Source organism: Haloferula sp. (assembly GCF_049672945.1).
Taxonomy (GTDB): domain Bacteria; phylum Verrucomicrobiota; class Verrucomicrobiia; order Verrucomicrobiales; family Akkermansiaceae; genus Haloferula.
Window position 1 is genome coordinate 1 of the sequence record NZ_JBATWY010000076.1, and the last position, 55,515, is coordinate 55,515.

The 55,515-nt window shown below is 59.0% G+C and carries 50 protein-coding genes; 27 read left to right on the forward strand and 23 right to left on the reverse strand.

All coding sequences use genetic code 11. The features are described from left to right. The 15 genes from WBG04_RS06255 to WBG04_RS06325 form a co-directional block, all read left to right on the forward strand. Positions 1-365 (forward strand): hypothetical protein (locus WBG04_RS06255; protein ID WP_424313523.1); only part of this gene is annotated, 365 nt, incomplete at its 5' end. 109 nt (positions 366-474) lie between these two features. Next, positions 475-3,123: an FG-GAP-like repeat-containing protein gene (locus WBG04_RS06260; RefSeq protein WP_424313524.1), complete on the forward strand. Its 2,649-nt coding sequence runs from the start codon at positions 475-477 to the stop codon at positions 3,121-3,123. Continuing rightward, positions 3,120-4,109 carry a fatty acid desaturase family protein gene (locus WBG04_RS06265; protein ID WP_424313525.1) on the forward strand — a complete coding sequence of 330 codons (990 nt, stop codon included), beginning with the start codon at positions 3,120-3,122 and terminating at the stop codon, positions 4,107-4,109. Before WBG04_RS06260 ends, WBG04_RS06265 begins: the two co-directional genes overlap by 4 nt. Next, a complete protein-coding gene (locus WBG04_RS06270; protein ID WP_424313526.1) occupies positions 4,106-5,101 on the forward strand; it encodes a Rieske 2Fe-2S domain-containing protein in 996 nt (331 codons plus the stop codon). The genes WBG04_RS06265 and WBG04_RS06270 overlap by 4 nt, the downstream gene beginning before the upstream one ends. Further along, positions 5,098-5,667: a hypothetical protein gene (locus tag WBG04_RS06275; protein WP_424313527.1), complete on the forward strand. Its 570-nt coding sequence runs from the start codon at positions 5,098-5,100 to the stop codon at positions 5,665-5,667. Before WBG04_RS06270 ends, WBG04_RS06275 begins: the two co-directional genes overlap by 4 nt. After that, complete coding sequence (locus tag WBG04_RS06280) at positions 5,664-6,395, forward strand: hypothetical protein (RefSeq protein WP_424313528.1); 732 nt, start codon at positions 5,664-5,666, stop codon at positions 6,393-6,395. The genes WBG04_RS06275 and WBG04_RS06280 overlap by 4 nt, the downstream gene beginning before the upstream one ends. Next, positions 6,371-7,729, forward strand: coding sequence for a GH3 family domain-containing protein (locus WBG04_RS06285; protein ID WP_424313529.1), 1,359 nt, complete (start codon positions 6,371-6,373; stop codon positions 7,727-7,729). The genes WBG04_RS06280 and WBG04_RS06285 overlap by 25 nt, the downstream gene beginning before the upstream one ends. Continuing rightward, positions 7,717-8,763 (forward strand): hypothetical protein, encoded by a 1,047-nt coding sequence (locus WBG04_RS06290; RefSeq protein ID WP_424313530.1) that lies wholly within the window; start codon positions 7,717-7,719, stop codon positions 8,761-8,763. The genes WBG04_RS06285 and WBG04_RS06290 overlap by 13 nt, the downstream gene beginning before the upstream one ends. An 80-nt stretch (positions 8,764-8,843) precedes the next feature. Then, complete coding sequence (locus WBG04_RS06295) at positions 8,844-10,112, forward strand: MFS transporter (RefSeq protein ID WP_424313531.1); 1,269 nt, start codon at positions 8,844-8,846, stop codon at positions 10,110-10,112. A 9-nt stretch (positions 10,113-10,121) separates the two neighbouring features. Continuing rightward, entirely contained in the window at positions 10,122-10,802 is a 681-nt protein-coding gene (locus WBG04_RS06300) for a hypothetical protein (RefSeq protein ID WP_424313532.1), read from the forward strand. A 100-nt stretch (positions 10,803-10,902) separates the two neighbouring features. After that, positions 10,903-11,424 carry a hypothetical protein gene (locus WBG04_RS06305; RefSeq protein WP_424313533.1) on the forward strand — a complete coding sequence of 174 codons (522 nt, stop codon included), beginning with the start codon at positions 10,903-10,905 and terminating at the stop codon, positions 11,422-11,424. Between the two features lie 73 nt (positions 11,425-11,497). Beyond that, entirely contained in the window at positions 11,498-11,647 is a 150-nt protein-coding gene (locus WBG04_RS06310) for a hypothetical protein (RefSeq protein ID WP_424313534.1), read from the forward strand. Positions 11,648-11,667: 20 nt separating this feature from the next. After that, complete coding sequence (ccoN, locus tag WBG04_RS06315) at positions 11,668-14,196, forward strand: cytochrome-c oxidase, cbb3-type subunit I (protein ID WP_424313535.1); 2,529 nt, start codon at positions 11,668-11,670, stop codon at positions 14,194-14,196. A gap of 36 nt (positions 14,197-14,232) precedes the next feature. Next, complete coding sequence (locus WBG04_RS06320; protein WP_424313536.1) at positions 14,233-14,397, forward strand: hypothetical protein; 165 nt, start codon at positions 14,233-14,235, stop codon at positions 14,395-14,397. A 4-nt stretch (positions 14,398-14,401) separates the two neighbouring features. After that, the gene (locus WBG04_RS06325; protein ID WP_424313537.1) at positions 14,402-15,049 is read left to right on the forward strand and encodes a cbb3-type cytochrome c oxidase N-terminal domain-containing protein; all 648 of its coding nucleotides are present in this window, start codon (positions 14,402-14,404) and stop codon (positions 15,047-15,049) included. A 732-nt stretch (positions 15,050-15,781) separates the two neighbouring features. Here WBG04_RS06325 and WBG04_RS06330 read toward each other — a convergent pair. Continuing rightward, the gene (locus WBG04_RS06330; RefSeq protein WP_419530355.1) at positions 15,782-15,886 is read right to left on the reverse strand and encodes an AURKAIP1/COX24 domain-containing protein; all 105 of its coding nucleotides are present in this window, start codon (positions 15,884-15,886) and stop codon (positions 15,782-15,784) included. A gap of 40 nt (positions 15,887-15,926) precedes the next feature. Next, positions 15,927-16,814: an ATP phosphoribosyltransferase gene (gene hisG / locus WBG04_RS06335; protein WP_424313538.1), complete on the reverse strand. Its 888-nt coding sequence runs from the start codon at positions 16,812-16,814 to the stop codon at positions 15,927-15,929. Positions 16,815-16,986: 172 nt separating this feature from the next. Between hisG and WBG04_RS06340 the strand changes: the two genes are divergently transcribed. Next, the gene (locus WBG04_RS06340) at positions 16,987-17,481 is read left to right on the forward strand and encodes a rhodanese-like domain-containing protein (RefSeq protein ID WP_424313539.1); all 495 of its coding nucleotides are present in this window, start codon (positions 16,987-16,989) and stop codon (positions 17,479-17,481) included. Here WBG04_RS06340 and WBG04_RS06345 read toward each other — a convergent pair. Then, on the reverse strand, positions 17,478-19,268 hold the full coding sequence (locus WBG04_RS06345) for a DUF389 domain-containing protein (RefSeq protein WP_424313540.1): 1,791 nt from the start codon (positions 19,266-19,268) through the stop codon (positions 17,478-17,480). The genes WBG04_RS06340 and WBG04_RS06345 overlap by 4 nt on opposite strands. 518 nt (positions 19,269-19,786) lie before the next feature. Between WBG04_RS06345 and WBG04_RS06350 the strand changes: the two genes are divergently transcribed. Next, positions 19,787-21,511, forward strand: coding sequence for a 30S ribosomal protein S1 (locus WBG04_RS06350; RefSeq protein WP_424313541.1), 1,725 nt, complete (start codon positions 19,787-19,789; stop codon positions 21,509-21,511). Positions 21,512-21,719: 208 nt separating this feature from the next. Here WBG04_RS06350 and tnpA read toward each other — a convergent pair whose 3' ends face one another. Beyond that, positions 21,720-22,175, reverse strand: a complete 456-nt coding sequence (gene tnpA / locus WBG04_RS06355; RefSeq protein ID WP_424313542.1) for an IS200/IS605 family transposase — start codon at positions 22,173-22,175, stop codon at positions 21,720-21,722. Positions 22,176-22,225: 50 nt separating this feature from the next. Here tnpA and WBG04_RS06360 point away from each other — a divergent pair, with 50 nt between their 5' ends. Then, the gene (locus tag WBG04_RS06360; protein ID WP_424313543.1) at positions 22,226-22,387 is read left to right on the forward strand and encodes a hypothetical protein; all 162 of its coding nucleotides are present in this window, start codon (positions 22,226-22,228) and stop codon (positions 22,385-22,387) included. A 221-nt stretch (positions 22,388-22,608) separates the two neighbouring features. Here WBG04_RS06360 and WBG04_RS06365 read toward each other — a convergent pair whose 3' ends face one another. Further along, positions 22,609-23,010 (reverse strand): hypothetical protein, encoded by a 402-nt coding sequence (locus WBG04_RS06365; protein WP_424313544.1) that lies wholly within the window; start codon positions 23,008-23,010, stop codon positions 22,609-22,611. A gap of 148 nt (positions 23,011-23,158) precedes the next feature. Beyond that, on the reverse strand, positions 23,159-23,431 hold the full coding sequence (locus WBG04_RS06370) for a type B 50S ribosomal protein L31 (protein ID WP_424313545.1): 273 nt from the start codon (positions 23,429-23,431) through the stop codon (positions 23,159-23,161). Positions 23,432-23,752: 321 nt separating this feature from the next. Between WBG04_RS06370 and WBG04_RS06375 the strand changes: the two genes are divergently transcribed. Further along, positions 23,753-24,031 carry a hypothetical protein gene (locus WBG04_RS06375; RefSeq protein ID WP_424313546.1) on the forward strand — a complete coding sequence of 93 codons (279 nt, stop codon included), beginning with the start codon at positions 23,753-23,755 and terminating at the stop codon, positions 24,029-24,031. Between the two features lie 39 nt (positions 24,032-24,070). Here the strand turns inward: WBG04_RS06375 and WBG04_RS06380 are convergent, their stop codons facing one another. Next, positions 24,071-24,247: a hypothetical protein gene (locus WBG04_RS06380; RefSeq protein WP_424313547.1), complete on the reverse strand. Its 177-nt coding sequence runs from the start codon at positions 24,245-24,247 to the stop codon at positions 24,071-24,073. A 47-nt stretch (positions 24,248-24,294) separates the two neighbouring features. Next, a complete protein-coding gene (locus tag WBG04_RS06385; protein WP_424313548.1) occupies positions 24,295-25,449 on the reverse strand; it encodes a hypothetical protein in 1,155 nt (384 codons plus the stop codon). Positions 25,450-25,595: 146 nt separating this feature from the next. Here WBG04_RS06385 and rseP point away from each other — a divergent pair, with 146 nt between their 5' ends. Then, positions 25,596-27,059 (forward strand): RIP metalloprotease RseP, encoded by a 1,464-nt coding sequence (gene rseP / locus WBG04_RS06390; protein WP_424313549.1) that lies wholly within the window; start codon positions 25,596-25,598, stop codon positions 27,057-27,059. Position 27,060: 1 nt separating this feature from the next. Here rseP and WBG04_RS06395 read toward each other — a convergent pair whose 3' ends face one another. From WBG04_RS06395 to WBG04_RS06405, 3 genes are all read right to left on the reverse strand, one after another. Further along, positions 27,061-27,519 (reverse strand): tRNA (cytidine(34)-2'-O)-methyltransferase, encoded by a 459-nt coding sequence (locus tag WBG04_RS06395; RefSeq protein WP_424313550.1) that lies wholly within the window; start codon positions 27,517-27,519, stop codon positions 27,061-27,063. A gap of 133 nt (positions 27,520-27,652) precedes the next feature. Then, the gene (gene thiL / locus WBG04_RS06400) at positions 27,653-28,531 is read right to left on the reverse strand and encodes a thiamine-phosphate kinase (RefSeq protein ID WP_424313551.1); all 879 of its coding nucleotides are present in this window, start codon (positions 28,529-28,531) and stop codon (positions 27,653-27,655) included. Then, entirely contained in the window at positions 28,528-29,427 is a 900-nt protein-coding gene (locus WBG04_RS06405) for a lysostaphin resistance A-like protein (protein ID WP_424313552.1), read from the reverse strand. Before WBG04_RS06405 ends, thiL begins: the two co-directional genes overlap by 4 nt. Before the next feature lie 163 nt (positions 29,428-29,590). Between WBG04_RS06405 and WBG04_RS06410 the strand changes: the two genes are divergently transcribed. Continuing rightward, positions 29,591-30,964, forward strand: coding sequence for a lysostaphin resistance A-like protein (locus tag WBG04_RS06410; protein WP_424313553.1), 1,374 nt, complete (start codon positions 29,591-29,593; stop codon positions 30,962-30,964). Between the two features lie 57 nt (positions 30,965-31,021). Then, positions 31,022-33,145: a protein kinase domain-containing protein gene (locus tag WBG04_RS06415; RefSeq protein ID WP_424313554.1), complete on the forward strand. Its 2,124-nt coding sequence runs from the start codon at positions 31,022-31,024 to the stop codon at positions 33,143-33,145. Between the two features lie 4 nt (positions 33,146-33,149). On the opposite strand, the gene WBG04_RS06420 is transcribed toward WBG04_RS06415, so the two are convergent. Beyond that, positions 33,150-33,527, reverse strand: coding sequence for a globin (locus tag WBG04_RS06420; RefSeq protein ID WP_424313555.1), 378 nt, complete (start codon positions 33,525-33,527; stop codon positions 33,150-33,152). A 63-nt stretch (positions 33,528-33,590) separates the two neighbouring features. Here WBG04_RS06420 and uvrA point away from each other — a divergent pair, with 63 nt between their 5' ends. Then, on the forward strand, positions 33,591-39,461 hold the full coding sequence (gene uvrA, locus WBG04_RS06425) for an excinuclease ABC subunit UvrA (RefSeq protein ID WP_424313556.1): 5,871 nt from the start codon (positions 33,591-33,593) through the stop codon (positions 39,459-39,461). Between the two features lie 542 nt (positions 39,462-40,003). After that, entirely contained in the window at positions 40,004-41,308 is a 1,305-nt protein-coding gene (locus WBG04_RS06430) for a hypothetical protein (protein WP_424313557.1), read from the forward strand. A 104-nt stretch (positions 41,309-41,412) separates the two neighbouring features. Here WBG04_RS06430 and lepA read toward each other — a convergent pair whose 3' ends face one another. Next, positions 41,413-43,212: a translation elongation factor 4 gene (gene lepA, locus WBG04_RS06435; protein WP_424313558.1), complete on the reverse strand. Its 1,800-nt coding sequence runs from the start codon at positions 43,210-43,212 to the stop codon at positions 41,413-41,415. A gap of 86 nt (positions 43,213-43,298) precedes the next feature. Between lepA and WBG04_RS06440 the strand changes: the two genes are divergently transcribed. The 3 genes from WBG04_RS06440 (at position 43,299) to WBG04_RS06450 (ending at position 47,518) form a co-directional block, all read left to right on the forward strand. Next, complete coding sequence (locus WBG04_RS06440) at positions 43,299-44,702, forward strand: hypothetical protein (protein ID WP_424313559.1); 1,404 nt, start codon at positions 43,299-43,301, stop codon at positions 44,700-44,702. A 12-nt stretch (positions 44,703-44,714) separates the two neighbouring features. Then, positions 44,715-46,775 (forward strand): ATP-dependent DNA helicase RecG, encoded by a 2,061-nt coding sequence (gene recG / locus WBG04_RS06445; RefSeq protein ID WP_424313560.1) that lies wholly within the window; start codon positions 44,715-44,717, stop codon positions 46,773-46,775. A 227-nt stretch (positions 46,776-47,002) separates the two neighbouring features. Continuing rightward, a complete protein-coding gene (locus tag WBG04_RS06450) occupies positions 47,003-47,518 on the forward strand; it encodes a hypothetical protein (RefSeq protein WP_424313561.1) in 516 nt (171 codons plus the stop codon). Positions 47,519-47,526: 8 nt separating this feature from the next. On the opposite strand, the gene WBG04_RS06455 is transcribed toward WBG04_RS06450, so the two are convergent. The 10 genes from WBG04_RS06455 to WBG04_RS06500 all read right to left on the reverse strand — a co-directional run bounded on the left by WBG04_RS06455 (position 47,527) and on the right by WBG04_RS06500 (position 55,015). Next, on the reverse strand, positions 47,527-47,928 hold the full coding sequence (locus WBG04_RS06455) for a type II toxin-antitoxin system VapC family toxin (RefSeq protein ID WP_424313562.1): 402 nt from the start codon (positions 47,926-47,928) through the stop codon (positions 47,527-47,529). Beyond that, complete coding sequence (locus WBG04_RS06460) at positions 47,925-48,287, reverse strand: antitoxin (protein ID WP_424313563.1); 363 nt, start codon at positions 48,285-48,287, stop codon at positions 47,925-47,927. The genes WBG04_RS06455 and WBG04_RS06460 overlap by 4 nt, the downstream gene beginning before the upstream one ends. Then, entirely contained in the window at positions 48,190-48,798 is a 609-nt protein-coding gene (locus WBG04_RS06465) for a thermonuclease family protein (protein WP_424313564.1), read from the reverse strand. Before WBG04_RS06465 ends, WBG04_RS06460 begins: the two co-directional genes overlap by 98 nt. Positions 48,799-48,837: 39 nt before the next feature. Further along, a complete protein-coding gene (locus tag WBG04_RS06470; protein ID WP_424313565.1) occupies positions 48,838-49,479 on the reverse strand; it encodes a murein hydrolase activator EnvC family protein in 642 nt (213 codons plus the stop codon). Between the two features lie 161 nt (positions 49,480-49,640). Further along, the gene (locus WBG04_RS06475) at positions 49,641-49,919 is read right to left on the reverse strand and encodes a hypothetical protein (protein WP_424313566.1); all 279 of its coding nucleotides are present in this window, start codon (positions 49,917-49,919) and stop codon (positions 49,641-49,643) included. A gap of 306 nt (positions 49,920-50,225) precedes the next feature. Continuing rightward, a complete protein-coding gene (locus tag WBG04_RS06480; RefSeq protein WP_424313567.1) occupies positions 50,226-50,405 on the reverse strand; it encodes a hypothetical protein in 180 nt (59 codons plus the stop codon). 418 nt (positions 50,406-50,823) lie between these two features. After that, entirely contained in the window at positions 50,824-52,191 is a 1,368-nt protein-coding gene (locus WBG04_RS06485) for a glycoside hydrolase family 2 TIM barrel-domain containing protein (RefSeq protein ID WP_424313568.1), read from the reverse strand. A gap of 699 nt (positions 52,192-52,890) precedes the next feature. Then, the gene (locus WBG04_RS06490; protein ID WP_424313569.1) at positions 52,891-53,709 is read right to left on the reverse strand and encodes a hypothetical protein; all 819 of its coding nucleotides are present in this window, start codon (positions 53,707-53,709) and stop codon (positions 52,891-52,893) included. Positions 53,710-54,269: 560 nt separating this feature from the next. Then, positions 54,270-54,434, reverse strand: a complete 165-nt coding sequence (locus WBG04_RS06495) for a hypothetical protein (RefSeq protein ID WP_424313570.1) — start codon at positions 54,432-54,434, stop codon at positions 54,270-54,272. Positions 54,435-54,475: 41 nt separating this feature from the next. Further along, entirely contained in the window at positions 54,476-55,015 is a 540-nt protein-coding gene (locus tag WBG04_RS06500; protein ID WP_424313571.1) for a hypothetical protein, read from the reverse strand. Positions 55,016-55,515: the final 500 nt, after the last annotated feature.

Here is a 55,515-nt window from a genome sequence, read left to right on the forward strand (position 1 = left end):
CCGCCTCGCGGCGACGCAGTTACTTCCAGTTCTCAGCCCGGATGCGCCCGAGGCTGGCCGGAGTCTCCCACTCCGAAGGGTGTTGGCGCTTCGCGGCGCACGAGGAGCGACGCCCCCGTCGCTCAAAGGAGAGGTGCTGTCTCGAATTCAGAGCTTGCATCACCACCGCAGGCCTCACCAACGCGATCGTATCGCCTCAAGAGAAAAGGGTTCCGATCACAGAATCGGCAACCGGTTCCGACCAAACAAGAAACCGGAAGACCCTCCTCCCCCAGTTCCTCGGCGCGGTGAACGATAAGCTACTCAAAGGAGTTCTCTCTTTCGACATCACCTCCGGCGACCTCTGGCCAGGCCTTGCATCCTGAAAAACCATCAAGCGTCCGCCAGCCAATTCCCATCATCGCCAGGGATGATGATCCTACGCGGAGAATCGATTTCATTTTGAACCCAAAGCCTGTCAGTCTGCTCGCCGTGATGCCTGACGCCGTCCCGACCAAACGCGATCCAAGACCCCTGTTCGCCGGGCTGTTAGGATCCTACCTCTTGCTCGGCTGGCTGGCCTGGGGAATCGATAGGCAGCCGCTTCAGGCAATCACGACGGTCGGCGTGGCGGTGCTCGCCGACCTGCTTTTCAATCGCTGGCTGCGCCCGGATCACGGCGGTTTTCCATGGTCGGGCCTGATCACGGGCTTCGGTCTCTGCCTGTTGCTCAACTTCGGCGCAAACCCTTGGCTTCCCGTCCTTCCCGCGGTGGTGGGCATCGCATCGAAAACCCTCTTCTCGATCAAGGGCCGCCACTTTTTCAATCCCGGCCTGTTCGGCCTGATCGTCGGCATGTGGCTGAGCGGCGGCATGCTTTCGCCCTCTCCCGCCTACCAGTGGGGCGGTGGCGCGGCAGCGCTGTTCGTGATCGCAGCGCTCGGACTGGTCTTCAGCTTCCCCCATCTGAAGGCCAAGCCGCTGGTAGCCTGGTTCATCGGGCTCTACCTGATCCAGACCTGCCTGCGCGCCTGGGTGCTGCGACATCACTTACCGGCCGAAGCAGTATTGCTCGGTTCGCTGACCTCGCCGGCCTTCTTCCTCTTCGCCTTCTACATGCTCACCGATCCGGCGACCACCCCGCGCAAGCCGCTCGGCCAGTTCCTGTTCGCGCTCGCGGTGGTGGTGATCGACCTGGTCCTGCACTTCCGCCAGAGCTACTCGACGCTGTTCCCGGCGCTGTTCGCCGTTCAGGGCGGGATCTATCTTTACCATTTCGTGCGTGGTTTCGAATTCCGGACCCAACTCCCCCGCCTCACTGCAACTGCAGCTGTAGCACTGCTGACCGTGCCGATACTTCGGACCGGCGATCCCGCCAACGCGGCAACGGAGCTCCGCTTCGAGGAAAAGGACATGGGACTCGAAGCAGAAATGAGCGGTTTGTTAGATGATGTTGATTCACGCGTCGCACACATTGCGAAGTGGATCCTCTCCGTCGGCGATGCGGTCGCGGTGGCGGATGTCGACAACGATGGCTGGCAGGACATCTTTCTCACTTACCCGATGAAGTCCGGTGAAAAGCGAGCCGCGCTGATGCTCAACCGCGGCGGCGAAGGCTTCGAGCGGCTGGCGATTCCCGATCTCGAACGTTTTTCCGATCCAGCTCGTTATGGGCTCCCCTCGAGCGCGACCTTTGCCGACGTGGACAACGACGGCGATGCCGATCTTTTCGTCGGCGTGGGCTACGGCGAGTCACGGCTTCTCATCAATCAGCTGAGCGAAAGCGGCAAGCTGGAGTTCCGCGATGAGACCGAGCTCCGCGGCATCAGCGGCCATACCGTCTGCCTGTCGGCAGCCTTCTTCGATCCCGACCGAGATGGCGACCTCGATCTCTTCGTCTGCAACGCCATGAACCCCTACCTCGCCGACTACGACCAGCCGACCCCACTCAACCCCTTCGTGCTTCCTTCGGCCGAGTTCGCAGGCGACCGCCGGATGTTTCATTTCATGCACGCGAGCTGGCACAACGCCACGAATGGCGGGCTCAACCGCTTTTACCGCAACCTTGGTGACGGTCGCTTCGAGGAACTCGATCCTGCCGCCACGGGACTGGACGAAACGCACTGGTCGCTGGCGGTGAACACGGCCGACTTCGATGGCGACGGCTGGCAAGACCTCTACGTGGCCTCCGATTTCGGCCCGGACGACATCTACCGCAACCTCGGAGGTTGTCGTTTTGAAAGGATCAGCGGCACGCTCGCCGGATCACTGGGGCGCGATACTTACAAGGGCATGAACGCCACCGTCGCGGACTTCGATGGCGACGGTCGACCGGACGTGCAAGTCTCAAACGTCCACGCGCCGCTCCAGGCAGAGGGCAGCCTGCTGTGGATCAACCGCAGCACTCCCGGACACCTGACGATGAAAAACGAAGCCGTCAAACGCGGTGCGCTCAACGCCCATCGCTTCGGCTGGGGTGCGGCAGCCGGTGACATCGATCTCGACGGCTGGCCGGACCTCGTCCAGTGCAACGGCATGGTCGACGACCACATCGACCGCCGATTCGAGGAGCCGAAAGACTACTGGTATGCGAATGCCAACCTCGCACGGACCGGACCCGAGGTCCACGCCTACGCCGACCGCTGGGGCGACCTGCGCGGCTATTCGATCTGGGGAAGCCAGCGCATGCGGCTGCTGCTGAACCGCGGTGGAGACTTCGCCGATGCCGCCACCACCGCCGGCCTCGATCGTCCGGGAAACACCCGCGGTGCGGTGCTCGTCGACTTCGACCGCGATGGCGACCTCGACCTGCTGGTGACCCGCCAGTTCGATTCAGCGATCTACTATGAAAACCGTGGTAAACCTTCATCCGGCTGGTTGGCGGTGCACTTGGTCGGTGACGGCCACAAGGTCGCACGCGATGCGATCGGCACCCGCGTCAGCGTGGACGGCCGCGTCCAGTGGGTGACGAATATTTCCGGCTTCGCCGCCCAGCAGGGCCATGAACTCCACTTCGCCGCCGGCACGGATCCGGTCGAAATCGAAGTGCTGTGGCCGGATGGCAGCCATTGGAAAGGCAGCTCGACCACCCGCCGGAAAGTCACGATCAAACGCGAAACGGAGGGCGAGGTGGTGCGCCGATGAGAACGATCAGCGGACAAACGCTCGACCTGAAAAGCTCGCAGAACCCGCGGGCAGTGCGTGACGAACTGTCGGCAGGCATCGAAGATCAAGTGCAGGCACTCCACCATCTCAGCGGCTGGCACCGCAGCCGTGAGCTGCTTTTCTTCATCGCTCTATATGGGCTTGGAGCACTGACGATGGTGCTGGGAAACGGCCACTGGGTGATCTCGGCGGCAGCGGTCGCGATCATGGGGCTGGCGATGAACTCGAGCGGCCTTTTCATCCACGAGGGCCTGCATGGATTGCTTTGGAACGGACGCCGGACGAATCGCCTGCTTTCGTTTCTCGTCGGCATTCCCAGCCTGATGTCGGCATCGGCCTACCGCGTGACCCACACCTACCACCACTTCGAGCTCGGCAAGGCGCGCGACTTGGGAACCTACAGGCAGCATGCCCGAAGCCGTTTGCTCGTCTGGCTCGCCTACTTCGCGCAACTGATCGCCGGGTCGCTGATCTACGTTTTGATGGTGCCGGTCTTCGCCTGGCGTTTCTCCTCGAAGCGCGCCCGCCTGAGCATCATCGTCGAGTACGCAGCAATCCTTGGCATTCTGGCAATCGTGGGTGTGATTGTTGAAACGCAGGTGATCGTGAAGTTCTGGCTGCTGCCGCTGCTGGTGATGAACTTTCTAACAAACCTGCGGGGTCTGGCCTCCCACGCACTCGGCGATGTCGAGAACATCTACCTCGCCAGTCGCACCGTGATGTCGCCGCGCTGGGTTTCGTGGCTGCTGCTGCACGAGAACTTTCACCTCGAGCACCATCTGTTTCCCAAAGTACCGAGCTACCACCTCTCCGAACTGCATCGCCTGATCTGGCCGCGCCTTCCCAATGCCCTGAAGTCGGAATCATACGGCAGCTTCCTCAAGCAGTTCGCCAAAGCCGCCCTGCGACTCGATCTCCAACCACTCGGCGTCGTGACGCCGGCGAGCGAAAAGAAACCCGGATGAAGGAACACTGGTACATCGCCTGCCGTTCGCGGCAACTCGGGAAGGAGCCGCTGGCACGGACGGTCCACGGCACGGCGCTGGTGCTATTCCGCGATCAGGACGGCAGGGCTGCCTGCCTGCGCGACCGCTGTGCCCACCGCAACATGGCGCTTTCCCGCGGCAAGGTCACCGGCAAGGGTCTGCGCTGCGCCTACCACGGCTGGACCTGGGCTGGCGACGGCCATTGCGCCGACATCCCGGCATCGTGCGATGGTTGTGAGTCGCACGCAAAGCTGCGGGTCGCGGCATTTCCGACCGTGGAAAAGCAGGGTTTCGTTTGGATCTGGACCGGCGCGGCGGAACCCGGGGGAGCACCGCTCGATTTTCCGCGCTTCGACGAAGCCGGCTGGCATCACTGGGTGATGGAGCGGCGTTTCGAAGGCCATGCCTTCCACTGCGTCGAAAACTTCCTCGATGTCCCCCACACCGCGCACGTTCATCGCGGACTGTTCCGTGGCGAGGAAACCAAGGAGGTCGAAATCGAGATTCGGGGCGGTGAGGACTGGATCGAGGCGGAGTTCATCAACGAAGCGAGAATGGACTCGCTGATCGGTCGGATGCTCGTGCCCGATGGTGAGTCGATCCATCATGTCGACCGTTTCCAACTGCCCTATGTAACCCGGGTCGATTACCGCATGAGTGAGCGTCGGCAATACATCGTGATGAGCCAATGCACGCCGGTGACGGAAACAGAGACCCGGGTCTACACTTACATGGCCTATCGTTTCGAACCGCTCGGCGCGCTCGTGCGGCTGGCATTTGAACCGATCTCGCACCTGATCCTGAACCAGGATGTGAAGATCATTCGCGAACAGACCAAGGACATCGCACGCGATGGCGGAGCGCGCTTTGTCTATCATGAAACCGATGCGATCGCGCGTGGCATCCGGGCGCTGCTCGATGGCAAGTCACTCGCACACCAAGCGGTGGAAAGGAGGAAGCTGCGCGTATGAAGGAGGCTGGCGAACTGGTCGGACGCGGCGGCTCGTTGCTGTTGGCAGGTGTCGGCGTGGCTCTGGCAGGGGGTGTCTGGTGGCGACAAAACCGGGGCGGCGCACCGGGTGGCGGCATCTCGGCGGCCAAGGCGGCTTGGCTCGCCTATGCCATCGTACTCTGGATTCTGCTGCCACTCCTTCTTCTCCAGGCTGGTCTGCCGTTCGTCCTGCTCGCGGCCTCGATGGTTCTGCGCGCGGCGATTGAGATCCCGCTCTGTGCCACTGGCCGATGGCGGGTCGCCTATGGTGTCGGCCACGACGTTTTCCATCTGCTCTTGCTGGGTTTCGTTTCGTGGCAGATGCCGGTCCCGGGCCTCGCGCCGTGGGTTGCTCTGACGGCAGTGTCACTGCTCTGCGAATTGTGCTTCGTCCGCTGGTTCGTCAAGGCGACCGGCGGACCAAAGGAGGGTGTTTTCTACGTGCCGCCCGGCCGCGAATCCCGCTGGATCCACCGCTGGACCGCCGCCCTGCTGGTACCGCAACTTACGTTCCTTCTCCTCATCCTTCTCCACAACTTCCGATGATTCCACTGAGTTCACGAACGGTCGCTATCGACGATCTAACCGATGATGAAAAGTCGCGCATGTTCGAGCTTTTCGGAGCGGCCTACGACTGCGTGTCCGAGCCCCGCTTTCGGGATGACCTTGCGTGGAAAGACGAGGTGATCCTGTTGGTCGATGCCTGCGATGTGATTCAGGGGTTCACCACCTTGGCCTTCAATCCGAAAGGATTCCGCCACGAACTCGGTGACCTGCTTTTCTCCGGCGACACGATCATCGACCCCGCTCACTGGGGAAGCAGCGAACTTGTGCGGGCCTTCTGCGAACGCGCCGGACGCTGGCGTGCGCATCATGAGAGACGGCTGTTCTGGATGCTGATTTCGAAAGGACACCGCACCTTCCTGTTCCTGCCGCTCTACGCAAAACGCTTCCATCCGAATCCGAGCTCCAACGAAAACGAGTTTCGCGAGGTCGCAACGACCGCGGCGCGGCATCTGTTCGCAGAGGCCTGGTGCGCAGCGGATGGCGTGATCCGCTTTCCCGAAGCAATCGGCCAGCTCAAGCCGGAACTCGCCGACGGCAGCCATCGGCGCGAAGGCAAACGGATGGTGCGCTTCTTCCTCGAACGCAATCCGGGTTTCGCGCATGGCGACGAACTCGTCTGCCTGACCGAACTCTCACCATCCAACCTCAAACGCGCCGCACTCGGCGGCTACCTCCAGGGATCATGCACGAAGGCCGGACACTCCTGAATCGACTGGCAAAGTACCCGCTGCCGGAACACCTCGATCCGGTGGCGCGCTACGTCCGCCCGAATGAAAACACCGCCTTCGGGCGCGAGCACACCTTCGCATCCGTGCGCAGCTATGGGGATTTCGTCCAAGCCGTTCCCTTGCACGACTACGATGACCTCAAGCCGTGGATCGAGCGCTCGCATGCGGGCGAATCCGAGGTGCTGACCGCGGAGTCACCCATTGGCTTCGAGCTGACTTCCGGCAGTTCCAGTGGCGCGAAAGCCATTCCGGTGACGCCGGGATTTCAGCGCGAAATGGCGATGGCGCTCGGCAGCTGGATGGCATCATGGCGGGCACGCTGGCCGGAGGTTTTCGAAGGCCCCGCCTACTGGTCGGTCTCACCACGACTCGGCGAGGGACGACGAACGCCGGGCGGACTTCCACTCGGCTTCGAGAGTGACGGCGCCTATTTTCCCGGTGACATCGCCGAAGCTCTCGGGAGCTGGCTGGTCACACCCGACATCGAAAACGGTGAACTTTTCTCCGCCACCGCGAAAGCGCTGCTCGACTGCCCCGAACTGCGTTCGGTGTCCGTCTGGAGTCCGACTTTCTTGCTCCGTATCGACGAAGCTCTGCCGGGAAATGCCACCTGGGCCGAACGCTGGCCCGAGTTGCGGGTGGTAAGTTGCTGGGCCGACGCACAGGCGGCGATGTGGACCGGACGTCTACGCGAATGTCTCGGCGAGAGTGTCGTATTGGAACCCAAAGGCCTGCTGGCTACCGAAGGCGTCTCCACTATTCCAAAGGGTCGCGGCGCGCGGCTGGCGAAAGGTGTGCACCTGCACGAATTCCTTGATCTCGAAGATGGGAACTGCCACCGCGAACCTGCGCCCGGACGCCCCTTCGAAGTGATTCTAACAACCGCAGCGGGGCTCTATCGCTACCGAACAGGAGATCTCGTCGAGATCGATGGTGATGGCATCGTTCGCTTTCTTGGTCGTCGCGGTGGCGTGTCGGATCTCGTCGGAGAAAAACTCTCACCCAGCGAAGTAACAGCGGCCTTCCGTAACACAAACAAGTCGGGTTTCGTGCGCGTGCAGCACGACCGTTGCCGCTACGAGGTCTGGTCGACGGATGCCCATGGAAAGGTGATCGATCAGCTTAAGAAGAACCCGCATCTGCGCGCTGCAGTGAGCAACGGGCAGCTTCAGGTGGAAGCCGGTGGCCTCCTTCCAGACAATTGGGAATCAGAAGCATCCGCCTTGCTGGCGCGAAAGCGGGGCAGCCGCGAGGGCGATGTGAAATTGCCGGTGATCGAGCACGGAGAATTGAGCGGACTATGGCAAAGCTGATCTATCGCCGAGCGGAGCCGGAAGACTCCGAAGCCTTGTGCGACCTGCTGCGGCGAACGCCGATGGGTTCGCGGATCCGGGTCACGCAGGAACGGGTTGGTGACTTTTTCACCAGCGCCGCAGTGCAGTCCGAGGAACCGGAAGTCCGGGCTGCATTCGAACGAGCTACTGGAAACGCCGTAGGTCTATTCTCTGCAGGTGCCAGCCGGGTCTTTCTCAACGGTTCATTGCAGCGCGTCCGCTACCTCTCCGATCTCCGGATCGACGAAGCCTACCGCAAGGGCACCTTGCTCGCGCGGGGTTACCGCTTGCTTCGCGACGAGGTTTTTTCAGACGGCGAATGGGCACGAACATTGATTCTCGAGGACAATGGCGAAGCGGCGCAAATCCTCACGGATGGTCGTGCCGGGCTACCCGAGTATCACCCTTGCGGCACCTACTTGAGCTGGTTTCTCGCGCGGCAACGGGTCTCCGGCTCAGCCACGGGCATATCCACCCGATGGGCCGAAGCGGGTGACCAGGCGCTGATGCGCAGCTTTTTCCAAGAGGTCGGCCCGGATGCGGAGTTCACCCGCTGGGACGATTTTCATCCTGTTGAAGGCGTCCGCCGACTTCTCGCTTTTCGCGACGGCGGACTGGTCGGCCTGCTGGGCGTCCGCGACACCTCATCCTTTCGGAGGACGCGTATCACGAGCTACAACCACACCATCAGAGTGGCGCGACCTTTTTACAATAGCTGGGCAAAGCTGCACGGGCTGCCCCGACTTCCACCCGCCGGTGGCTTTCTATCACCCAAAGCCCTCGGTCCGGTACTCTGCCACGAACGCGATCCCGCCATTCTCCGAACAATGCTTGCCGAAGTCCTGTCGGAAAGCGGACTCCATGCGATCGGTCTCGATGCCGCTGATCCGCTGGTTGCAGCGCTGGAGGGCTTGAAAGCCTGGAAGACGCGGGCCGGCCACTATCTCGTCGGATTCAGCGGAGAACCGCCCGAGCTGAAACGTCCGTTCTCTTTCGACTTCGCCCATCTGTGATCGGCAGGTTTCGACAGCCGCGCATCCTTCCCGCTTTTCCTGCTCCCCCATCCGCGACAAGCTGCTAGTCTCCGACCCAGATGGCCGAAACCTCCCGCCTCTTCACCAAAGGCTTCCTTTCCCTGACGATCGCCCAGTTCTTCGGCGCGGTGAATGACAACCTGCTCAAGGGGGTGCTCTCCTTTGCCGTCGCCTCCGGCGGGCTCTGGTCCGGACAACTCGGCGCGGGCGGCCAAGGCTACGTCGGCCTCTGCTTGACGATCCCCTTCATCCTTTTGTCCGGGTTCGCTGGCCAACTTGCCGACCGCACCAGCAAACGCCGCATCACCGTTCTGGTAAAAATCGCGGAAGTTTTCATCGCGCTCATTGGCTTTGCGGGTTTCCTCATGGGAAACCTTTGGCTGACCCTCGCGGCACTCCTCATCCTCGCCATCCAGAGCTCCTTTTTCGGCCCAGCCAAATACGGCATGATTCCCGAACTCGTCGGCAAGGAGCAACTCAGCCAGGCGAACGGCTCGATCAACATGTTCACCAACCTCGCCGTCATTGCGGGCACTCTGGCAGCCGGTCCCGTCTACAGCTTCTATGCCCCCGAGCCCGGTTCAAGCCTTTCCCCAATGCTCTGGCTACCCGGTGTCGCGATGCTTCTAACAGCCATCCTCGGGCTCATCGTCGCACTTCCCATCCCGAAGCTTGAGGCCATGGATCCTGAACTTAAAATCAACTGGAATCCCTTCAGCGTTTATTACCACGCCGTCCGCGACATGGCAGGCAGCCACCTTCTCCTCGTCGCCTCAGCATGGGCCTTTTTCTACATGATCGGCATGCTCGCGATCCTGATCCTCCCCGACTATCGCGACCTTCTCCAAGTCACGCCGACGAAAGCCAGCATTCTCCTTGGAATCCTCGGCATCTCCATCGGGATCGGCAGTGTCAGTGCCGGACTCATCTCAGGAAAGCACATCGAGCCCCGACTCATTCCGGTCGGTGCCGTCGGCATGACCCTCTTCTTCGCCCTGCTCGGTCTCACACCTCTCAACTTCACCCTCGTCGCCATCCTCCTTGCCGGAGCCGGTATCTTCGCCGGCTTCTACATCGTCCCGCTCCAAGCGCTGCTCCAGCACCTCTCGCCCGACGACGAACGTGGCCGCTTTCTCGGCACCGCCAACGCTCTCTCTTTCATCGCCAGCTCGCTCGGCTCTCTTATCTTCCTCGCCGCCCGCTCCCATTTTCAACTCGCGTCAAACCACGTCTTCCTCATCTGCGCTGCCCTCGCCCTCGTCGGGTCCGGCTTCCTAATCTGGCGACTCCGACCACTAATCACCGATCCCGCGCTTCGGGGTAATTAGCACCCACCCATGCGCCGGTTTCTCATCACCCTCAATGGCATCATTGCCGCGTTCTTTCTCACAGCCTTTGGCTACACCCTCATTGGCGAGGCTCATCTAACAGCTGTCGCACGGGACTTCGCAGCCAAAAAGACCGCCGACTACGCTGAACCCATCGTCGCACTCGCAGAACAAGGATCGAAAAGCTTTGAAATAAGGCTCCTCCTCTCGAAAGCGAAGGAGGAGGCCATCGACAAGGAGTTCGCCGAGTATCACCGAGACCCGGCCGAATACATCTCCACGATCATCGAAAGAAAACCATCTGTGGATCTCGCGCTCCCGGAGAATGCCCTCATCTCGAAACTTCATGGATGGAAGATTCAGATTCACCAGTACTACCAGAAGGTGCTGGGCCGCATCCTTTCTGACCTCCGCATATTTTCTGGGACCAATCTCGTCGCCGGCCTGATCTCCCTCGTGCTTGCCCTCAAATCCAGCGGCCTCCCATCTTCCACGCTCCTCAAATTATCCAGCCTGCTCTGTATGGCCTTTGCCTGCTCGATTTACGGCTACTTCAACACCTTCTCCTTCTACCAATACCTCTTTAATTGGCACATGGGCTGGCGCTATCCAGCGGTTGTCAGCCTCCTTTACCTCTACTTGGTGGCGAAGCTCTACAAGCACAGGAACGACCCCAGCGGAGCACCCTGACTGAGCCGCATCACGCGAAGATCCGCGCAACCTAGGGCAGTCAACGCGGAGCACTACCCCTCAAATTCGGAAACGATGTGCCATCATTCCAACTCGATCCATGCCCATCACGACCCTAACTGAGTTCCATCACTGGTTACTCGCAGAGGAGGCCAAGGGAGCCCCTTTCGTCCTTCTTCAAACTCAAGATAGTAGCTTGATCGGCTGCGCCGCTGCGGTGGCTCGCCTACTCAACGAATTCGATGAGGAGTCCGGTGGAAACTGGATCGCCCTCACTCCACAAATCATCCACGCCATCGCCGCCGATCCCGCTCAGCGACGGCTTTTGGGAATCACCGAATCCTGTGGCAAATGTCCACCCACCAGCCGCTGCGGACTGCGGAAAGTGGTGGCCGCCATCGCCAAGCGAGGCCATGTCGTCTTCGACGATGCCCTTGCCTTCGAGGCCATCGACGAGGACCCCAACGGCTTCCGGGGATCGATCGGTATCCCGAAGTCTTCTGCCGACAGCTACCACATCATTCTCAACCCATCGCGCTTCCACTCGCGCTGCCTGGCACCCCTGATCGCTGATAGCTTCCTCGAATGGTCTGCCAGCCGCCGCCATCTCTCGGCCGCCTGAGAGAATCCGCGCATCCTCCGGCAATCCACGCGGCGACCGGCCCAGCCCGCTCCGCTTTCTTTCCCCGAACTCCATGAACGTCATCGCCCTAACCATCCTTGTGAGCCTCTGCCTCGCCGGGATTTTCATCTGCTGCTTCATCGGCGAGTTCCGGCGTTCGAAAAACTCCTCACCGGAGCGCGACTCGCTCCTGCCGCTCGACGACTCCTCCAGCGAACCCTGATCCCCTTTTTTTCCCAAACCATGACCACCTCGGCCTCCGCGCAAACCACCACCATCACCTACGACGACAAAACGGTTCGTCAGTTCATGATCGCCTCCATCGTCTGGGGGATTGTCGGCATGCTTGTCGGCGTGATCATCGCCACCCAGCTCTCGTGGTGGCAAATGAACGGCAAGTTCCTCGAGTGGATTACCTTCGGTGCCATCAAGGCCGATGGTATCTCCTTCCTGACCTTTGGTCGGCTCCGCCCACTCCACACCAACGCCGTCATCTTCGCCTTCGTCGGTAACATGATGTTCGCTGGCGTCTACTACTCGACCCAGCGGCTGTGCAAATGCCGGACCGCCTCGGATCTCCTGTCCAAAATCCACTTCTGGGGCTGGCAATCGATCATCCTCTCCGCCGCCATCACCCTTCCCATCGGCCTTACCCGATCCAAGGAATACGCCGAGCTCATCTGGCCGATCAACATCGCCGTCGCCCTCATCTGGGTCGTCTTCGCGATCAACTTTTTCTGGACCCTCGCCAAGCGCAACGAGCCCAGCCTCTACGTCGCCCTCTGGTTCTACATCGCGACCATTGTCACCGTGGCGATGCTCTACATCGTCAACCACCTCTCGATCCCCACCTCGCTCACCCACTCCTACCCGATCTTTGGCGGCCTGCAGGACGCGTTGGTGCAGTGGTGGTACGGGCACAACGCGGTCGCCTTCTTCCTGACCACGCCGATCCTCGGCATCATGTACTATTTCCTGCCCAAGGCAGCGAATCGCCCGGTCTACAGTTACCGTCTCTCGATCATCCACTTCTGGTCACTGGTCTTCATCTACATCTGGGCCGGCCCCCACCACCTGCTGAATACCTCGCTGCCACGCTGGCTCCAGATGCTCGGCATGCTCTTCTCGCTGATGCTCTGGGCACCTTCCTGGGGCGGCATGCTCAATGGCCTGCTCACACTGCGTGGTGCCTGGGGCAAACTCCGCACGGATCCGGTGATCAAGTTCTTCGCCGCCGGCATCACCTTCTACGGCATGGCCACCTTTGAAGGCCCACTGCTCTCCATTCGTGCCGTCAACGCCCTCTCCCACTACACCGACTGGGGCATCGGCCACGTCCACTCCGGTGCCCTCGGCTGGAACGGTTTCATGGCCGCCGGCATGTTCTACTGGATGGCTCCGCGACTTTGGAAAACCAAACTCTACTCGGTCGCCGCCGCCAACATGCACTTCTGGATCGGGCTCGTCGGCATCCTCCTCTACGTCGCCGCGATGTGGGTGGCAGGCATCACGCAGGGCCTCATGCTCGGCCAAGTCGATACCGGTGGAGTCACGCTGAAATACACCTTCGTCGAAACCCTCCAAGCCATTCAGTTCCCCTACATCCTGCGCTCACTCGGAGGCCTGCTCTTCCTCGTCGGCTTCTTCATCTGCGGCTGGAACATCTGGAAAACCGCTCGCTCGGGTGCCCCTCACAACGAAACGGTCGAAGTCGCGGTTCCGGCCAAGGCCTCACGCGACACCATGTCGATGCGGGAAACCTTCATCAACGACCCCGTCGCCCACACCCTGCTTGGTATCGTCTTCCTCTGCCTGTGGTTCTTCCTGCCACCCCACGCCGACAAGGTCGCGCTCGTGCTTTCCGTTCTACTGGTCGTAAAAGCCATCCGGGCCTTCCATGCACGGGGTGCTATCTGGAACCAGTTCCACGAAAAGCTCCTCCACAACTACCTACCCTTCACCGTGCTGGTATTTGTCGCCGTGGCCATCGGTGGGGCCGTCCAGATCATTCCCTCCCTGATCGTCAATCGTGACAAGAACATCGAAGGACGACTCCAGGAACTCTACACGCCACTCGAACTCGCCGGTCGTGACATCTACGTCTCTGAAGGCTGCTACAACTGCCACTCGCAGATGATCCGCACGCTCAAGCCCGACGTCATGCGCTATGGTCGCGCTGGAGTGGCCGACGACTACTCGCACCTTGGTGAATCCCTCTACGACCACCCCTTCCAGTGGGGTTCCAAGCGCACCGGTCCCGATCTCGCCCGCGAAGGTGGCGACATTGTTCAGGGCTCGAAGTACATGCGCTCGGGTATTCGCGACAACGTCTGGCACTACAACCACTTCATGAATCCCCGCCAGACTTCGGAAGGATCAAATATGCCTGCCTACCCATGGCTCTTTGACAAGAAAACCGATTTCAAGGCTCTTACCTCCAAGATTGGTGTGCAGCGCAAACTCGGCGTCCCTTATCCGGCCATGAACCAGCATGAGATCAACGATCAAGCCCGCGTCCAGGCACGTGAAATCGCAGATAGTCTCGCGGCTGCTCAAGTCATTCTTCCCGGACAGGAAGAACTCTCGGGCGACGCGCTTGCGCAGTACCTTGCAGAACGCGAAATCGTCGCTCTCATATCCTACGTGCAGAAGATCGGAACCTACACGATTTCCGAGACCGAATCCCCCACTGAGGAAATGCCGCTCAATCCCGACTCCAACCGTCCTGAGGCACGGAATTCGAAGATCGATACCAAGACTTCCGCCCGCTGAAGCCACTCCTTCAATCACCTCCAAACACCAACCACCATGTTCTCGCGCGTCACTCACGAAGACTGGACGAACATCGTCCCGATGATCGCCTTCGCCGTCATGTTCACCGTGTTTCTCATCACCACCATTCGGGCCGTTCGTCTCAAGCCAGAAGAACGCAAACGCCTCGCCTCCCTGCCTCTCAAAGACTCCGACCGCTGATACCATGCCCGACGAAACGAAACCATCATCCGATCCGGAGATCCGTCGCGGAGACTTCGCCCGCGAAAAAGGCGAAGTCATTCTTCGCGAACACGAATACGACGGCATTCAGGAATTCGACCAGAAGCTCCCGAACTGGTGGCTCTTCACCTTCTACGGCGCGATCGTCTGGCTCGTCGTCTACTGGGTGCTCTACTACAACACGCCGATCATGAAGACGGATCAGCAGAAGATCACCGAGGAAATCGCTGCCCTTCACGAAAAGAAAGCGGCCGCGCTCGCCGTTGCCATGGAGTCGATCACCGACGAAGCCCTGATCAATGAATGGGCCACCGATTCCACCAAGGTCGCTGCCGGCCTGACGCTCTACACCACCAATTGCCTTCCCTGCCACGGTGCCGACCTGTCCGCGACCATGGCTGTCGGAGATCAGGTCATCCCGCTCCCCGGCATGGCTCTCAACGATGGCGAATGGAAGTACGGCAACAAACCTCGTGATCTCTTCAAGCTGATCAACGAAGGCACCCCGCCGGACTCCCCTGGTCACAACGGCGCCAAGATGCAGGCCTGGGGCCAAATGCTGACGCCGGTCCAGATCGCCGAAGTCACCGCCTACCTCATCTCGGAGAATCCCAAGGATTTCGGCATGTAAGGGAGCAAGGGCATTCCTGCCCCGCCAAAGCATCCCCACGCGCCAACATCCACCCAGCGAAAGTCAGCCAATCGGCCATCGTCACCAATCAATACCAGCCAGGTTCGCCTCACCTCCATCGAGACCAACCTGGCTTTTTTGTGCTCATTTCCAGTGAGTTACAAATGTCCGAACGGCCCACCGGAGACCAAACAACCCGTCTTCATTGATTTCGCCAAAAAAACTTCAGTTTCTTTGAACGTTTCACGACCTGAAGAGTCTTAACCCAATGAAGACCGCGCCGTGTGTGTGAGTTTTCAGGGTGAACAGCAGATTGTCAGCTTCAGGGTTTCTCTTTCGAGCATCCATAAGTTGATGGTTTCATTAGCCGCCGGGGGTGGGACCCCGGCGGCATTCTTTTGCCCGGACACCAAGGAGCGGGGCTTTGCAATTCCCGACCAAGCCCGGCGATTCAGGCTTGAGATCGAACTCGCCGAACCCGACCACCGCCAGATCGCTCGCCCAAGGATACCCCTATCCAGCCGCCCCCCTTTCCTGATCGATCTCTCCTGAGAGCTGAGGACGATCTTGGAAATAGGCCGAGGAAAAAGACCGAGTCCGCCCTCCGGGATTAGAACCCCCCGCTCCATACTTTTCCCCGAACCGTACGTCAAACAGGGGACTCGGCAAATGATGCCGGGTCCCCTTTTTGAAAGTATGCTGAATCAATCAAGCTCTCCTCAGGCAAATGCCTCAGGACTTGTAGCGAAGCCGCTTCTTATGGCGGTTCTGCTTCTGGCGCTTCTTGCGCTTGTGCTTGTTGATCTTGGTCTTACGACGCTTTTTGAGCGAGCCCATGGATCGTGTTCGGTTGTTGGTTTCTGGATTGCTGACTCGGTCAAGGAACGACCTTGTTCAGCGGAAATTCGATAATGCCTTCGGCGCCCAGCACCTTCAGCTCGGGAATGATGTCGCGGACGACCTTCTCACAGATGACGGTTTCGACCGCCACCCAGCCTGCTTCGGACAGCTGCGACACCGTAGGGCGGCGCAGCGAAGGAAGCATTTCGAGAAGGGCAGGCAACTTCTCCTCGGGAAGGTTCATTTTCAAGCCAACTTTGTCGCGGGCCTCGAGCGCGGCCTTCAATAGCAGGCAAATGCGATCCATTTTCTCCCGTTTCCAAGGATCCGCCGCAGCTTCCGGGCTCGAGTAGAAATGAGGAAAGGAGGTCAGCAGCGTGTCGACGATCCGCAGCTTGTTCGCGCGCAGCGAAGAACCGGTCTCGGTGATATCAACGATGGCATCGACCAGATCGGGAACCTTTACCTCGGTCGCGCCCCAAGAAAACTCCACATCCGCCTTGATTCCGCGCTGCTTGAGGTAGCGTTCGGTCAGGCCGACGCCTTCGGTCGCAATCCGCTTTCCCTCAAGGTCCTCCGGCTTCTTGATCGGCGAATCTTCCGGAACCACCAGCACCCAGCGGGTGGGACGCGCGGTCGCCCGCGAATAAGGTAACTCCGTCAAATCCACCAGCTCGGCGCCGCTTTCGGTCGCCCAATCGAGGCCGGTAATCCCGCAATCGATGAATCCCTGTCCGATGTAGCGGCCAATCTCCTGCGAACGGATCAGGTAGAGATCCAGCTCCGGATCATCCGAGGACGGACGGTAGCCACGCGACGAGACATAGATGTCGTAGCCGGCCTTCTCGAGCAGATCGAGGGTCGGTTGCTGCAGACTCCCTTTGGGAATCGCAATCTTCAGGGTCTTGTCGGAGGTCTCAGACATCGCGCGGGCGGCGGGAATAGCCGGGGAATGCCCCGGGAGCAAGGGAAGTTTTACGGAGTGGCGCTTTCCAAGCGCCATAAGTGGGCAAAGCGGCTTTCAGCCGCGCCGAAGCAAACAAGAAACCCATCAATCCCTCCTCGATTCTCACCACCCACCCATCCATGCTTTTCCCATGAAAACCCGCTCCCAAATGATCTCCACAGGCATGATCTGCGTCCTCCTCAGCGCCTGCACACGACCTCCAACACCTGAACCCTCAGCCCCCGTCGTCGAAAGCCCCGCCGAGTCCGCAAAACCTGCTCCCGCTGACTCTGGTAAACCCAAAACCAAAACCGCGCCCATCAAGGAGCTCGATATCAGTCAACTCTTCGCACTCCGCGCGGCGGGCAAGACCCTCATCTACGACGTGCGCCTTCCCTTCTACTACAAGCTCGGACACATCGACGGAGCGATCCTCTTCTACCCGAAACCATTCGATGAGGCCTTCGATCGCGAACAAGCCAACATGAAGCAGGCCTTGAACGACGGAAAGGAGATCGTCCTCTACTGCGGCAGCGAAGACTGCAACGACTCTCACGTCGTCGCCGAAATGATTGCCAAGCGGGGCATCCCCGTCTCGGTCTACTCAGGCGGATGGATGGAGTGGAAAGCCATCGGCATGGACTAATCCAGTTCCCCCGTCTCCTGCTCAAGCAAAGTCCGCACCCTGAGCTTCACCTTCTCCCCCGTCTGCGCCTCGGCTGCTTTTCGTAAAGCCTCAATCAATGCCTCGCCCGGCGCTTCCGGACCCGCGATCTCAAGACTTATCAGCTTCTCTCCTCCCGGTCGCGACTTCCGCAGCTTCACCAAACGGTAGCCACCCGTCTCGGCCACCTCACTGAGACGACTTTCCATCATCCGGGGTTCCGTCACTTTTCCGACCAGCACCGACGTCAGAGGCACCGCCAGCCCCGCACAGGTCAGCGCCAGCACAATGAACAAGCGCTGCGCCCAAAGCCCGCCCGCACTCGGACCACGAATGCCCGCGAGGAAAAAGTTCGCCGCCGCGCCGATCACAATCGCCACCACGTTCGTGCCGAAAAGCAAAGCCGCACCCCGCGCCGTCGCCACCTCACCGAGCGACAGACAGATCCCGACCGTCGCGATGGGTGGCACCAAGGCAGCCGCAATCGCCACCCCCGCAAGCGCGCCCGAGAGTTGCGGTCTGGCCAGGCAGTAGGCTGCGGCGATGCCGGAAAAGAATGCCACTCCCAGATCGAGCAAAGTTGGCTCACCTCGAGCAGCCAATTCACCCGTTAGACCAAATCCCAGCATCCGCGCCCCCCACCCTAACAGCAGCCCCACTCCCAAAGCAGCGAAGAATCCCATCAGCACCGCCCGCTGACTGCGCCTCCACAGCGGCCAGTTGCCCTGCACCAAAGCCAGCCCACCACCGATCAATGGCATCATCAGCGGAGCTACCAGCATCGCGCCAATCACCACCGCCGCCGAATCCGCCAGCAGACCCAGGCCCGCAATCGCCGTCGCCAAAAGCATCAAGGCCGCAAAATCAAAGGTCCACCGCGCCTTGCCTTCGACCTCATCCACCAAGCCCACCCGCTCTTCCCGCTCAAGCTGCGGCACCCTCAGTCTCAAAAACCGCCCCACCGCCTCCTTCATTTGCCGGCCGGTCGGCAGCGCCGCCCGCACCACCCCCACCGCCAGTCCGCGAGGTCCCTTCAGCAGCTTGTCCGGCACCGTCCCGAAAAGCTTCGCCTTCAAGGTTCCCGAATTGCTCGCACCGATCAGCAGCAATTCATAGTCCCCCGATTCTGCCTCACGCCGGATCTCCTCCGAAAACCTGTCGCCCAGCACCACCTTCTGCGTCACCGCATCCGGCTCCACCCCGGCCCGCTTGATCGCCTTCTTCAGCACCCGCTCCCCGACGTCTCGCGACACCAGATCGGTATCCGGTTCGACAAAAAATGCCGTCGCTCCCGTGCCTCCAAGCTTCTCTCCCAAACGCAGCGCCACCCTCGAATGCGGCCCACCCGCACACGGCACCAGCACCTTGCCCGCCCACTCATGACCCATCTCCGGCAACCTCAAAACCCCCACCGCACAGGGCACTTGCGCAAAAACCGCACGCGACAGCTTGCGCTCTGGTGAGTCCTTCAGACCCTTTCCCGAATTGTGTTTCCCGATCAGCAGGAAGCGCGACTTCGTTTCCCGCACATGGACCACCAGAGCTTCCAGTGCCCTCTCCATCCTCACCCGCGCCCAGCGTTCCTCCACCGCCAGTGCTCCAAGATACTCCGGCGCCTCCTCATCCATCCACTCAAGCTCCGGGCCTTTCACCTGCTCATCGCAAACCACGATCTCCATCGACTCGCCCAAAGCCGCCGCCACCCGACGCCCCCAAGCCATCAAGCCCAAAGCCTCCTCCGGATAACGAATCACCAGCACCAATGGCATAACGACTAACTATCTTCCCTAACGGATCTCCACAAGCGTTCGTAGTTCCACCTTCAGGTGGTCGAAGCACCGAAAGGCACCGCCTAAAGGCGGAACTACGAACCCCTGACCGCCAGCCGTTTTCTCTGCCAGCGGCGCAGAATAGAAAGACTGCCCATCCAAAACCCCACCGACTTCCAAATCGGCTTCATCGGAATGATCTCCTTCTCCACCCCGCCATTTTCCCCGCAATCCGCCTCCTGCCAAGCAAGGAGCGGGGATTTGACCAAACCCACCCTCCGCGACGTCTGTCGCGCAGAATCCACTGATCACTGCTCCCTTGGCACTCGGCACTGGGTCGCAGACCCCTAAAAACAAGGCCTTTAGCCTTGCCATACCCCCTCCGATCCCTAGTTTCGCCGCCCGTTTCTCTTTCCCAAAGCCACCACGCAGTTGGAGCCCCGTAGCGTGGTGGTCGGAAAATCGGGGCAATTCGGAAGGACGAGCGATTAACCAAACCAACCTAACCACTAACCAGTATGAGCACCGCAGTGCTTGAAAACACCAACCAGGAACTAAACGATCTCATTGATTCAAAGTTCCGCGAGTTCAAAGAAGGCAGCATCGTCATGGGCACGATCATCGAGATCCGCCCCCAGGTGATCCTCGTCGATATCGGCTACAAGTCCGAGGGCACCATCGCTTCTTCTGAATTCGAAGACGAGGAAATCGAAGTCGGCGACGAAGTCGAAGTCCTCCTCGAAAAACTCGAAAACGATGAAGGCATGGTCGTCCTTTCCAAGGAAAAGGCCGCCTACAAACAGAACTGGGACAAGATCGTCAAAGTCTACGAAGACGGCGGACTCGTTCGCGGCAAAGTCAAAGCAGTCGTCAAAGGCGGACTTACCGTCAACGTCGGCGTCGAAGCTTTCCTTCCCGGATCCCAGGTCGACATCATCCCACCAAAAGATCTCACCGAATACGTCGGCAACGTCTACGAATTCAAAATCGTCAAGGTCAACGACGAGCGCAAGAACATCGTTCTCTCCCGCCGCGAGGTCATCGAAGCCGAGCGCGCCGAACAGCGCCAGCGCTTCCTTCAGACCGTCAAGGTCGGAGACCGCGTCACCGGTGCCGTCAAGAACATCACCGACTTCGGCGCCTTCGTCGATCTCGAGGGAATGGACGGACTCCTTCATGTCACCGACATGTCGTGGGGCCGCATCAACCACCCGTCCGAGATGCTCATCATCGGCCAGCCGGTCGATGTCATCATCCTCGATGTCGATCGCGAGAAAGAGCGCGTTTCGCTCGGCCTCAAGCAGATGACCGACAACCCATGGGAAGACATCGAACGCAGGTTCGCCATCGGCACCAACGTCAAGGGCAGCATCACCAAGCTTCTCCCCTACGGCGCATTCGTCGAAATCGAGAAGGGCGTCGAAGGGCTCGTCCACGTTTCCGAACTCTCCTGGGTCAAGCGCATCACCCGTCCGAGCGACGTGCTCGAGCTCGGTCAGGAAATCGAAGCCGTCGTGCTCGGCATCAGCATCGAGGAGCAAAAGATCTCCCTCGGTGTTCGCCAGCTCGAACCGAATCCATGGGACGAAATCGAAACCCGCTACCCGATCGGAGCCACCATCAAGGGCCCTGTCCGCAACCTCACCGCCTATGGCGCCTTCGTCGAACTCGAAGAAGGCATCGACGGCATGGTGCACGTTTCCGACATGTCCTGGACGCGCAAGATCAACCACCCCTCCGAAGTCCTCAAGAAGGGCGACGAAGTGGAAGCGATCGTCATCTCCATCGACAAGGCCAACCAGCGCGTCTCACTTGGCTGCAAGCAGCTTGAGGACGATCCATGGAGCCTCATCGACGACCGCTTCAAGGTCGGGGACCTGGTCAAGGGCACCGTCGCGAAGATCGCTTCGTTCGGCGCATTCGTCAGCCTCGACGGCGACATCGACGGCCTCATCCACATCTCGCAACTCAGCGAAGACCACGTGGAGAAGGTCAAGGACGTCATCAAGGTCGGCGACGAAATCGAAGCCCGCGTGATCAAGGTCGACAAGGTCGAGCGCCGCATCGGACTTTCGATCAAGGCCGTCAACTACAGCGAAGCGGACCTCAAGAAGGAAAGCGCCAGCTTCGAGAGCCTCAAGCCTTCCAGCGAAATGGTCGGCCTCGAGCAGGCCTTCAACCTCGCCACCGCAGCGGCCGAGGAGTGGAGCCCGACCGACGAAGCCGACGAGGACGAGAAGTAATTCTCCGACTCGCATCATTCCCAAGCCGGACCCGCGCAAGCGGGCCCGGCTTTTTTGTGTCTCCCTTACCTACTACAAAAAACTAAACGGATCCCGAGAGCATCAACCCCAAAGGGGTTACGCAAATTAGCCCAGGGTTGCCCCAACCCTGGGACCATCGATCACCCGAGAACGGCAACCCCAACGGGGTTGCGGAGTAGCGACTCCTTCAATCCCAAAGATGCATCTCCTCAACCACCACCGCATGCTTCTTCAACAACGCTCGATACTCATCCTGAAACGTCATCCTCCGATGATGCTCCTCCTGATTTCGAACGTATTCCGCCACGGCTTCCACATTCGATTGAGACACCGAAAAGACGCCATATCCCGCCTGCCATCTGAAATTCGTGAATACTCCGCCCTTCTCCTGAATCCACCCGGTCGAAACGCGTTTCGTTTCCTTAACCAAATCGGCGATGGTGATGGTCCGTGATTGGACCACGAGGAGATGCACATGATCGGCCATGCCTCCGATTTCGACTGCTTGGCAGCCGAGTTTTTTCACGACACCTGCGAGGTAGGCATGTGATTCATCGCGGAGTTCTTTCGTCCTGAAGATCGACTCCCGGTTCTTGGTGGAAAAGACGATGTGCAAATAGACGCGGGCGAGGGATTGAGGCATCGTGATCCACCCCTACGCAACCCCGTTGGGGTTGTAAAACCAGAAGAACTATGACCCCGGGTTGTTCCAACCCGGGGCTCTTGTACGAAACCCCCTCGGGGTTTTCCCACGGCGACACCTTACCCCTGCTCCCCCTGCTCACCCTGCTCACCCTGCTCACCCTGCTGCCCCGACCATATCGCCAATCAGACCACGCCAACCGCCTCGCCTAACCAACATCCTCTTCTCTGAATCCCAACGGGATTCCGAAAAAAGCCCAGGGTTGCAACCACCCTGAGATCACCCGCCACCCATAGACCACCAAGTCCAAGGGGGTTGCGGAGCATTGGGGCACTTCCACCGTCACACCGATTCCGTCGCCCTTCTCCGCCACCATCTGATCCAGACAAGAAAACCAACCCCCGTCAGCGTCCCCACCAGATAACAAGTCAGCTTAAATCGTCTGCGTCGTAATCAAAGGCCTCGTTTCCTCGGGATAAATCATCTCCGGGTAAAGCATCTCACCGGTCATCCACGCATACGCGCCACTGGCCAGGCCACAGAGTTCGGTCACCACAATCAACCCCGCATTCACTTTCAATATTTTACCCACCGGCATCCTGGGCCGCGTTCCTGCCCGACCCACAAACGCCGCTCCCAAACCCAGCAGCAAGCCCGGCCCGATCGATGCCTTGAAGGCCCATGCCGCAGCCAACAGGCTTAAGTCGGTGATCCCCCAAAGTGGCGCATGGTAGACCGTGAAATGTTCCGGCGCGATCCGGATCAAATACTGGTCGTGAAGGACGCAGTAGAGAAAAACCTGAGCCCAGATCCCGAACACGATGGTGTAAACCACGGACCGACGCTCATTGAGCAGGCTTCCCATCAACCACTTCATCATCGGCAAGACTCACACAAAGCGACCCGACCCACTCACAAAAAAACGCCCGGCCGCTTTCAAGCGGACGGACGTTCTGGAAAAATTCGGAAACTTCGATTCCGAATCAGGCGCCAAGCTTCGGCTTGCCGGCGCGGCGCACTGCGCCGAAACGCTTTTGGAACTTGTCGATGCGTCCCTCGGTATCGACGAACTGCTTCTGACCGGTGAAGAACGGGTGGGAGTCGGAGGTGACACCCATCGAGATCACGTTGTATTCCACGCCGTCGATCGTTTCCTTCTTCTCAGAAGTGCGGGTCGAGGTCGTGACGAACTTGGTCCCGGTCGTCATATCGACGAAAATGGCCGGGTGGTTTTCGGGATGAAGATCCTTTTTCATGGCGGTATCGGAAAGCCACCACGTTTCCAACGCGGTGGGGGCGGGAGAATGCACGCCAATTTTGCGCTGTCAAGCCGCCAAGCCCCCCTATTTCAACGGATTTCGTCCCCATTGTAAAAAAAGAGCCCTACCGGGTCAGGCAGGCAAAGCCGTAAAAAGCTCCTCCAACCCGGCGCTGCAGCCAATTACGCCACAAATACCGCAAATTTCGATCAAACCGCCCATTTACCCCCCAAAAACCCGCCCGCCTAGTAATTTAAGATACCCAAATAGTATTCGAAGCTGGACGGTCTGGATTTTTAAGATTAATGAGTCCACGCTATGAAATCAGCCATACTCACCCTGTTCACCCTAGGCTTGGCATTCGGAGCGGTTTCCTGCTCCGAGACCGTTTACGGCAATCCCGCTGCCGGATACACGGAAACCGATGCCTACAAGCGCGGCTACAACGACGGATGCAATGACCGCAAATCCGGTAACACCGCCAATCCTCACATCAACGAAGACTCCGAAACCCTTCCCTCAGCTTATCGGAACAACTACATCTGGGGCTACAACGCGGGCTACAAATGCACCGGCACCGTCGCCGGCAGCAAGTAAGCAGCAATCGACGCGTCAGATCCTCCGACCAGCTTACATCTAGTAGGTCGGCAGGTTCCCGTCGTCTTCATGGGTCTCAGATCCATTGAAGGGGAGCCCGTGCGCCTTGTTCTCCAATCCGGCTCCCAGCTGGCGGAAGTCCCGTCCGATACCAATCATCGTGTTGCACGATCCCAAGATAAGGACTGCGACGATGCCGAGTGCGATGTTCTTCATGAAGGCTTTCCATAACGCCCAAACGAGGCGAGTGCAACGCCCAATCATTAAGATCCCTTAAGTTCTTTTCTCAGGTCCGTCATTTCCTGCCTCAGCGAAAAGACCTCGTCCCTCAGCGCTTCCAGCGCTCTTGCCTTGTCATTGTCAGATTCGCTGTCGATCAGCCGTCCGCAAGCGGCCAAGGCGTCGTTCAGCCAGCTCAGGCAGCGCTTGAGGATCGCCAGCACATAACCCGCCTCCCGCTCGTAGGTCCCGTTGAGGGCCGCAGCGAGCTTGGCCGCCACCTTCATCAAAGCACCGGTCATTTCGCTCGCATCTGAGGGCTCGCGGGAATCCTCCCTCACGAGGTCGAACGAGCGCATCGCCAGCTCCTGGGCCCCTTCCTGCAGCGGATGCGCCTTGAACAGTTCATCCTCATCCTTCCACGCTTCCGACTTGGCCGCTTCCTCCGACGCTTCGCAGGCCTCCTGCTTCCATTCCGGCATCTCGACCTCCTTGCCTTCGGACTCGGCCGCCATGGCATCCAACAAACCATCCCATCCCATCACGAAAGCCTCTTTCTGCTCCGCGTCCGGGTCATCCATGTATTTCTCCATCACCTCCTGGTAGGCGTCCGTCAATCGGTCCGACTCCTTCAAGCGTTCCTCCCATTCAAACTCATCATCCCTCGGAGCTTCCCGATCCGGCGATGGCTCGCGCCGCCCGATCATCCCATTGAGAAAATCTCTCATCGCCTGCATGTTCGCCAGCTTCTGGGCATTCTCAGCGTCCGCATCCATGTCCCATTGAGGGCCTGTGAGCTCCATCTCAAAGTCGGCGGTTTCGATGACCACCCGCCCGTTGGCTTCACTGAACCACTCCAGGTAGAGCGTGTTCCTCCAGACCAAAGGAACGTCATCCCCAGCAGCACAGCGCGCCGCAAATTCGTCGCTCGGACAGCACGGAACCCGGACCTTGCGGGAAGCCGTCATGTCCCCCACCAATCCCGTCTGCCTGACCGCCAACTCAACGCTGCCACCCGGCCGCGGGTCGGGATTACGAAATTTCAAGCGCGACCCGGCCAAATCCCGCCAGCAATCGCCGATCAGATCGAGCGTGATCGGCTCTGAACGGCCGAGGAGCCACAGCCACCCGGTGGTCTTTCCTTCCTCCGTGTTGTCGATCTCGCCACGCACGAGCCATTCATCGATCCGATAAGCCACGCTCGGGATACTCGGATTTTGAAACCCCGGACGTCAATTCCCGTTCACCATTCCCCACCAAATCCCACCGCAAATTCACGCGTTCCCGTAAACTTAAACTTCTTGAAGCATTTCCTGCCCGCCGTAGGCTCCGCGCGAAAGCTCCCATGCCTGCTGATCCGAATCCTCTTCTCGTCGCGCTCCTGATCTTAGTCGTGATCATGGTGTTCAACCTGATCATCTTCGTCCACGAGCTCGGCCACTTCTGGGCAGCCAAATGGCGCGGACTAAAAATCGACCGCTTCCAGATCTGGTTCGGCAAGCCGATCTGGAGTAAAACCATCAAGGGCGTCCAATACGGCCTCGGCTGGATCCCAGCAGGCGGATTCGTCGCACTTCCTCAGATGGCACCAATGGGTGCGATTGAAGGCCAGAACAGTGAAGGCGAAGAACCACTTCCTCCAATTTCGCCATTGGACAAGATCATCGTCGCCTTCGCCGGCCCCTTGTTCTCGTTCCTTCTCGCCCTTACCGCGGCACTGGTGATTTACGTCATCAAGAAACCCATCGACATCATTCACACGACGACGGTCGGTTGGGTTCAACACGACAGCCCAGCTGATAAAGCCGGCTTCCAGCGCAACGACAAGATCATCGCGATCAATGGCCAGCCTGTTGAAAACTGGAACATGCCTCTCAACAGTGTCTACATGCACATCGTGACCAGTAAGGGCGATCAGATCCAATTCACCGTAGATCGTCCAGGAGTTGGGGAAATGAACATCGTCTCGGAATTCGAAATCCCGGAATCTAAATGGTGGCAACGTAAGAAGACCCGTGAAGTTGGTCTCATCCCTATCCGCCCTGAGGGCCCCGTCCAGATTACGGGCTTTTCGGAAGATGAAAATGCCCCTGCCAAACTTGCAGGTTTCGAAGTGGGTGACGTCTTTCTTGAGGTCGATGGAGTTGCTGTGACTCAGTACGAACAAGTCACCGAAGCCATCCAACTGAGCGAAGGCAAAACTCTCAACATCTCAATTTTGAGAGACGGCAAGGAAATGGAAATCCCGGTTGCTCCAGCACGCATGATCCCTGAGACGCCAGACCCAAAAGCGAAAGATCAGCCATTCATGCTTGGCGCAATGTTTGACGTTCCCGACTTCTACGTGCGCGAATGGATCAAGCCCACCCCTTTCGAGCAAATTAGCGAAACTGTGCAAAGCATGTGGATCACGATCACCACCGTGGCCTCGCCGCAATCGAGCATCGGAATCCAACACCTTAGCGGCCCAGTCGGCATCGGAAAGATCCAGTATTACTCATTACTTATGGACAATCCGTTCCACCGGATTCTTGCCTTCATGGTTCTCATCAACATCAACTTGGCGATTTTGAATATGCTTCCATTCCCTGTTCTCGATGGTGGTCATATTACCATCGCCACCATGGAAGCCATTGCGCGCCGACCAGTGAATGTGAAATTCCTAGAAGTCATTCAAATTGGTTTCGTGTTCATTCTCTTCAGCATCATGATCTACGTGACGTCCAAAGATGTCGTTGACGACTTCGGAATGGGAGGAGGCGACGACTCCCCCACGAGATACGTCTTCCCGAAGCCAGCCGCTGAATAATTCAGACGCCACCGACCTGCCGCACGGCTTCGTAGAGCACGATGCCGACGGCGGTTGATAGGTTCAGACTACGCGTGCTGCCTTCCTTCATCGGAATCCGCACTGCTTGCTCGCCCGCGTCGCGAATCAAAGTCTCTGGAAGTCCCCGCGACTCGCAACCGAACACGAGGTAATCGCCATCGCGAAACTCTGCATCCCAGTGACTCCGCGTCGCCTTGGTTGTTAGAAACCATAGCCGCGCCTCTTGATCCACAGCCTCGCGGAGTTCCTCAAAGTTTTCCCAGACCTTCACATCGACGTCTTTCCAGTAGTCGAGCCCGGTCCGGCGCACGTGCTTATCATCGAGTGAAAACCCCAGTGGCTTCACCAAATGAAGCCGCGCGCCCGTGGCCAAAGCCAACCTGCCCGCCGCCCCCGCATTGTGCGGAATCTCAGGCTCAACCATCACAATATTCAGCATCTCAATCCAATTTCAGATTTCAAATCTCGGTGTTCCAAATTTCAGCCTTTCAGATTTCAGATTTCAGATTTCAGATTTCAGCCTTTCAGCCTTTCAGCCTTTCAGCTTTTCAGCCTTTCAGCTTTTCAGCTTTTCAGCTTTTCAAAAAGTGCTCCCAACCGCCCTCGAGCTTTCCACCGCTCTTAGCAAGCACGCCAATCTTCGTAAGCTTCGCAAAACCGTCTGGCCATTCGTCGACCAATTTCCCCCACCGCTTTTCCGGCACCGCGACTAACAACTCGTAGTCCTCACCATCACCCACCGCTTCTTCGACGGAACACCCGCGCGTCCTCGGGACCAAATCTGCATTCACCTCAAATCCACAGCCGCACATTTTCGCCAGCCTCGGCAAATCCTTCGCCAAGCCATCGGACAAATCCATCATCGCTCGCGCCCCCATCTTCCCGAGCCACTGCCCTTCTAACAGCCGCGGTGTGAAACTCAGATGCTTCCCTTTAATTGATCCGCCCAATCGTCCCGACACTGCCAGCACATCGCCGGGCTTACCACCCGATCTCAGCACCAACTCGCCACGCGCAACACTCCCCTCACCTGCCACCGAAATCACCGCCGGAGCCCCAACCGGAACGGCCGTCGTTTCTCCGCCCGCGAGCGTCCCACCGTGCTTCTCCAAACACCGCCGAATCCCACGATACAGCCCCTCCGCCCACTTCACTGGCGTCTCCGCCGAAAGCGCCACGGTGACCATCAAATACTCCGGCCGACCACCCATCGCCGCAAAGTCACTGAGCACTCGCGCCGCCGCTTTCCAACCGACCTTCGATGCAGCGGCCTCCGGCAAAAAATGCACGCCTTCAACGATCGCATCCGTCTTCAAAAGCCGCAGCCGACCCCGACCCGGGTCCACCACCGCACAGTCGTCGCCCGGTCCGGTGTGCAAGTCGCCGACAGGAAAACCCCTCAACAACCTGCCAATCAGGGCATCTTCCCCGATGTCGCGCAATCGCTTCATAGCCCCGGGTCCTCAATCAGCCCATACCGGATCGCCAGTTGCGCACCCACGGTCGCCGCATTGAACAGCGCATGGATTCCAATCGGGGCCCAGATCGACCCGGTAAACTCGTAGGCCAGCGTCAGCAGCACCGCCAAAACAAACAGGGGAATCAGAGCCTGCGCATTGTTGTGAATCGCCGCAAAGATCAGAGCGCCAAAAATAATCGCCGCCCAGCGACCAATGTATCGCTTGGCAACGGGATAGACATATCCGCGAAACAAGACCTCTTCTGTTAGAGGAGCCACCACTGCCGCCATCACCACCATCAAACCCAGAGTCAATGGGTCCTCAATCTCCGCAAAGGCCTTGACCACCTCCTGCTTGCCGTCATTTCCCATCTCCGTCTGCAGCCATTCAAAAAAACCCACGGCCTGAAGCACACCCAGCACCCCCCAGGTGAACAGCACCCCCACAATCGAAATCGGAAAGACCAGCGGCCACATTGGCCACCTCAATCCCAACCACCGCGTCGGTTGCATCCGCCAGGCCACGAACCCGATCACGAAGGCCATCATGAACAACTGGATCCCGATCGTCATCACCGCCATCCCGATCGTCATCTCTCCCATCTCGTTTTTCCCGACGAAGATTTCGAGGATCAGCGGCAGCAGGTAAAACCCGCAGACCGAAGCCATCAGGACAAGATCCCAGCGGTTGTAGATCACGGTCGAGATCCGCCACCAACCCGACGTCATCGGGCCCGACAAGGGTGGAGGAACCACAAGGTCCTGAAAGGCATCCGGAGCCGGATTCTGCGCAACAAGCAAACGCTGGCGCAACCAGCCGACGACGAAAACCACGCCCGCCAAAATCACCGCGCTCATCACGATCCAGAACCCCACGTCTTTCGGCATCAGGCGGACTTTGCGGAGCCTCGCTGCCAGGGGCGAGCGGGAAATCGATCCATCCGATGATTTAGTATCGATTGATATTCTACCTAAGCTTGCAGAACGGCCTAAAAAAACCGATTCTCCAGCAATCTACCCGCCAGATTTCACGCAGAACCCCTATCGTCAATTGCTTCGGCGCCGCTTTTCCGAGCCGCTGCTGTTGCTCTTGATCTTCGTCTTTGGGGTCTGGCTCTGGGACAATCACCTCGGCCATCCGGCAGGCCCACCGCCCGATGCCTGGGAATTGTCGCTGCGCAAGGCGGACCGGGATCTCCGGATCGCGGAAGGCACCGCAAACCTTCCCGACTGGATGCTTCTCGCCCTTGGAGTGGATCCCCTTGAGCAAACCCTCGCCACCACCGAGGCATCCTTTCGGCAGTTGGCAGGAAAACGCCTCCGCCTTCAGGAGGACCCGGCAACCCGCGCATTGAACGACGAAGGAGCCTATGCGCTGGCCATCGTTATCGCTCTCCAGCAGGACGCAAACGCCGCCACAGGACCATTCACCACCCTCGGCCTCCCCGGCCCTCCTCCACCCGAGCCCATTCTCTCACGCATCATCACCGGTCAGGAATACTGGTGGGACCTCGCCTACCTTCGCGGACTCAATCTTCCGGAAACCGAGTACGCCGCCAAACTTGTCCAAGCACGTAGCCAGGACCTCACCAACACCGCCATCAAAGCAAGAGGAGCGGTGCTCGCCCTAACACTCGGAGGACTCGTCTTCGTCCCCGGCACCCTGATCGCGTTCATGCGCGCCGGACGCCGCAAACGTCGCCAACGCGTCAATTACTCCCACCGCTGGCATATCGGCTTCGGTCTCGGCGTCTTCCTCCTCGCCTACCTTGCCCACGTCGGATTCACCATCACTTTCAATGCCGCACTCGAGCACCTCGCCCCGATCGCAACCGATGGCGAAAGGAAACCACTGATGTCGATGCCCTTCTTCATCGCGCTCGACAGCCTCACCCGATTTCTCCCGGCCCTGATCGCCCTCGGTTTCCTGTTTCGACGCTCAAGGCATGCGTTCACCCGCCTCGGAATGGGTGGTCCCCTCAACATCAAACTCATCCTCGGAAGCTTTGCCATCCTCCAAATCATCGAGTTCGGACTGCGAATGACCCTCGACCGATCCGGACCACCCGACCCCCTCGGGGGCCTTCAGGCTTCCGAAGAAGGCTATTGGGGTCTGCTTTATAGCCTGGCCTCCGCCTGCATTGCCGCTCCGATTGCCGAGGAAATCCTTTACCGCGGCGTACTTTTCCGATCCCTCGCAAACCGCATCAGAATCTGGGCCGCCGCCATCGCTTCATCGGCCGTTTTTGCTCTCGTCCACTTCTACGAACTGCCCAGCCTGATCATGGTCTTCTCCGTCGGCATGACATGCGCTCTTTGCTACGCTTCCAGCCGCGCCCTCCTCACCGCCATCGGCCTCCACGCCCTTTACAATGCAGCGATAAAGATACCTGAATGGATCGTCTACCACACGCCGCTATCCTAACGGACCTCCAAAAGCGCTGGCAAATCTTGCCCACCTCCCCCATTCAATCTTACGAAAATGAGTCAAGAGACCTTTAAAGCCCCCGAGCTGGATCAGCTTGCCCAAATGCTTCCAGCCTATGACTTCGAGTTCTTCATCGCCCAAGGGGGAATGGGCGCGGTCTACAAGGCACGCCAAAGATCCCTCGATCGTGAAGTGGCGATCAAAATCCTGCCTCGCGAACTAGGTGAAGACCCCGGATTCCGCGAATCATTTGAGACCGAGGCTAAAGCCATGGCCAAGCTCAACCACCCCAACCTCCTTGGGGTTTATGACTTCGGAGACATCGACGGGATGCCCTACATCGTCATGGAGTTCGTCGACGGAAAGTCGCTCTACCACTCTGCTTGGAACAAAATCATTGAACCCAAGCAGGCAATCGAAATCGTCAAAGGCATCTGCGAGGGACTCGGGCACGCCCATGAAAACGGTATTCTTCACCGCGACATCAAACCAGCCAACATCCTCCTCACTCCCAAGGCCGAACCAAAAATCGGCGACTTCGGCCTCGCTCAGCACGCCGATACCGTTGGGTCAGGGGAAGTCATGGGCACCCCAGGATACGCCGCCCCTGAGCTTATCCACAGCCCCGAGCAGGCAGGGATCGGCACCGACATCTACGCAGTCGGGGTCATCCTTCACGAACTCATCACCGGACAGCGACCCGACCCCAACGGGGTTGAGGCTCCCACACCTTTCGGAGACCGGACGCTCGACGCCATCTGGCAAAAAGCCACCGATCCTCAAATCACCAATCGCTACCAGTCCACTGCTGAAATGGCCGCTGCCCTCACCGCTTGGCGCCCCACAAGCCGTCGCCTTGCCACGGGAGCGAAATCCAAGCCCATGTTGGTGACCCCGCCAAAGACAGGCTCCCCAAAACCAAAGACTCCGCACCCCGCCAGTGTCCGCACCCCGGCAAGCCACGCACCCAGCCACGCACCCAGCCACGCACCCAGCCACGCACCCAAACCCGTGCCTCTCCCCGTCGCAACCGGCGACAACTGGTCGCTCGCTCGGAACATGGCGATCATCGCCTTTCTGATCGCGGTGATCGGTTTCGGCTACAAAATGCTGCAACGCGCCAAAAAGAACATCGGGAGTGGCGAAAAACCCGGCGTAGAGGAAAGACAGACCACCCCAAGACCAGCACCAAAACCGGAAGTCGTCGTCACCCCCATCAAAGAATCCCCTCCGGCACCAAAACCCGAATCTAGCACTCCCGCCTCGGAGGAGACAGCGCCACCCGCCCCTCCCATCGAAGAGACCACCTCCGAGTCCCTTGCCCGCCTGAAGGACGACCTGGCCCAAGGCCGAAGGGACGAGCTTCCCGTCGGATCCCAGCGCCGGGGAACCAACGACTATCTCTTCGTCGAATCTCCGATGAGCTGGTATGCTGCCCAGCTTTTCGCCGAAGAACACGGCGCTCATCTGGCTATTCTCGAATCAAACGAAGAGCTCAGCTGGCTCTCTCAACTCGTGCCCGACGACCAAACCGCCTGGCTGGGCTCGGGTCGTTCCGAGCGCAAGGTCTGGACCGACAACGATGGCACCGATTGGGACCTCGAAGACGAGCCAAAAGGAGTCGGCCCCTTCGCCACGCTGAGCGATCTGGGCATCCTACGCGCCGGCAAGGCAACTGAAACCAAACCTTTCCTCTTGCAGTGGTATCGCGATGGCTCAAACCCCGGCACGCTGATCACCATCCTTGAGCGAACCAAGCAGACCCTCGACTCTCCCAACCCCATCTATCCCCCGGGGACCGTGTCGCTCGGAGCGCGCCAAATCCTGCTCCTTCCGATCGCCGTGAAGCGCAGTCAGGCCGAGGCCCTCGCCGCCAGAGCAGGTGGTACCCTTGCCGTCCCGTCCAGCAGCGAGGAAATCAGCTGGCTGGCCGATGAAACGGAAGACCTGCAACCCGACCCCACCCTCTGGCTCGGTGGCCAGCGCAAGGACGGTCAATGGACCTGGGATACCGGCGAAGCTTGGGAAAATGCGGCGTGGATCGACGGAATCGAACCCGACAAAGACGGCGACGCCTTGATCCTGATTCCAGGAAAAGGCTGGAGCAGCGCTGATCCCTCCAACTCCGACGCTGGCTTCGTGATCGAATGGAGCCGTGACGCGGCAACCGCCAATTGAAGACTCACTCGTTACGCATGAAATCCGCAACCTGAAGGAAAAAGGCATCCAGCATCACCCGAACCTCTTCGGGCACCTCCGTTTCCAACATCGCAGAGGACATCAAGGCCACCCATCGGTCCCGCTCCGCCTCACCGATCGAAAAACCCGCGTGACGCATTCGCAGCCGGGGATGCCCTCTCTTAAACGTGTAGGTCGGATCCCCTAACAGCCGGAACTTCAGGAAGTCCCGCAAACGCTCCTCGGCCCCCTCCCAGTCCTCGTCCGGATACATCGGCCCAATCAGTTCATCCACCCGCACCTTGGCATAAAACGCAGCCACCATCGCGGCAATGCCCTCGGGCCCGACCTCGCGGGCCACCCTCTGCTCCAATGTCTCCACAAGCCGGAGACTAAGGCGTGAAACTCCACTGGCAACCCTCGGTCTCCCGCCTAGGGTCCACCCGTGCCCGCCAAGAAGTCCGCCAAACGCAAGACCACCATCAAAAAGAGCCCAACCAAGGATGTGATCTCCATCCGTGGTGCCCGCCAGCACAACCTCAAGGACCTCGATCTCGACATCCCCCTCGGCCAACTCACCGTCGTCACCGGTCCCTCCGGCTGCGGCAAATCCTCCCTCGCCTTCCACACCCTCTACGCCGAAGGCCAACGACGCTACGTCGAAACCTTCTCCCCCTACGTCCGGCAGTTCTTCGACCGCATGGACAAGCCCGATGTCGACCGCATCGACGGCATCCCGCCCGCCATCGCCATCGAGCAAAAAAACACCATCCGCACCTCCCGCTCAACCGTCGGCACCCTCACCGAGATCAACGACTACCTCAAACTCCTCTTCGCCCGCAGCGCCATCGGCTACGATCCCGTCACCGGCGAAGAAATCCGCCCCGACTCCCCCGAGTCCGCCACCGCCTGGACCCTCGAAAACCTCGCCAACCAGGCCGTCCTCATCACCTTCTCCGTCCCCATCCCCGAAGATACCAGCACCGACGACCTCTTCCCCTTCCTCAACCAACAAGGCTACCTCCGCATCCTCACCCCAAGCGGCGAAATCCTCCGCACCGACGAGCCAGCCCCCCCTACCAGTGGCATGACCGTCCCGGTCATGAACCCCAGCAGCCCGACAAACCCCTCCCCCACAGTAACCATCATCCAGGACCGCATCACCCTCTCCAAAAAAAACCAAACCCGCCTCCTCGAAGCCCTCGAAGCCGCCTTCACCCTCGGCAAAGGCACAGCCTCAATCTCAAGTCTCAAATCTCAAGTTTCCCGGTCCTTCACCATCAAGTGGACCAACCCCGCCACCGGCCACACCCTCCGGCCACCCACCCCCGCCCTCTTCTCATTCAATAACCCGGTCGGCGCCTGTCCGATGTGCCGCGGATTCGGCAGAACCATCGGACTCGACCTCGAGAAATCCGTTCCCGACCCCTCGCTCTCGATCAAGGAAGGAGCCATCAAACCCTTTCAAGGCGAACGCGGCGAGGAATGCCAGCGTGACCTGATCCGCAACTGCAGAGAACGCGGCATCGATATCAAGACCCCATGGTTCGAACTCGATGAAGACATCCAGGAATGGATCTACTACGGAGATCAGGGGAGCCTGGGCGTCCCGCCCGCATCTTCAGACATCGAGGATCTCGAAGAGATCAAACAATCCGGCGGCTGGTATGGCGTCAAAGGCTTCTTCGACTGGCTCGAAACCAAGGCCTACAAGATGCACGTCCGCATCTTCCTCAGCCGCTACCGATCCTACACCAACTGCCCTGAATGCCGCGGCAAACGCCTCCAACCCGAAGCCCTCTGCTTCAAGATCCAGGACAAAACCCTCCCCGAGCTCTGGCACCTCCCCATCAACGAACTTCTCCCATTCTTTCAAACACTGCTCACTGCTCACTGCTCACTCGGCACTTCCCCCGACCCCTCCCTTAAACTCATCCACACCGAAATCACCAACCGTCTCGACTACCTCACCCAGGTCGGGCTTGGCTACCTCACCCTCAACCGCCCCGCCCGCACCCTCTCCGGCGGTGAAATCGAACGCGTCAACCTCACCGCCTGCCTCGGCGCCTCGCTAACCAACACGCTCTTCGTCCTCGACGAACCCACCGTCGGCCTCCACTCCCGCGACATCCAGCGCCTCGTCGGCATCATGCACCGGCTTCGCGACCGCGGGAACACCCTCGTCGTCGTCGAACACGAGGAAACCGTGATGCGCGCCGCCGACAACCTCATCGACCTCGGCCCCGCCTCCGGCGAACACGGCGGCAATATTATCTATCAGGGGAGCGTGGGCGTCCCGCCCGCCTCTAAAAATACCCGCGGCAAAGCCGCCAAATCACCACTTCACACGGATCACTCCGGCACCCTCCCCTGGCTCTCCGGCGAAAAATCCATCCCCCTACCCGCCAAACGCCGCACCCCCACCGACCGATCCATCCACATCAAAGGCGCCACCCTCCACAATCTCAAGAAACTCGACGCCTCCATTCCCCTCGATCTCTTCGTCTGCGTCACCGGCGTCTCCGGCTCCGGAAAATCCACCCTCGCCCACGACGTCCTCCACACCAATCTCTGCAAGAAGCTCGGCCAACCTCTCGGTGATACCAGCGCCGCCCCGATCCGCGAATTACTAGGAACCGAGTACCTCAGCGAAGTCCTTCTCGTCGACCAATCCCCGCTCGCCCGGACCCCGCGTTCCACCCCCGCCGTCCTCCTCGGTGCCTTCAACTTCATCCGCCAGCTCTTCGCCCAGGAACCCGCTGCGCAAGCCCAGGGAGCGAACACCGGCTACTTCTCCTTCAACTCCGGCGACGGTCGCTGCGACCGCTGCTCCGGTGCCGGTAGCGAGAAGGTCGAAATGCAGTTCCTGTCCGACCTTCAGGTCACCTGCCCCGATTGCTCTGGCCGCCGCTACAAACCCTCCGCCCTCGACATCACCTACTTCGGAAAATCCATCGCCGACGTCCTCGAACTCACCATCGATCAAGCGATCAACTTCTTCAACGACAGCAAAAAACTCCGCCCTTCCTCCAAAAAGCGCCACAAGCAAATCCGCGACATCCTCGCCCCCCTTTCCGAAGTCGGCCTCGGCTACCTCCGCCTCGGCCAACCCCTCAACACCCTCTCCGGCGGCGAATCCCAGCGCCTCAAACTCTGCCAAATCCTCTCCTCTACCAGCACCACCAAACCTACCAGTGGCATGACCGTCCCGGTCATGAACTCCAGCGGCAAAAAGCAACCCAATCAGCCGCAGCCCACTACCAAACTCCTCATCCTCGACGAACCCACCACCGGCCTCCACTTCTCCGACATCGAACGCCTGCTCGGCGTCTTCCAACGCCTCGTCGACTCCGGCCACTCCCTCGTCGTCATCGAGCACAATCTCGACGTCATCAAGAGCGCCGACTGGATCATCGATCTCGGCCCGGAAGCCGGCACCCAGGGCGGCCAGATCGTCGGCGAAGGCCCACCCGAAGCGATCGCCAAACTCAAAACCGAAACCGGCCGCTTCCTCAAGGTGAGCATGGGCACTCGTACCTCGTCATCCAGAAAGCGCGGCAAAGCCGCCAAATCATCACTTCACACGGATCACTCGGCACTCGGCACTCCCGCGCAGCGGGCCATCATCCTCCGCGGCGCCCGCGAGCACAACCTCAAGAACCTCTCCGTCGACATCCCACGCGACCAGTTCGTCGTCATCTCCGGCCTCTCCGGTTCCGGCAAATCCACCATCGCCTTCGACATCCTCTTCGCCGAAGGCCAACGACGCTTCCTCGACTCCATGTCGACCTACGCACGCCAGTTCGCCGAGCAGCTGGAAAAACCCGACCTCGACCTCCTCGCCGGCCTCCCCCCCACCGTCGCCATCGAGCAACGCATCTCCCAGGGCGGCATCAAATCCACCGTCGCCACCGTCACCGAAATCTGGAACTTCATCCGCCTCCTGTACGCCAAGCTCGGCACCCGCTACTGCCCGGATTGCGACGTGCCCGTCGAAAAACAGTCGATCGCCGCCATCGAGAAAACCGTCCGCGCCCACCTCAAGAAGGGCCCCGTCTCCATCCTCGCCCCCATCATCCGTGGGCGTAAGGGATACCATACCGACGTCGCCGAATGGGCCCTCAAACAAGGATTTACGAGACTCCTGGTAGATCGCCAATTCAAAGACGCCGAAGGCTTCGAACGCCTCGCCCGCTTCAAGGAGCACGACATCGACGTCGTCGTGGCCGAAGGAAACCAATCCGCCATCACCGAGCTCACAGCTTCGATCGAACGCGCCCTTGAACTCGGCAAAGGCACCATCCGCCTTTTCACCCCCGACAAGAAATTCGTCCTTCTTTCCACCGAAGCATCCTGCCCGTCCTGCCACACCTCCTTCGATGAACTCGATCCCCGCCTCTTCTCCTTCAACTCTCCCCACGGCTGGTGCACCGAGTGCCGCGGCCACGGCCAGATCCCCAAAGGGCGTCACCATTTGGACATCTCCCGCTACGACTCCGTCCTCGCCGCCGAAATGGACGACGACCGCAAGGTCTCGCGCATGGATCACGACGAACTCGTGACCTGCCCCAGCTGCGAAGGCGCCCGCCTCAATCCCCAGTCCCGCGCCGTTCGCCTCGGGACCACCAAGCGCAACGCCATCGCCATCGCCGACCTCTCCAGCCAATCGGTCATCGAGTCTTCCGCCCATTTCACCAAACTCAAATTCACCGACAACCGCCAGAATCTGATCTCGCGCGACATCCTCCCCGAAATCACCCAGCGTCTCGCCTTCCTCCAACACGTCGGCCTCGGCTACCTCCAGCTCGACCGCTCCGCCAAAACGCTCTCTGGCGGCGAGTCCCAGCGCATCCGCCTCGCCGCCCAACTCGGCTCGAACCTGCGCGGCGTCCTCTACGTCCTCGACGAACCGACCATCGGCCTCCACCCGCGCGACAACGAAGCTCTGTTAGACACCCTGGTCGGCCTCCGCGACCGAGGCAATTCCCTCGTCATCGTCGAGCACGACGAAGACACCATCGCCCGCGCCGACCACCTCATCGACCTCGGCCCTGGCGCCGGACGCCTCGGCGGCGAAATCGTCTACCAAGGCCCACCCCCAAGACAGGGGAGCGTGGGCGTCCCGCCCACTCCAAAAACAAAACGCGGCAAAGCCGCCAAATCATCACTTGGCACTCGGAACTCGGCACTCGGCACTCCCGCGCAGCAGGCCTCCCCCACCTACCAGGCTCTAACAAACCCGATCGTCCACCCCATCCGTGGCAAGCGCCGCCCCATCGGTAAGACCCACAAGCAACTCAAACTCACCGGCTGCCACGCCAACAACCTCAAGCACATCGACGCCGCCATCCCCCTCGGTCGACTCACCGTCCTAACAGGCATCTCCGGCTCCGGAAAATCCACCCTGATGCGCCAATGCGTCGCCGCTGCCGCAGACACCAAGTCCAAGGCGAACAAGCCGTTCAAGAAGGCCACCGGCTTCCAACACATCAAGTCCACCTACACCGTCGACCAATCCCCCATCGGCAAAACCTCCCGCTCCTGCCCCGCCACCTACGTCAAGGTCTTCGACGACATCCGCAAGCTCTTCGCCCAACTCCCGGAGTCGCGCATGCGCGGCTACGAAGCCACCCGTTTTTCCTTCAACACCGGCGGCGGTCGCTGCCCCGACTGCGATGGCAATGGACGCATCAAACTCGAAATGGACTTCCTCCCCACCACCTGGATCCCCTGCGAAACCTGCGACGAACTCCGCTACAACCCTGCCACCCTCGAAGTCCGCTTCCGCGAAAAAAGTATTGGCGACGTCCTCCGGCTCACCATCGAGCAAGCTGCCGAATTCTTCGAATCCCAGCCGCGCATCGCCACCCCATTGAAGCTCCTCGCCGACACCGGCCTCGGCTACCTCCAACTCGGCCAACCATCCCCAACCTTATCCGGCGGCGAAGCCCAGCGCATCAAACTCGTCTCTCAACTCATCAAAGGCCGCTCCGCAAAAGCACAACTCACCAACGCAGCACTCAAGGCCACCAATCTCTATCTCATCGAAGAGCCCACCGTCGGCCTCCATCTCGAAGACGTGAGAAAGCTCATCGACGTCCTCCACCGGCTTGTCGACGAAGGCCACACCGTCATCGTCATCGAGCACCACATGGCCGTCGCCGCCGAAGCCGACTGGATCCTCGACCTCGGCCCGGAAGCAGGCGAGAACGGCGGCACCATCGTCGCCCAAGGCCCCCCCGAAAAAATCGCCCAATCCAAACGCTCCGCCACCGCTCCCTTCCTCAAAAAGGAGCTCGCGACCAAGCGTTCGTAGTTACTCCATCAGGGGTCCACGCCACTTGAAAATCCTCATCGGCGCCACAGGCTGAAAAGTTCAGCCCTGCCCCGAATATCTCTTCCCGAGTCACCACGATCCTTTCGATAGGAGGCTCGCCGCAAAGGCCTATCTCGGCACCCTCACCCTGTCTTCCCGCGATCCGTTTTCCGCCGAACTCGGACTCGACCTGATCTGGCAAATCCCATGTCCGTCTTCGAAGGCCTCCTCGCCCATCTTGCTGATCCAAAAAGGACCAAAAAAGGGATTTGATGGAGCCCGTATAAATTTTCTGGATTTTTCCAAGTGCGGTCGCTAAAGAAGACTTCAGCAACAGCAGGACCGATTGGCATGACTCGTTTCAGCCAACCTCTCATTTTATCTGCTGCGGTATCCCCCTTAACTCAAAGATCGTAAAGACTCGGCCTGAATCAGGCCTGGAGGACTTCGGTTTTTTAAAAGGGGAGGACAAAATCCATCGGGCCATCGGTTTCCACCGATCGTTCAAGCTTTCCCCTCGATATTTCATACCCCCACCCCCCATGCAATTCCCCCGCAAAGCCTCCATCGCTCGCGAGTCGACTCAAGACCAGTCAGCCGCCGGCCATCATGACCGGATATCAGCAGCCGCCTACGCACTTCAGCCCAACATCCCGGGTATTTGCTTCACGGTCGGCATTGTTTTCTCCTGCGTCCTGATTCTCGCCACCATCTTCCAGATGCTCGATACCACCCCGGCGACCACCTCGGTGATACTCAATCGCTTCAGCCTGGCACGCGAGAACAACATCGGTTCCTGGTGGTCCGGCACCCTTCTCGCCTTGGGCGGCATCTACGCCTTCGACGGCTTTGCTCTCCTCCGGAAAAAAGACCCCGCCGCCGCAAAGTCGTGGTTGTTCATCGGTGTTCTCCTGATTGCGCTCTCCGCCGATGAGGTCGGCTCCATTCACGAAAGGCAGTCGAAAGTCACCCAAGCACTCGGACTCGGAACCTGGCTGGTTCGGATTCCAGTAGGACTGTTCATTGCGGGCATGCTGGCCAAGGCCATGCTGAATTTCTGGAAATCCCCCCACGTCCCACTTCACACCTTTGTCCTGATGTTCATCGGCTTCGGCATGATGGGCACGGTTCCCTTTCAGGAACTTCTTGAAGGCCGACTCCCATGGGATGGCCAGGCAGTGAAAGCACTCCGCACCGGTCTTGAGGAAGGAACAGAAGTCCTCAGCATGCTCATTCTCATGCGCGGCTGCATGACCCAATCGTGCGAACTCGCCCTGACCCGCGCATTCTCCACCAATTCCGCCTTCACCGTTCTTCGGAAAATGCGATTCCTGACGCCGATCGTTGCCCTGGTTATTGCGCCACTTCTTGCCCTTTTTACGGCTTCACTCGGTGATCAGAATCGCGGTCGTCCTTCCGACTGGTTTGCCTCACTCACTTTTCTCGCAGCAGGCCTTGTCTTGATCGCTCCCGCCTTTCGACGGCTCAGTGCTGTCAGTTGGCAAATCAGGTCGCTTGCCACCGTATGCTTCCTGGCATCCTTGATGGTGGTCTCCATCAACCCTGTCCGGGTCATCATGATGGGTGAAACCGTGCTTAATCTCAGGATGGTTCTTCTGGCCTCCTTCATCATCCTGGGAGGTCTCATCCGTGTCACGCCTGACACGGCCCATCAGCGGATTCTTGCCCCTGTCATCATCGCCACGATGCTTCTCGCCATGGCCGCACTCGCCCCTGCCAACCTGGCATTGAGCTTCCTCATGGCCCAATGGGTCGGCCTTCTCATCTTCTGGAACTGCTCGAAGGAAAGCCAGCGCGACGAGACCAAGGATCTGCTATTCGAGTAATCGTAGCGGCGTCCGCTCTTCTTTCGTAGCTCTTCCCAGCGGGACGGGCCCATCATTGCCCGCCAGGCCTGAAAGCCGGACCCGATCAACCCGAGGGGCACAAGCTAGTCCCCGGACTTCAGCACCTTGATGAAGGCATCCTGCGGGATGTTCACCTTGCCGAAGGCCTTCATCTTTTCCTTACCCTTCTTCTGTTTCTCAAGTAGTTTGCGCTTCCGGGAGATGTCACCACCGTAGCACTTGGCGGTCACATTCTTGCTCATCGCAGAGATTCGCTCCGAGGCAATGATGCTGCCACCGATACAGGCCTGAATCGCGACAACGAACAACTGCCGGGGAATCACTTCCTTCAGACGCAGCGCCAACGCACGACCGTAGGACTCAGCCTTTTCACGATGCACGATCGTCGAGAACGCTTCGACCGGTTCGCTCGCGATCATGATGTCCATCTTGACCATCTTCGCCGGGCGATACCCGCAGTGCTCGTAATCCATTGAACCGTAACCACGAGTCATCGATTTCATCCGGTCATTGAAATCGACCAAAATCTCAGCGAGAGGCAACTCAGAGGTCAGCATCACGCGGCTGTCGTCGATCGTTTCCGTGTGAGTCACTTCACCACGCTTCTCCATGACCAGCGCCATGATGTCACCGATAAACTCACCCGGAATCATAATGAAGATCCGCACCATCGGCTCACGGATTTCCTGGATCACTTGCTGCTCAGGAAGCATCGCAGGGTTATCCACGATCAATTCCTCTCCATTCGTCTTCGTGACCTCGTAGATCACCGATGGATAGGTCGAGATGACATCCATGTTGAACTCGCGACGCAGACGTTCCTGAATGATCTCCATGTGAAGAAGGCCGAGGAATCCACAACGGAAACCAAAGCCCAACGCAGTCGAACTTTCCGACATGAACGTGAAGGCCGCATCGTTGATCTGCAGCTTACCCATGGCCATTTTCAGTGATTCATAATCGGACGAGTCAACAGGATAGATCCCTGAGAAAACCATCGGCTGAATCTCTTTATAACCAGGAAGTGCTTCAGGGCATGGATGTGTCGAGTCGGTAACGGTATCACCAATCTTCGCTTCGTCCGCCGACTTCATGTTGGCGATCAAGTAGCCCACATCACCCGCCACCAGGTTATCGCGTTTGGTCATCTTCGGAGTAAAGACACCACACTCTTTCACTTCGTAGGTCTTGCCGGTGGCAAAAAGCTTGATGCGCTGACCCTTCCGAATCGATCCGGAGAACACCCGCACATAAGAGACGACTCCACGGAAGGTATCGTAAATCGAATCGAACACCGTCGCCCGCAGCAACTTGTCGGGATTCTCTACTGGTGCTGGCACGCGCGCGACCACGGCCTCGAGAATGTCCTCGATGCCGATGCCATTTTTCGCGGAGGCAGGAATCGCGTCCTCAGCGGGAATCGCCAGGATGTCTTCGAGCTGTTGCTTGCAGCGGTCGACATCCGCAGCGGGCAAGTCGATTTTATTGAGCACGGGAATGATCAGAAGATTCTGATCCAGCGCGAGGTGAAGGTTCGCCATGGTCTGCGCTTCCACCCCTTGCGCCGCATCGATCATCAAGATCGCTCCCTCACAAGCGGCGAGCGAGCGCGCCACTTCATAGGAGAAGTCCACGTGACCGGGCGTATCAAGGAGATTGAGATTGTAGACAACCCCATCCTTGGCCTTGTACTTCATCGCCACTGGGTGCGATTTGATCGTAATCCCCTTCTCCCGCTCGAGATCCATGGCGTCGAGAAGTTGGTCCTGCTTCTGACGATCTGAAATCGTGCTGGTGAACTCCAACAAACGGTCAGACAGCGTGGTCTTGCCGTGATCAATGTGGGCGATGATCGAGAAATTGCGTGTAAACTCAGTGGCCATGATGGGATCAGAAGCAGCGGAGGAAGCTCCGGGCGGGCGCAGGAAAGCCCGGACTCGGCCGAAAATCACGGAAAAAGAATATCCCGGTGATCAAACCCCTTCGCGGGATTGCCGACCACCCTCCTCCTCTGCTAGTACTCCTTGAAGTGACAAACCGCTACGAGATTCTCGACATCCTCAGCCAGGACGGCAGCGGCGTGTCTTTTCATGCCCAAGACAGGGAATCCGGCAAGGAAGTCGTCGTCCGGAGATTCTTCCCCTTCGGCACCGATGGCGGTGGCCTGCAGGGTGAGGAAAAGCTCGCCTACGAGATCGGAGTCAAACGGCTCCAGGAGATTTCGCACCCGGCCCTGCGCTCCGTCCTCGATGGCGGAACGGACCCCGTCGACGGCATGCCCTTCCTCGTCACCGAGTGGCTCGAGGGAGAAATGCTCAGCGAACGCATGAAGGACGGTCACCTCAGCCCCGAATCGGTCCGAGCGATCGCCGATCTGGCTTTGGAAACCTCTCAAATTCTTTCCGAAGCCTTTGGTGAAGAGGCAATCTGGATCGAAACCGATCCCACCACCATCATCGTTTCCGATCAGGACGCCGCCCGCCAAGTCACCTTCTGGATTTCTCCTCTCCGCTGGCTCGGCGATCCAAGCGTCCGCTCCGACCTCAAGCCACTGCTCGAAATGGTCGAAACCCTCTCTGGCTGGCGCGGCCAGATGATCTCCCGCAGCTCCGGTGCCGGTCTGGGTGCCTGGGTCAAAACCCTGCGAGACGAACCCAACACCTGGACTCTCGCCCAGGCCAAAGCCGCTCTGCACGAACCCGCCACCATCGTCGAAGCCTCGGCAGCCGAAGCCCAAGCCAATCCAGTTGCCGCCGCCCTTCCGCCCGCACCGGCACCCCAGCAAGTGGTCTTCGTCAATCGCCCTGTGATCTGGCCTTGGCTGCTCTCAGGTATCCTCGCACTTGGCGCGGCCGGCATCCTCCTCTGGCGCCAGATGAATCCACCCATTGCTCAAGCGCCAGCCATGGCCCAAGGGGAGCCTGCCCAGCGCACCTCCGCCGTGCCGAAATCCTCGCCGACTCCAGCGGCGACGACTCCGAAGCCGACTCCTACCCCAAAGGCGACCTCGAAGCCAGCAAGCAGCGAATCCAGTTTGGAAGCCATCAACCGACGAGCTGCCGAAATGGCCGCCGAGGCCGAAGCAAGCATCCTCATCACCAGTGGCGAAAAAGCCACTCTCGCGGGAATAGTCACCAGCACCGAATCAAGCAGCACTGGAAAATCCCACTACCTGCAGTTCAAGACAGACCAAGGAGATCAAGTCCTCTGGGCCATGTTTCGCAGCTCGGACTGGAAAGACTTCGACCTCGGGACCCTCAAGGACTTCGAAGGAAAACATGCCCGTTTCAGCGGCCGCTGGAGCCCGGAAAGCAGCCGCCGGAAAATGGTCCTCCGGATGACCAATCCCGAGCAGCTTGAGCTTCTCGATTGATTGACTCTTCGAATGGAAGCTCCCATCTCGATTCCCTCCGACTCCGAGCTCGCCGCCTGCGACTTCCTCACGCCCAAGGAGGTCCTGTCGCTATCAGCAGTCGGCATCCTCAGGGTCCGACAGCTCCTCGATTGGCTGCCGAAGCGCTACGAAGACCGCCGCCGCTTCGATGCCTTTCCCGCCGCACCCGGTGGCCCTGCCATCTGCATCCGCGGAACCGTCATCGATACCCGGAATCGTTTCGGCGGCCGGGTCCGCTTCTACGAAGCCATCGTCACCGACGCCTCCGGTCAGCCCGCCCTCGGCCCGGCAACCCTCACCTGCCGCTGGTTCAACATGCCCTTCCTCTCGAAGGTTCTCGCCGCCGGACAAGAAGTCATTCTCCATGGCAAACCCAAGGACTTCCAGGGCCGCATCGTGATCGACCACCCCGAGTTCGAAGTCATCAAGGACGACTCCGGCCCCTCCATCCATCTCGAACGCATCGTCCCCGTCTACCGCAACATCTCGGGCATCCCGCAACGTCGACTACGAGAGTTGCAGTACCTCATACTGAAAAAGGTCGTCCCGGGCACCCTCGCCTCCGCCTACGAGGTGGACGACAGCTATCCCTGCCACGAAGCCTACCGCGAAGTTCATTTCCCGGACTCGATCGAACAAACGGAAGCCGCCCGCCGCCGCTTCGCCCTCGAGGAATTCTTCGCCCTCCAGCTCAACGTCGTCTGGCGCCGCTCACGCATCCTTCACTCGAACGGTCGCGTGCTTGGCAAGAAGACCACCCTCCTTAAAGCCTTTTACCAAAGCCTGCCCTTCGACCTAACAGGTGCCCAGAAACGCTCCATCAAGGAGATCCTCGCCGACCTCCGACAAGCCCGGCCGATGAACCGCCTGCTACAAGGCGACGTCGGTTCCGGAAAAACCTTCGTCGCGGTGGCCTCGATGCTGCTGGCCATCGACTCCGGCGTGCAGGCTGCCCTGATGGCACCAACCCAGATCCTTGCCGAGCAGCACTACCTGACCTTCCGCCAATGGCTCGAACCGCTCGGCATCCGCGTCGCGCTGCGAACCGCCAATCGTCAGGAAAACTCCCACATCGACCTCGCCGGCGAGCCGCAGATCATCATCGGCACCCACGCCCTGCTCTTCGACTCGGTCACCTTCCAGGACCTCGGCCTGATCGTCATCGACGAACAACACAAGTTCGGCGTCCTCCAGCGCGGAAGACTTATCGCCCAAGGCACGCAGCCCGACGTCCTCGTCATGACCGCCACGCCGATCCCGCGCACGCTCACCATGACCATCTACGGCGACCTCGATGTCTCCATCCTCGATGAACGTCCCGCCGGACGCGGAAAATTGGTCACCGCCCTGCGCGTGAAACCGAAACAGACCGACCTCACCAAATTCGTCAAAGAACAGCTCGATCAGGGCCGTCAGGCCTACATGGTTTATCCTCTGGTCGAAGACAGCGACAAACTCAAGGCCGAGTCCGCCACCGCCGCCCATGAGAAGTGGAAGAAACGACTCTCCAAATATGAAGTCGGTCTGATCCACGGAAAGATCGATCCCGAGGAAAAGGAATCCATCATGCGCCGCTTCCGCGATGGTGAGATCGATGTCCTCGTCGCCACCACCGTCATCGAGGTCGGCGTCGATGTGCCGAACGCCAACCTGATGATCATCCATCATGCCGAACGCTTCGGCCTCGCCCAGCTCCACCAGCTTCGCGGCCGCATCGGTCGCGGTGAACACAAGAGCTACTGCATCCTTCTAACAGATGGTAAAAGTGAGGAAGCCATGGAGAAGCTCGGAGTCATGGCCAGGACCAGCGACGGCTTCGTCATCGCCGAAGAAGACCTTCGTTTGCGCGGACCCGGCGATGTCCTCGGCACCATGCAGAGCGGCCTCGGCGACCTTCGCTTTCCCGACTTCCTCGCCGACACCGCCCTCCTGCGCGAAGCCCGCTCGCTGGCTGATCAGGTCATCAGCGAAGACCCCACGCTAACAGGTCCGCACGCGAATCTTCTCGCCCTCATCCACGAGCCCCCGACCGATCCCATCGCCTCGGTCTGAGCGTAACGCGCAACGGAGCGCGTTCATCCTGAACGCTGCGGGCCGCGGACATTCTGTCCGCCTACCCGCCAACAGTCGGCAGAATGCCGACACCACTCAGTCGAGAGAATCTCGACGCTCCTCAGCCCCGCCCATCCCCCGAATCGCCTTCTACGGCCCCGGGATATTCCAAACGAACCTGTCGCTTGGAATAGCTGTAGATCGCCCGATCAGCGAAACTCTCCGGCATGACAACCACCACTCCTCACACTTTCGATATCAAAATCGATCGGAACGAATTTATCCGTGTCTCGGCAAAGGAGGAGGTCGTCACCGTCCGTCTCATAAGCACTCTCATACTATTCGTGGGCGCATTGCTCGTCGCGGGAGTACTTTCCGATGAAACATCCAAAGCTTGGGTTCCTTTCGCTAACCTGCTGGGCGCTATCGCGACCGGTGTCACGCTAGCGTGGGCCACGGGGACGGTCTACGCCAGCACCATTGGATACCGTCGCGGCTCACGAAGAGCCGACCAGTTTCGAGCACGGGTAGAGGGAGCTTTCCTTCGAATCATTGACCTCAAGTCTGATCGAAAAATCCACTTCAATCAGATCGTCGACTATCAGATTGATGAATCGGATTCTCCCAATGTTGCAACGCTCTCAATGAACACTAGCTCTGGAGGACGTGTCATCATCCCCGCCGTCATCAACGCCCTCGAAACGCGCGACCTCCTCGCTGAGGTCGATTCGGAGAGGGAATAGCCAAGCTGTTACCCGTCCTGCCAGTCCTCTAACCTCAGACCCACAACGCGCTCGAACTCTTGAGTGTTGTGGGTCACAAGCGTGACATCCAAAGCCAAGGCCTGACCGGCAAGTTGAAGATCATAGGGCCCGATTCTCTGACCCGCTTTCTCCAGATCCCATCGAACCCCCGCCGATCTCAAAGCCGAATCCCAATCGAAGGGAATCAAATGCAGCGGCTTGAGAAAAATCATTACCTTGCGAGCTTCGCTTTCCGGGTCTCGGCATCTCTCCACGCCAGAAAACAACTCAAAGACACTCACCATCGAAACTCCACAGTCGTCGGGCGAACTAGCACCCATCCGTCTGCCCACCTCCTTATCTCCACGTAGGACCCGGATGCATACATTCGTATCCAGCAAATACTTCATGCTCCCAGATCGACCGACGAAGGCAATTCCCCCTGATCCATCCGCACAAATCCGGGATCCTCGATTCGGATCTCGTCAAAATATCCTCTAGGCCAAACCTCGGCCTTGATCGGCTCAAGCAAAACCCCGTCGCCCAATCGGCGCACCGTTACCTCCTTCCCCTCAAACCTAAGAGCCTTGGGGATCCGCACGGCCTGCGACCGACCATTAAGAAAAACCGTTGTTGTCATATACGGTATATACCCTGCTTCCTTCGATCCGTCAATCCCCCCAAACGCCTCTCCCACTGCCACGCGCCTCGCTTTCGATCTCCTCGAGTCGCTGTTGCTGGCCGCTCCGCCGCAATCCACCAGGGACATCGCCTCCTTTGGTATGAATCCTCACCAGACCCTCGCGCACCAGTTGCTCATGCAGCCATCCCCCATCGGAAGTCTCGACAAAGGCGTGATACCTCCGGTCTTCGAAAGGGTCATCCCATTCGGTGAAAATCGTAAACGACTCCCCTCCCAAACGCTCATGAACGTAATTCTTCGCCGCAACGCCGATCTCCACCGCCCGCTCAGGCGACACGCCAAGATCGCGCGCCTGATCATTGATCCGGTCGTGGTTATTACGACCCCCACCGTAGCTCTTGAATGCCGACTCCGGAGCATCCACAAAATACAGGCGCAACTCCTCGACCCGACCATCCGGCAGCTTCACCTTGAAACTATCGCCATCATTCCGGCGATCATCCACCAGGCGGCATCCCTCAAAGCGCTCGTAGCGCCCATCGCTTGCAGCCGCCTGCTCCTCGCCCGCGATGACTGCCACGAGATCACGCTTGTGATCCTTCAGCCACAGCACTGCTGCCAGGATGATCAAAACCACGACTGGCCATGAAGCCTGCTTCGCCTGCACTCCCATGACTCAAAGCCCTTTGAAGCCCTTGTATTCAGGACAAGTCCCGATCGGCACGGCCTGCTTGCTCCATTCCTTGTTGAGCCGGCGGTACTTGTTGATGAAGGCCGTGGGATCCGCCCAGTTTTCGTAATCCCTGGGCACGTTGTTTCTCAGCATCCCGATCCGGATATTGTGGCGAATCTCAAAGTGGAGATGGGCCGCATACATCCCCCGGTTGTTGCCGATCGTACCGATCTTGTCCCCGCGTTTGACGGTTTGGCCGACCTTCACCTGCATCTCGCGCAGGTGTCCGTAGAGTGAGTCGCAGTACTTCACCTGACCGGTCGAGGGATCGCGATAGGCGTGACGGATGATCACCACATTTCCCCAACCGGCGCGGACGTCATACGCCCAGACCACGATGCCATTGGCCATGCTGTAGACCGGGTCGCCCATATCGGAATCCCCGCCTCCGCGTCCATTCCAATCCTCGCCGAAATGCACCGGCGCCCGCAGCCGCATCCCGCGCGCCTTGTAGTAGCCGGCCGCATTCGGCTTGCCGACGGGAAAATCAAAGCCATCAGCGATCGGAATACGAACCGTTTTGGCCTCCAAGGTAGCACTTCCGAAGCATAGCCAAACGGCCAGCAGCGCAAGTAGCCGACCCATGGGTTTGGTCTGGCGAAAAGTCACTCGCTCAAGTCCACGCCCCAAGAGCGGAGCGGGCAAGAGAAATCCGGCGGAAACAGGCCCGTGAAAATCCGTAATTTTCAGGATCACGGCCCTGATTCCCTAAACGGCGAAATTGCTGGATCCTGAGGTGACCCGACTCACGATTTTGGGACCGCGATGCAGTAGCTTGAGCGCATCACCGAATTGAACTGCGCCGGCAGGCCAGAGCCCTCGTTGGGATTGATATGAATATGGATTCCAATCGGATTCTCCTCGCTGTAATTCGATGGGACATAGGTCGTGGCTGACTCGGTGCCTGCTCGAAATCCAACCTGGGTCGCCACCGGAATCGTGGCGTCCAAGGCCTGCACGACACTGTCGAAATCGTTGTAAAAACGCCCGCAGCTTGATCTGATCCGGCGTGCTGAAATAGCCATCGACCGTCGCCGAATACTTCTCGCTAATGCTCAAAGTGCCTTCGTGGAGCGGACAGCTCATCGGCGAAGGACGAGCTGGTCTATCTTGGAGAAGGATCGAGTGGAGGAAGCTACGACCTCATGCAATTTCAGGGTGGCAACACGAAGGTCGTGGCCCACCGCTCCGAACGCCGGCGGCAGCAGCCTGATTCTGATCAAATTTCTCCGACCTAACAGATGGGTCGATGCCCGAGCCGACCTTACCAATGAAGGCAAGCCCATGACATTCCTCGTCGAGAGGAACGCAAGAAACGCGTTTTTTCCGCCTTAGGCGTCCTTGGCTGCCAGTTCCTTTGTCACTTTGGCAGGGTGCTTCAGCTTGGTACGAACGTCTTTAGGATTCATCAGTGCCACGACAGCTTCGTCCATTCCCAAAGCGATGAGACGCTTTTTCTGATCGTTGTGGCGCTTCCTTCTCGCTCCACCGGACTTGGTTGGGCGAGTCATGTTTTTGTTCCGCTGATTTGTCGTAGCCATGTCGGTATGTGGTTTCCTAGCTGAAAAAGAAGGACGAATTCCTCTTGATTGGCTGGAGGCCAGTCCCAAGAGGGCGGCTTCGATAGGTTTTATGACGGGCCGGGTCAACTGGAATCCTATTTTGGGTCTGAGTCGCCAAAAATGGTGCTGATCAGTCGGATTTTCCCCAATGACTGAGAGATGAAGCCATTATGAAGGGCGCGGCGACGAGGAGGCCGGGAAAAAGGATGGTCCCGCAGCAACGGCGACGGCAACACCGCCAGCATGTCGACGTTGCTGAGCATCTGACTGGAAACGCTTCCCGCATCGATCTAACCGGGCCTGCCCCTGTCCTCCTCTCTTCATCTGATGACCCTGCGAGTCAATGAAGGGCGTCAATAAATCCCCACTAATTTCTGACCTTCAATGAGATACTCGCCGTCGCGGCATTCCCCTTTCCGTCGAGCACCCGGGCGTAGAGCCGATAGGAACCCGGGCCGGGCGAGGTCACGGTGGCGCGTCCATCAGCTCCAACCTGCACCGTATTCGGGATGGCCGGACCACCTTCGGCAAGATCACCACCCACCGTTCGGTTCAGTTCATCCTTGAGCTCCCACTGCCAGATGAGCGGATCGCCATCGGGGTCGCTGGCCGGCAGGCGGGCCTCGAAGGTTTCGCCGGGCCGTGTGATGCGGCTTTCCGTCGAAAGCGTGAGCGACTCAACGACGGGACAACGATTCTCCGGGGAATCTGCCTCGAAAAGTTCATGAAACACCTCCACCTGAGCAAGCCGCTCGCCGGTGATCAGAAATTGGCCGAAGTAGGTGTCGGTCAGCTCAAGCTTCGAGTCCCAAAAGAATGAGTAGGACCCCAGACAGATATCGGGATGAGAAAGGATTCCCTCGCGGTAGATGCGGGCGTAAAGGGCACCCTTTTCCGTACTCGTCGCTTCGGCATGTGAACCCAAGCTGTCCTTCTGATAGAGCGGAGGACCATACTCAGTGACGATGCAGGGCCTGCCGAACTGATGTTTCGCAAGACGGGCCACTGCAGAGGTGGCACCATCGTAGGTATTGATTCCGATGATGTCGATGTCGGGACAGTAAGCGCCGACCGCCTTGACCTTGCTCTCGTCCTTCCCAAGCTCGGCGAGGACAATCATCGTCGGATGGTTGGGATCGATAAGCTTGATGGCTTTGGCTGCATCATTGATCGCCTTCCAGACGACAGGATCGTCATCCTGTTCGAGCTCAACCTCGTTGCCGACGCCCCAAATGAGCACCGCAGGATGATCCTTGAAGCGCTCGACCGCAGCGAGCATGTCGTCGAGCTGCTTCCGCACCTGCGCCGGGTCGTGGTAGTCGAAACCATGACGCTTGTGTCCCATCCAGTGGCCGAGGGTCACGCTGAGGCCGAGCTCATGGGCACGATCGAGCAACGCCGCCGTGTCGTCACCGATGCCCCAGGTGCGAATGGAGTTGCCGCCAGCAGCAACAAGGTCTTCCAGATGCTTGTCTCCCCCGGCACCCTTGATGAAGTAGGGCTCGCCGCTGCGGAGCAACTGCCACCCGCCACCAGCCTTCTTTTCCAGGCGTACGCTGGCGAGATCCGCCGGGTGATCCATGCCGCCAACGACTTCCTCCGACGTCGTCTCTCCGCTCAAAGACGGTTTGTCGCCACTGCGATTCGCCAGGGCCATGAAGGTCGCGAAGCCGATGACCACAGCTACGGCAATGACTCGGATCGGAAGATTGGATTCGGACTGGTGAATGCTCATATTCAAAATGCGGCCGCTTACTGCGTGACCTGATCGGGTGGACCGAGAAGCACGAAGATCCCGCAAAAAGTCGGACTATTTCGGCTGACGAATGATTCAGCGGAGAAACATGGTGTCATGATGAATGCTGGGAATGTCGGTAGTGAAGGATTCGATTTCTACGGGAACTTCGCGGCGACTTGATCAGCAAATGTAATTTCGTGCAATAGTTGACCGGATTTGGGTTCGAATCAGCCCTTTCTAGCCAATCGGAACAGACGGCGCCCATGTTCGTGGCAAAGGCCACCTTCGGATCTAATCGCGCAAGTTCATGCGGACGCGGTAGGGACCGCCTTTACCGTCGGCCCCCCGCTCAGACCCGTACGGAAAGAACCAACTCCTACGGCTCCTGCACGGTAATGCGGAGTGTGTGGCGGCATGGAGGGCCCCTTTGGGGAGGACCCATGACGGTGGGCGCACTCCCAATTACGCCGCGCACGTCACAGGTTCACCGGCTTGTCCGCCGGAGCCGAGGCACGAGGCGAAGGAGGAAGGCCAGCAGCTCGCGTGATCAGCACGCCAGTGGGGGTTTTGCAGCGGCGCGGAGCCTGACCCGAATGACTGACCCCATTGACATTGATGGAGAAAAATCTAACAAAAAAATCAACGATGAACGGCCTTAATCACGTGCCATTCGTAACTGATCCCTTTTACTCGCTTTTACCTATTCGTGGATAGCGATTTGACGAAGGCTTCGAGCTCGCCGGGTTCAATAAGCGTACTAGGATAGGCAGCCGTGATGCTGAAACCTTCTTTACCATTAGTAAGATAGACGAAGTAACTTCCGATATATTTCCCTGTCTCACCCCTTAAGTCTGCCCTCATCCGCTCTTGAGGCGCGTATCCCTCCCACTGACCCCAATTCACCTTCCTTAGTTCCAACAACTTCTCCACTTTGGCTAAGTCAGTTGATCTGATCCAACCTGCCCCAACAGCAGTTTTCGCATCGTCAATTTTACGAGTGCGTTCCCGCTCTGCCCGCTCCAGACAATCCTCCAGCTTATATCTGGTCGGGAAGACCTTCAAGGCTCCACCTGCTCCGACTAAGCGGAAACCTCCGGCTATGCCGAGAGCATCCGTGCTTTCCGCTTCAATCTTTCCAGCTCCCGGCAGGGTGCAGTAGCAGGTAACACCCTTTAGAGAAATCGCAACGCGCGTTTGTCCACCGACTCTGATTGATGTATCCCTAGTTACCTCAATCAATTGAGCTTCTTCAAAAACCTTGGGCACGCCAGAATCTTTATCCTTTCTTTCCGCTTCGAGGAAAACATCAACGAGTTTGTTGGTCTTATCGTCAAGATCTTCCCTGGAAATACTGAAGGTTCGATTGTCGACGCTGCGCCGAACCGTAAGAGCCTTCTCGTTAGCCGAAATGATTTCAGCGTCAAAAGCTCTTCCTTGCTTATCCCTGATCTCAATTGCAGCAACATTGGCGCTAACGAATGCAGCGATCATCAGCAAGCAACTAATAACTTTCATAGCTTCTGATAGATTCGAATGATAGCTCCCTTCAAGGATAAACTGAAAGGGGTCTGAAAAGTGAAAAGGGGTCAGGTGCCGCATCGTAACATCTTCTCCAGATCACGGACCTTTTTCATCTCTCGTTTCGCCCTCCGAAACGTGCCGATCAGGCGACTTACCGAGCCGATATGACCCATCGACAACCGTTCCACAATCCAGCGATTGCCGACCGGGGTGCGCTCCCGCAACAAGACCGCAACAAGAACCTTCCCCTCGTGCCCCTTCGGCAAGGCCAGGAGGCCAGCGGAATCAAGCGGCAGCTTCAACGCCAACAAGGCTCGCTTCGCCAGATCTTCCGCGCCCGCCTCATCATGAGACCGGGCAACCCGATCCCTACCGACAGGCCGCTCTTCCCGCTCTCCTACCAGCGAGCGCAACTTGTCAGCAAAGGCTCGGCTCTCCCAAATACCAACCACGCCTCAAGGCTTTCGTCGCCTCCTCATCGATCTCGCCTCCTTCGTTTTGGGCCCGCCTCTCCAACCACTCCACGTAGGCTCGCCGACCCCTCCCATCCTTCATTAGTGAGCAGTAGTCAGACTTGTTCCGTAGAATCGCTTGAGGAAGATCTGACGACGTTCTGCCTCTGGTAGGTCGACGGAGATTCCGGACCAGACGAGCTCGCGTGCCGTATCGGTCATCTGGCAACCGATGATGAGACGTTCGGCTCCGGTCTTCTCCATCATCTTGCGGAAGAGGTGTTCGTTGAGATCTGCCGGGGTGTCCGCTATCGAGAAACCCGTGTCAGCATATCGGTCAGGTTCAATTTTTGAGACCATGTCTTCAGATAGTAAAAATCGGCACCGGTGGCGAGTAGGTTTTCGACATCGGAAAGTTGGCGTTCGCTCGGTGATTGGCGGGCCCAGTCGAGCTTGGAGAGGATGAGATCTTCCTTGCTGACGATCCAGAGCGAGGAGCCTTGGACTTCGATACGCTGGCGACGCTCGAACTCGACGAGGCGGTAGTCCTCACGCTTGCGGATCATGAAATCCACTTTGATCAGGCTGTCGTTGTGGATGACGTTGAAGCAGGTTTGGTGGAGGACCGCTTCGCGGGCAGCTACGGGGCTGAAGTAGAAGTCTTCTCCGAAGATTTTGGGGAGCGTTTCGAGATCCTTGAGATAAAGGGCGAGGACGATGTCGATGTCCCGGGTCATCCGGGGTTGAGCGTAGTAGTTGAGGGCCATGGAACCCGTCAGCATGTAGTCAAGTCCCGCCTTCTCTAGCCGATGGGTGACGTCGAGGAGAAGGTCGAGTTCGGAGAGCATGATGTCGTGGTTTGGCTGCGTGGATAGGAATAAGACGGGCAGGAGTATCCTCGCTTCCCGCAGATGTTGCAAATTACTTCCCCGCCTTCGGCTCAGCAACTCCTGGAATCGATCTCAGCACTACCCTCCCGCCAACTCGTATCGCCACAGTCTCGCCATTTGAGGAAAATGGAAGGAGAGGAGGGAGCCGTTGAATAGGGACTGCGAACCCTCGTTTCTCGGGACCCCTTTGAAATGCTCGAAATCTAGGACCGACCTCCTTGAGGAAATTGACGCCCATGCTTGAAAAACGGGACCGACCCGAATGGCACGTGATTAAGGCCGTCCGTCGTTGATTTTCTGTTAGATTTTGCTCCACGAAAAACCCTGCCGACGGTAGCTTCAGACGTGACTCAAAAAGAACCGTTCCTGACAGGGTTTTCCAAGCACCTTTGTGGCAAAGCAAAGCGCTCCGCGCAAGCCGTTATCTCCGACTTCCGCAAACGTTCCGCACGCCGATC

Bases quoted from the DNA above. Each gene is read 5' to 3' on its own strand.
- WBG04_RS06380 (WP_424313547.1), bottom strand. From the start codon at position 24,247: ATGAAGAACATCGCACTCGGCATCGTCGCAGTCCTTATCTTGGGATCG.
- hisG (WP_424313538.1), bottom strand. From the start codon at position 16,814: ATGTCTGAGACCTCCGACAAGACCCTGAAGATTGCGATTCCCAAAGGG.
- rseP (WP_424313549.1), top strand. From the start codon at position 25,596: ATGCCTGCTGATCCGAATCCTCTTCTCGTCGCGCTCCTGATCTTAGTC.
- WBG04_RS06310 (WP_424313534.1), top strand. From the start codon at position 11,498: ATGAACGTCATCGCCCTAACCATCCTTGTGAGCCTCTGCCTCGCCGGG.
- WBG04_RS06265 (WP_424313525.1), top strand. From the start codon at position 3,120: ATGAGAACGATCAGCGGACAAACGCTCGACCTGAAAAGCTCGCAGAAC.
- WBG04_RS06350 (WP_424313541.1), top strand. From the start codon at position 19,787: ATGAGCACCGCAGTGCTTGAAAACACCAACCAGGAACTAAACGATCTC.
- WBG04_RS06490 (WP_424313569.1), bottom strand. From the start codon at position 53,709: ATGAAAGTTATTAGTTGCTTGCTGATGATCGCTGCATTCGTTAGCGCC.
- WBG04_RS06305 (WP_424313533.1), top strand. From the start codon at position 10,903: ATGCCCATCACGACCCTAACTGAGTTCCATCACTGGTTACTCGCAGAG.
- WBG04_RS06375 (WP_424313546.1), top strand. From the start codon at position 23,753: ATGAAATCAGCCATACTCACCCTGTTCACCCTAGGCTTGGCATTCGGA.
- WBG04_RS06430 (WP_424313557.1), top strand. From the start codon at position 40,004: ATGCAATTCCCCCGCAAAGCCTCCATCGCTCGCGAGTCGACTCAAGAC.
- WBG04_RS06275 (WP_424313527.1), top strand. From the start codon at position 5,098: ATGAAGGAGGCTGGCGAACTGGTCGGACGCGGCGGCTCGTTGCTGTTG.
- WBG04_RS06475 (WP_424313566.1), bottom strand. From the start codon at position 49,919: ATGGCTATTTCAGCACGCCGGATCAGATCAAGCTGCGGGCGTTTTTAC.
- WBG04_RS06470 (WP_424313565.1), bottom strand. From the start codon at position 49,479: ATGGGTCGGCTACTTGCGCTGCTGGCCGTTTGGCTATGCTTCGGAAGT.
- WBG04_RS06395 (WP_424313550.1), bottom strand. From the start codon at position 27,519: ATGCTGAATATTGTGATGGTTGAGCCTGAGATTCCGCACAATGCGGGG.
- WBG04_RS06500 (WP_424313571.1), bottom strand. From the start codon at position 55,015: ATGCTCTCCGAACTCGACCTTCTCCTCGACGTCACCCATCGGCTAGAG.
- WBG04_RS06480 (WP_424313567.1), bottom strand. From the start codon at position 50,405: ATGACTCGCCCAACCAAGTCCGGTGGAGCGAGAAGGAAGCGCCACAAC.
- recG (WP_424313560.1), top strand. From the start codon at position 44,715: ATGGAAGCTCCCATCTCGATTCCCTCCGACTCCGAGCTCGCCGCCTGC.
- ccoN (WP_424313535.1), top strand. From the start codon at position 11,668: ATGACCACCTCGGCCTCCGCGCAAACCACCACCATCACCTACGACGAC.
- WBG04_RS06280 (WP_424313528.1), top strand. From the start codon at position 5,664: ATGATTCCACTGAGTTCACGAACGGTCGCTATCGACGATCTAACCGAT.
- WBG04_RS06330 (WP_419530355.1), bottom strand. From the start codon at position 15,886: ATGGGCTCGCTCAAAAAGCGTCGTAAGACCAAGATCAACAAGCACAAG.
- WBG04_RS06270 (WP_424313526.1), top strand. From the start codon at position 4,106: ATGAAGGAACACTGGTACATCGCCTGCCGTTCGCGGCAACTCGGGAAG.
- WBG04_RS06405 (WP_424313552.1), bottom strand. From the start codon at position 29,427: ATGCCGAAAGACGTGGGGTTCTGGATCGTGATGAGCGCGGTGATTTTG.
- WBG04_RS06260 (WP_424313524.1), top strand. From the start codon at position 475: ATGCCTGACGCCGTCCCGACCAAACGCGATCCAAGACCCCTGTTCGCC.
- lepA (WP_424313558.1), bottom strand. From the start codon at position 43,212: ATGGCCACTGAGTTTACACGCAATTTCTCGATCATCGCCCACATTGAT.
- WBG04_RS06290 (WP_424313530.1), top strand. From the start codon at position 7,717: ATGGCAAAGCTGATCTATCGCCGAGCGGAGCCGGAAGACTCCGAAGCC.
- WBG04_RS06370 (WP_424313545.1), bottom strand. From the start codon at position 23,431: ATGAAAAAGGATCTTCATCCCGAAAACCACCCGGCCATTTTCGTCGAT.
- tnpA (WP_424313542.1), bottom strand. From the start codon at position 22,175: ATGCCTCAATCCCTCGCCCGCGTCTATTTGCACATCGTCTTTTCCACC.
- WBG04_RS06415 (WP_424313554.1), top strand. From the start codon at position 31,022: ATGAGTCAAGAGACCTTTAAAGCCCCCGAGCTGGATCAGCTTGCCCAA.
- WBG04_RS06300 (WP_424313532.1), top strand. From the start codon at position 10,122: ATGCGCCGGTTTCTCATCACCCTCAATGGCATCATTGCCGCGTTCTTT.
- WBG04_RS06325 (WP_424313537.1), top strand. From the start codon at position 14,402: ATGCCCGACGAAACGAAACCATCATCCGATCCGGAGATCCGTCGCGGA.
- WBG04_RS06340 (WP_424313539.1), top strand. From the start codon at position 16,987: ATGAAAACCCGCTCCCAAATGATCTCCACAGGCATGATCTGCGTCCTC.
- WBG04_RS06345 (WP_424313540.1), bottom strand. From the start codon at position 19,268: ATGCCATTGGTGCTGGTGATTCGTTATCCGGAGGAGGCTTTGGGCTTG.
- WBG04_RS06295 (WP_424313531.1), top strand. From the start codon at position 8,844: ATGGCCGAAACCTCCCGCCTCTTCACCAAAGGCTTCCTTTCCCTGACG.
- WBG04_RS06320 (WP_424313536.1), top strand. From the start codon at position 14,233: ATGTTCTCGCGCGTCACTCACGAAGACTGGACGAACATCGTCCCGATG.
- WBG04_RS06460 (WP_424313563.1), bottom strand. From the start codon at position 48,287: ATGTCCCTGGTGGATTGCGGCGGAGCGGCCAGCAACAGCGACTCGAGG.
- WBG04_RS06450 (WP_424313561.1), top strand. From the start codon at position 47,003: ATGACAACCACCACTCCTCACACTTTCGATATCAAAATCGATCGGAAC.
- WBG04_RS06360 (WP_424313543.1), top strand. From the start codon at position 22,226: ATGACCCCGGGTTGTTCCAACCCGGGGCTCTTGTACGAAACCCCCTCG.
- WBG04_RS06455 (WP_424313562.1), bottom strand. From the start codon at position 47,928: ATGAAGTATTTGCTGGATACGAATGTATGCATCCGGGTCCTACGTGGA.
- WBG04_RS06285 (WP_424313529.1), top strand. From the start codon at position 6,371: ATGCACGAAGGCCGGACACTCCTGAATCGACTGGCAAAGTACCCGCTG.
- thiL (WP_424313551.1), bottom strand. From the start codon at position 28,531: ATGAAGCGATTGCGCGACATCGGGGAAGATGCCCTGATTGGCAGGTTG.
- WBG04_RS06495 (WP_424313570.1), bottom strand. From the start codon at position 54,434: ATGATGGAGAAGACCGGAGCCGAACGTCTCATCATCGGTTGCCAGATG.
- WBG04_RS06485 (WP_424313568.1), bottom strand. From the start codon at position 52,191: ATGAGCATTCACCAGTCCGAATCCAATCTTCCGATCCGAGTCATTGCC.